This is a genomic window from Brevundimonas sp. GW821-FHT02A10, from assembly GCF_059422025.1.
In genome coordinates this window covers 228,323-285,573 of record NZ_JBWKWC010000001.1, presented here as the reverse complement: position 1 = coordinate 285,573, position 57,251 = coordinate 228,323, and the positions used below count along the sequence as shown (strand labels likewise).

Here is a 57,251-nt window from a genome sequence, read left to right as displayed (position 1 = left end):
GAGTAACGACCAGACCAGCTATTCGGGTTCGATCGAAGTCAATCACAACGGTTTCTACGGCAGTCTGTTCGCCGCGACTGCTGAACTGTCGCAGGGCGCCGACGCTGAAGTTCTGACCACTATTGGATATCGCCGAACCGTCTCGGGCGTCGCCTTCGACGCCGCGATCATCAATCGCGACCTGCCGGGCACCCGCAAGGGCGTCGACGCCAACTACACCGAGTACCAGGTCGACGCCTCGCGCAAGTTCGGGCCGGTCTCGACGCGCTTCCGCGTCAACTACACCCACGACGGTTTCGCCGCGACGCAGGAGGCCTGGTGGGTCGAGCTGCAGGGTGGGGTTTCTCTCGATTCCAGGACCAAGGCGACGGTCGCCATTGCTGACCGCACCGCTGACGGCGGGGCCGAATACACGGCCTGGAACCTGGGCGTGAAGCGCAAGCTGAACGACCGGATCGCGGTCGATCTGCGCTGGTACGACACCGACGGCCATGAATACGGCAACCAGTACGACGGCCGTTTGGTGGCCGCATTAACCTTTTCTCTCTGATTTGAAGGGCATCTAGCCCTGAAGACCGCCCGTCCGCGACCCCTCGACTAAGGACCTGTCATGCACCTCAGCAATGTTCCCATCAGCCGCAAACTGATCCTCGCGTTCGCCGTCGTCCTGACGGCCATCGTCGCCATGGGCGGGACCATCGGCTTCAACCTGATGGAGCTGAGGAAGTCCGACGAACTGCGGACGACCGGCAATGAGATGGTGCGCGACACCTCGGCCGCCGAGTTCTCGCTGGCCCGTCAGGAAAACAGCTTCCGCGGCTATCTGGTGTCGGGCGACGCCTATTACATCGAGCGGATCAACACCCACCGCGCCAGCTTCAAGACCAAGCTGGAAGAGCTGAAGGGCGCGGGCTCGCCCGAGGCCGACGTCAAGATCGACGAGGCCGGCAAGGCGGCGGACGCTTGGTACGACCTGGTCGTCAAGAAGGGCCTGGCCCTGGCCGCCAACCCCGCCACAAAGGCGCAGGCGAACGCCATGGTCAGCCATGACGGCGAGGCCGACACGGCCATGGGTCCGGTCGAGGACGCCATCGAAGGTCTGAAGGCCGTCAACATGGCCGAGCTGGAGAAGGCCAAGGAACTGCAGGCCAAGGCCACGACCATCGCCGAATGGAGCCTCTACATCGGCCTGGCCATGACGATGCTGATCGCCGTCGCCGCCAGCATGGTGCTGTCGCGCGCCATCGCCACCCCGGTCCTCAAGATCGCCGGCTATATGCGCAAGCTGCAGGCGGGCGAGAACAACATCGAAATCCCCGAGGCCAAGCGTAAGGACGAGATCGGCCAGATGGGCGTCGCCGTCCTGGCCTTCCGTGACGCCGCCCTCGACAAGATCCGCCTTGAGCAGGAGGCCCTGGCCAACCGCTCGCAATCCGAGATCGACCGCGCCAACGCCGAGGCCGAGAAGGCCCGCATCGCCGAGGAAGACGCCGTCGCCATCGGGGCCCTGGCCCAGGGTATGGCCGCCATCGCCGGGGGCGACCTGACGCACCGCATGACCGCCCAGGTCGCGCCGCGCGCTGAACAGCTGAAGACCGACTTCAACGCCGCCGTGGCCCAGCTGCAGGACGCCATGTCCGTGGTCGTCACCAATGTCGCGGCCATCCGTTCGGGTTCGGGCGAGATCAGCCAGGCCGCCGACGACCTGTCACGCCGCACCGAACAGCAGGCCGCCTCGCTGGAAGAAACCGCCGCCGCGCTCGACGAGATCACCGCGACCGTCAACCGTACCGCCTCGGGCGCGCGTCAGGCTTCTGACACCGTCCAGGCCGCCAAGGGCGACGCCGAGACCTCGGGCAACGTCGTCCGCGACGCCGTCTCGGCCATGGGCGCCATCGAGAAGTCGGCTCAGGAGATCAGCCAGATCATCGGCGTGATCGACGAAATCGCCTTCCAGACCAACCTGCTGGCCCTGAACGCAGGTGTCGAGGCGGCCCGAGCCGGTGACGCCGGCCGCGGCTTCGCGGTCGTCGCCTCCGAAGTCCGGGCCCTGGCCCAGCGCTCGGCCGAAGCCGCCAAGGAGATCAAGGTTCTGATCTCGGCCTCGACCACCCAGGTGAACACCGGCGTCAACCTGGTTGGCCAGACCGGTGAGGCCCTGCAACGCATCGTCGGCCGCGTCGCCGAGATCGACGGCCTGGTCTCCGAGATCGCCGCCTCGGCCCAGGAGCAGGCGACCGGCCTCCAGCAGGTCAACACCGCCGTCAACCAGATGGACCAGGTCACCCAGCAAAACGCGGCCATGGTCGAGCAATCGACCGCCGCCAGCCACTCGCTGTCGCAGGAGGCCGAAAGCCTGGCCGGGTCGGTGTCGCGCTTCAAGATCGGCTCGCCGACCGGCGCCGTCCGCAGCGCACCCCATGCCGCCCCGAGGGCCGCGGCTCCGGCCCCTCGCGCCGCGCCGCAGCCGGCCCATCGCCCGGTCGCCCAGATGCGCACCGTAAGCCAGGGCGGAGGTTCCGCCGCCGTGCGCCGGCCTGATCCGGTGGCTTCCGAAGACGGTTGGGAGGAGTTCTGATGACGGCTTCCGTCGTTCTGCCGGCCGTTCTGGACATCCTGTACGCGGAGCCGCTGCGGACTGACCTGCTGGGCCTTCGCGGCCAGCCGGTCGCCATCGACGCCTCGGCCGTGGAGCGCCTCGGCGGTCTGTGCCTGCAGGTGTTGATCTCGGCGCAACAGACCTGGGCCCGTGACGGCCAGGACCTCACTATCGATAGCCCATCCGAAGCCTTCGAAACCCAATGGAAGATGTACGGCGCCGCTCTCCCGGCGACCGTTCAGGGAGAGCCCGCGTGACCAAAACCGTCCTCACCATCGACGATTCCCGCACTATGCGCGACATGCTGATGATGGCCCTCGTCGATGCGGGCTATCACGTGATTCAGGCTGTCGACGGCATCGACGGGCTGGAGACGCTGAGCGCCGAAGGCGCTGACGTCATCATCACCGACATCAACATGCCCCGCCTGGACGGTTTCGGCGTCATCGAGGGCGTCCGCGCTGACCCGAACCATCGCCAGACGCCGGTGCTGGTACTGACCACCGAAAGCGACGCCGCCAAGAAGCAGCGCGCCCGCGACGCCGGCGCGACCGGCTGGATCGTCAAGCCTTTCGACCCGGCCAAGCTGGTCGAAGCCGTTCGCCGGGTGGCCGCCTGATATGACCGACGCCGCAGATCCCTTTGAGGCCATCAAGGTCGTCTTCTTCCAGGAGTGCGACGAGTTGCTCGGCGACCTGGAAGCGGGTCTGCTGGCGATGGAATCCGGCGCGGCCGACGACGAGACCGTCAACGCCGTGTTCCGGGCTGTCCACTCGGTCAAGGGCGGGGCAGGGGCCTTCGGCCTCGAGGCCCTCGTTCGCTTCGCCCACGTGTTCGAGACCCTGCTCGACGAGCTGCGCTCGGGCCGCAAGCCGTGCGACGACGTCACGGTCAAGACCCTGCTGCGCGCCTCCGACGTCCTGGCCGATCACATCGCCGCGGCGCGGGGTCAGGCCCCGGAGGTCGACGAGGCCCGTTCGGCCGGTCTGGTCGCCGAGCTGGAAATCCTGACCCACGGCGTGGCCAGCGCGCCCGCCGCCGAGGCTGCGGCCGACGACGAGCCGGTCTTCACCCCGGTGATGATGGCGGCCCCCGCCATCGGCGAGCCCGAGGCCGACGAGTTCGGCTTCCGCCCCGTGGCCTTCAGCTTCGCCGGTCTGGACGACGCCCCGGCCGAGGCCGCTCCGGTTGAACCCGCCGCCGCGTCGGGTGACGTCTGGCGCGTGGTCTTCCGTCCGCACGCCCGCCTCTACGCCAACGCCAACGAGACCGGCATCCTGCTGCGCGAGCTGTCGCGCCTGGGCGAGATGACGGCCGAGCTCGACGTCTCGGCCCTGCCGACCCTGGACGAGCTGATCCCCGAAGAAGCCTATCTGGTCTGGACCATCGACCTGACCACGACCGCCGGCGAGGCCGCCGTGCGCGACGTCTTCGATTTCGTCGAAAGCGATTGCGACCTGTCCATCCGCCCGGCTGCGGGCGCGGTGTCCGAGGGCGTCGCCGAGCCCGAGGCCGCCCCCGCCGAGTTCGACATCGCCGCCCTGATGGCCAGCGCCAAGGCCGACGTGTCCGCCCAGGCCGCCGCCGCTGTCGCAGCTCCTGTCGTGGCTCCCGCCCCGGTCGCCCCGGCCCCGGTTGAAGCCCCCGCGCCTGTCGCCGTGGCTCCGGCGCCGGTCGCCGCTGCTCCGGCTCCGGCTCCCGCTGCACCTGCCGCCCCCGCCGCAGCCGCTGCGCCCGCTGCCCCCGCTGCCCAGGCCGCCGTCACCATTCGCGTCGATCTGGACCGCGTCGACCGCCTGATCAACGTCGTCGGCGAGCTGGTCATCCAGCAGGCCATGCTGGCCCAGCGCGTGATCGAAAGCGGCCTGGCCCGTTCGTCGGGCATCTCGGTCGGTCTGGAGGATCTCGAACTGCTGACGCGCGAGATCCAGGACAGCGTCATGGCGATCCGCGCCCAGCCCGTGAAGTCGGTGTTCCAGCGCATGCCGCGTCTGGTCCGCGAAGTCGGTGAGATGACCGGCAAGCGCGTCCGTCTGGTCACCGCCGGCGAGGACACCGAGGTCGACAAGACTGTGGTCGAGCGTCTGGCCGAACCGATCACCCACATGCTGCGCAACGCCATCGACCACGGACTGGAAAGCCCGGACGACCGCGTCGCCGCCGGCAAGCCCGCAGAGGGCACCGTCCGCCTGGCCGCCCTGCACCGCTCGGGCCGGATCGTCATCGAGATCGGCGACGACGGCAAAGGCATCAACCGCGAACGGGTCAAGGGCATCGCCATCTCGCGCGGCCTGATCGCCGAAGACGCGGTCCTGACCGACGAAGAGATCGACAACCTGATCTTCCTGCCGGGCTTCTCGACTGCCGAGACCATTACCGACGTCTCGGGACGCGGCGTGGGCATGGACGTGGTCAAGCGCTCGATCCAGGCCCTGGGCGGCCGCATTTCGATCAGCTCGGTTCCGGGCAAGGGGTCGACCTTCACCCTCAGCCTGCCGCTGACCCTGGCGGTGCTGGACGGCATGGTGGTCACCGCCGCCGAACAGACCCTGGTCGCACCGCTGACGGCGATCGTCGAAAGCCTGACCCCGCGCGCCGAGGACATCCACTACGTCGGCGGCCACGATCCGGTCATCCGCTTCCGCGACCAGTTCGTGCCCCTGATCGACGTCGCTCTGGGCATGGGCTTCCGTGACGCGCCCGCTCCGGCGGAGGGCGGGGTCGCGGTGATCATCGAGACCGAGGCCGGGGCCCGCGCCGCCCTGCTGTTCGACGCCATCCAGGGCCAGCGCCAGGTCGTCATCAAGAGCCTGGAAACCAACTACCAACAGGTCGAGGGCGTGGCCGCCGCGACCATCCTGGGCGACGGCCGCGTCGCCCTGATCCTGGACGTGGACGCCATCGTCGCCTCGTGGCGGCGCAAGGCGACCCGCGTTGAGGCCACCCGTCCTGACTTCAAACTCGCGAGCTGATCATGACTGAAGTTTCCAACGCCGCCGCCTCGCGCGAACTGATCGCCTTCCGTATCGGCGAGCAGGAGTTCTGCGTGGACATCATGTCGGTGCGCGAAATACGTGGCTGGACCCCCGCGACGCCCCTGCCGCGCGCGCCGGGCTTCATGAAGGGCGTGATCAACCTGCGCGGCGCCGTGCTGCCGATCATCGACCTGGGCGCCCGTTTCGGCCTGCGCACCTCCGAGCCGACCGCCCGCCACGTCATCATGGTGGCCCATGTCGGCGGCCGCATGGTCGGCCTGCTGGTCGACGCCGTGTCGGACATCATCCAGCTGACGGACGAAGCCGTGCAGCCGACCCCGGACGTGGCCAGTGAGCAGGTGAAGACCTTCGTGAAGGGTCTGTTCGCCATCGACGGCCGCATGATCAGCCTGATCGAACTGGACCGGATCGTCCCCGACACTGCCGAGGCCGAAGCCGCATGAGTACGTCCGCCGGGCGTGAATCCCTGGTCGAAGGCGAGTTCGTCTTCACCGCCGAGGATTTCCGTCACATCGCCCAGATCCTGCACAGCCACGCAGGGATCGCCCTGAACGAGGGCAAGGCTGCGCTGGTCTATTCGCGCCTGGCCAAGCGGCTGCGCACCCTCGGTCTGCGCAGCTTCCGGGACTATTGCGCCCTGATCCAGGACGCGGCGGGCGTGGACGAGCGTCAGGCGATGACGGCGGCGCTGACCACCAATGTGACCCGCTTCTATCGCGAGCCCCACCATTTCGACCATCTGCGCGACGAGGTCATGCCGATGCTGGCCGCCCGCGCCCGCGCCGGCGGCCGGGTCCGACTGTGGTCGGCCGCCTGCTCGAACGGGCAGGAGCCCTATTCGATGGCCATGACGGCGCTGTCCGTCCTGCCGGAAGCCAATGAGCTCGACTTCCGCATCCTGGCCACCGACATCGATCCCAATATGGTCGCCGACGGTATCGCCGGCGTCTATCCGGAGGAGGCGCTGGATCCGGCGCCCCCGGCCCTGCGCAACAAATTCTTCGAGAAGGCCTCGTCGCAGGGGCGCAACATGATGTCGGCGACCCAGCCCCTGCGCGACCTGATCGCGTTCAAGGAGCTGAACCTGATTGGCGACTGGCCGATGCGCGGCAAGTTCGACGTCATCTTCTGCCGCAACGTCGTGATCTATTTCGACGACGCGACCCAGGAGAAGGTCTGGAAGCGGTTCACCCCGCTGATGAACCCCGGCGCGACCCTGTATATTGGCCATTCGGAACGCGTCAGCGGCCCGGCTGTGAACCAGCTGAACACCAGCGGCCTGACCACCTACAGGCTGGCCGCATGAGTATGGTTCGCGTCCTCGTCGTCGACGACAGCCCTACCATGCGCGGCCTGATCACGGCCGCCTTGCGCCGCGATCCCGAGATCGACGTGATCGGCTCCGCCGCCGATCCGCTGGAAGCGCGCGCGTTAATCAAGGAATTGAACCCCGACGTCATCACTCTCGACGTTGAAATGCCCAATATGAACGGGCTGGAGTTCCTCGAGAAGATCATGCGGCTGCGGCCGATGCCCGTGGTCATGGTCTCGACCCTGACCCAGGCCGGCGCCGAGATCACCCTGGAAGCCCTGGAAATGGGCGCCGTCGACGCAGTCGGGAAGCCGGGCGCGGGCGTCACCGCGGCCGAGGCTTTCTCGGAACTGACGCTGAAGGTGAAGACTGCCGCCCGTTCGCGCGTTCGCGCCCGCGGCCCTGTCGAGACCGTGCGGCCGCACCACGATTACCGAGCCGCCGCCGATCACATCCTGGCCATCGGCGCCTCGACCGGCGGCGTCGAAGCCCTGCTCAGCATCATCTCCGCCTTCCCGGCCGACTGCCCGGCGACGGTGGTGACCCAGCACATGCCGGCGACCTTCACCGCCAGCTTCGCCGCGCGCCTGAACAAGGCCTCGGCCGCGACCGTCACCGAGGCGGTGGACGGCGCGCCGATGCTGCCCGGTCACGTCTATATCGCGCCCGGCGGCCTGACCCATCTCGAGGTCATCGGTACGACGCCGCGCTGCCGCCTGAGCGAAGGCGACACCGTCAGCGGTCACCGCCCGTCGGTCGACGTGCTGTTCCGGTCCGTCGCCCGCCTGCGCCGTCCCATGACCGGGGTCATCCTGACCGGCATGGGCCGTGACGGCGCCCAGGGGCTGCTGGAAATGCGCGAAGCCGGCGCCCACACCCTGGGCCAGGACGAAGCCTCCTCTGTTGTTTACGGCATGCCGCGCGTCGCCCACGAGATCGGGGCCGTCGAACGCCAACTGCCGCTGTCGCGTATTTCATCCGCCATTCTCGACCTGTGCGCCGCGCCCCCGCGCGGCGCCGCCGCCTGAGGTACCCCCGCCATGCCTGCCGCCTCCGCTATCCATACCCTGATCGTCGACGACCAGATGTCGATGCGCGGCCTTGTGCGCACCAGTATGCAGCAGCTGGGCTTCCGCGAGTTCCGCGAGGCTTCTGACGGCGAGGCGGCCCTGCGCGAGATGATCGGCAAGCCCGCGCACCTGATCATTTCCGACTTCAATATGCCGAACCTGGACGGCCTGGGTCTGCTGCGCGCCATCCGCGCCCACCCGCCGACCCAGGGCGCCGCCTTCATCATGCTGACCGGCCGCGCCGATCGCGAACTGGTGGCCCGCGCGGTCCAGTTCGGGGTCAACAACTACCTGGTCAAGCCGTTCACCGTCGCCCAGCTCAAAGAGAAGCTGGAAGGCGTCTTCGGTCCGCTGACATGATGTCCGAGGCGGCCCTGGCCACCGAAAAGAGGATCCATGTGGGCCAGGGCGAGCACCACATCACCTCAGATCCGAACGTGATGCTGACCACCATCCTGGGCAGTTGCGTCGCCATGTGCCTGCGCGACCCTCAGACGGGCGTGGGCGGCATGAACCACTTCCTGCTGCCGGAAGGCTCGGGGGCGGGGACCGACGCGGGCCGCCGCTACGGCGCCTATGCGATGGAGCTGCTGATCAACGACGTGCTCAAGGCGGGTGCGCGTCGCGACCGGCTGGAAGCCAAGCTGTTCGGCGGCGGCCGGATGTTCAACTCGCTGCGCGACGTGGGCATGCAGAACGCTGACTTCGCCGAGCGCTTCCTGCGCGACGAAGGCATTCCTGTCGTGGGCGGGAGCCTGCGCGGAGACGGCGGCCGTCGCCTGCACTACTGGCCGACGACTGGCCGCGCCCTGCAGCGCGCCGTGACCGACAGCCATGTGCCGGTCCAGGCTCCGCCGAAGCCGGAGCCGGTCGCCTCGGGCGCCGTGGAGCTCTGGTGATGTTGTCCCGTAGCCGTACCCTTCTGACCGCTGTCTCCGACGAACTGGCCGATATCCGCGCCCAGGTCGACGGCCTGTCGGGTCTGACGTCCGAGCTGATGGCTCATTGCCCGCCCGAGAAGCTGAGCGGCGTGATGGCGCGCATTCAGGATTTTGATCTGCTGATCCAGCGCCTGGACGGGCTGAGCGGCCTGTCCGCGGCCCTGGGCGCCGGCGTGCCCATGGACACGGCCCTGCACGCCCTGACCCTGACCGACCAGTCCAACCGGCTGAGCCCGGGTGTCACCAATGCGTCCGCTGAAAAGGCTTCGGGCGATCTGATGCTGTTCGACTGAGCCATGGCGCGCCGACAGCCGGACATCAACGAAAAGGTCAACCTCGCACGGTCGTCCGTGCTGCTGGTCGACCATAACCAGAAGTCGCTCGACATGCTGAGCTCGATCTTCCAGGGCTTCGGGGTTCGGGAACAGATCAAGCGTATGACAACCGAGGACGCGATCAAGGTCGTGGACGAGCGCGATCTCGACCTGATCCTGATCGATTGTTCGATGCCCGACATGGACGGCTATGACTTCACCCGCTGGCTGCGGCGCGATACGCCGCCGCCGGTGCGCTATACGCCGGTGATCATGCTGGTCGGGCACGCGGCCCAGTCCAAGGTGCAGAAGAGCCGCGACTGCGGCGCCAGCTTCGTTGTCACCAAGCCCATGACCCCCTCGGTCCTGCTGCAGCGCATCCTGTGGCTGGGCAATGACGAGCGGCAGTTCGTCGAGGCTGACACCTATGTCGGCCCGGACCGTCGGGTGCGCAATTTCGGCCCGCCGCTCGGCGTGCCCGGCCGTCGCAGCGGAGACCTCTCCGAACACGTCGGCGCCGCCAGCGAGGCCAATATGGATCAGTCGGCGATCGACATGATGATGAAACCGATGAAGGTGCAGCTGTGAGCGAAGCCCGGACGTTCAAGGTCAAGAGTTCGCTGTCGAAACAGCTGTTCGAACCGGGCGGCCGTCTGGTCCGCGACGCCGAGCGCCTGGCCGGCGAGGCGCTCAACACCCATCGCGATGAGGCGATGGCGATGATCTCCGCGACCCTGGACGAACTGGAAGCCGTCTGTAACGCGGCGGCGGAGGGGTCTGGTCCGCAGGTCTATACCCTGGGCGCCAAGGTCATCGACCTGGCCGCCTTCTTCGACACCGGCCCGCTGCACGACGCGGCCTACAGCCTGTGCGAGGTCTCGGACCGGATGATCACCGCTGGCATCTGGCACTGGCCGTCGATCACGGTGCACCTGCAGGCAATGCGGCTGATCATCGCCAGCGGTTGCCGTACGGGCCGGACCAGTGAGACCCTGCTGGACGGTCTGCGGAAGATCTCGCAGCGTCCCTGACCCTGGCTATTGCCGCGCGACCTGGGCGTCGAAGACATAGCCCTTGCCGCGCAGGGTCACGATCAGGTCGTGGCCGCTTTCGTCGCTGAGGCGTTTGCGCAGGCGGCTGATCTGGACGTTGATCGCCCGGTCGCGGACGTCGGTCTCGCCCTCGTGGGCGCTGCTGATCAACTGGGCGCGCGTCAGGACCCGTCCCGGGTTCTCGGCGAAGGTCCGCAGCAGATTGAACTCGTTCGGCGTCAGGGCGGTGGATTCGCCGTCGGCCCGGATCAGTCGCCGACGGAGCAAATCCAGTTGCAGCCCGGCGAAATTGAGCACGCTGGCGGCGCCGGCCTGGGGCGGTCTGGCGCGACGCAGGACCGCGCGGATACGCGCCAGCAGCTCGCGCGGATTATAGGGTTTGGCCAGATAATCCTGGGCCCCCATCTCCAGCCCCAGAATGCGGTCGGTATCCTCGCCCAGAGCGCTGGCCACGATGACCGGGCCCATCTCCGACAGCCGGCGACACAGGGCCAGACCATCGCCGCCGCGCATCGAGACATCCAGCAGGATAAGGTCGGGGCGGTCCTCCCTGAGGCGGCGTTCCATTTCCGGGAGATTGTTCGCGCAGCGGGTCACGAAGCCCTGTCTGCCGAGGTAGCCGCAGAGGGGATCATGGTGATCATGCGCCTCGTCGACGATCAGGATGGCGGGCGAAGATGAACTGTGCATGAACAGTTTGTGCCTGCCAAATGGGGCGGGCGGATTGCACATTCGTTATATGGCTCAGTCGTTTGACACGTTCTGATACAGACGGAGCGACGGATCGGCGGCGTGACACCGGGCGCACGAAAAAGGGCGGAGACCCGAAGATCTCCGCCCCTCCCGTTTTACCGATCCGGATCGATCAGAAGGACTTGCTCAGGTTGATGAAGAAGGTCCGTCCGACGTAGTCGTAGCCCGAGTAGAGCGGGGCGTTGCCGACCCGGCTGACGACGCCCGCAGAGAGGGTCGGCGGCTCTTCGTTGAAGAGGTTGCGCATCCCCGCCGTGGCGGTCCAGCCGTCAGCGGCGTACTGCACCGAAGCATTGTGCAGGTAGTAGTCGCTAACCTCGGCGTCATAACCCAGCGACGCCAGAGTATAGCCGTAGTTCTTCAGGTAGTAGGCGTCGTAGCCCATCGAGTCGATCCACTCGATGCCATAGTGCACCGTCCACTTGTCGAAGGCGTAGGCGGCGTCAAAGTTGGCGCTGAACTCCGGCGTGCCGATGGTGCCGACCTCGTCGAGGACCGGATCGTCGGCGAACAGGGTGCTGTAGCGCTCGGTCATCTGGGTGACACCCAGATTGAAGATCGCCCGGCCGGGGCCGAACTCGTTGGTGTAGCGAACGGTGTAGTCGATACCCTTCACCACGTCGGTCGCGACGTTGACGTAGCTGTCGTGAACCGTCAGCGCGCCGGTCGAGGCATTGCGGTCGATCAGGCCGCAATAGCCGTTGTCGGCCTGGAACTCGGCCGCGGCCGAGCTGTAGCAGAGGCTCAGGATGCTGCTGTAGCCGATGCGCGAGACGCCATTGTCGATCTGGATCTCGTAGTAGTCGGCCGCGAGCGACAGCTTGCCCCAGCCGTCCGGCAGTTTCGGCTGCAGGATCAGGCCGACCGTCAGGTTGTCCGACGTCTCGGCGCTCAGATTGTTGTCGGCGCCGCCCGAGGTGATGACGGCGACGCTGGAGGTCTGGTTGAAGCTGCCGGCCAGACCCTCGCTGGCGCAGTTGGCGGCCACGATCGGATCGGTGCCGGTGGAGCCGTAGCTGTTGCAGGGATCCGCCGTCGAGCTGACGAAGCCCGAGGTCGCGCCGACGAACTGCTCGAACAGGGCCGGGGCCCGGTAGGAGGTGCCGTAGGAGCCGCGGAAGGTCAGGAAGTCGAACGGCTGGTAGACCAGACCGACCTTGTAGGTGGAGTCGTCGCCGTAGGAGTCATAGTCGGTCCAGCGGGCCGAACCGGTGAAGGTCAGGGCCTTGGCGAACGGCAGGTCGGCCAGGATCGGCACTTCCACTTCACCGAACAGTTCCGTCACCGAGTCGCTGCCGCGGGTGATGGCAGAGGTGGAGTAGTTCCAGGTGTTGGCGTTCTGGGAATCGATGCCGGGCGTGTCGTCGATCGAGGACTTGCGGTACTCGGCGCCGACATAGGCCATCACCTGACCGGCGGGCAGGGTGAACAGCGGGCCGTCGAAGCCGATGCTGGCGACCGTCTCGTCGTAGATGGTCGTGCCGGTGACGTCCTGTTTGACGTAGTTGACCCAGGCTTGGGGCAGGTCGCCGCCGATGACGGCGGAGGTCAGATAGGGCGCCGCGACGCAATTGGCGTCGGTGCTGACGCACGAGAAGCTGCCGTCGGCATTCTTCACGACGTTCAGACTCTTCTGCAGCCGGTCGGTCAGGAACTGCTCGGTCGTATAGACCGACTTGGAGCGGGTGTAGCTGACGTAGGCGTCATAGTGCCAGTCGGGCAGGAACAGGTCGCCGCGGATGCCGGCCAGTTCCTTGGCGAAGTCGACGCGCTGCTGGCTTTCGGTGTTGCCGAAACCGATGAAGGCGCGAACGCCGACGGCGGAGCCGGGGTTCAGGCCCTGGCTGGAGGCGGCGTAGGTGCTGCCGGCCAGGCTGGTCGGGATCAGCGGGCTGCCCTTGGCGTAGTCGATGACCAGCTGACGGTAGTCGGTCGAGCTGGACTGACGCTGGTTGACCAGGACCTCGCCATAGACCTGGGCGTTGCCGAGGGCGTGCAGGTCATAGGAGCCTTCCAGATAACCGGTGGTCACATCGACCGGCGTGATCAGGGAGGTGTTCAGCATGTCCGGATCGTAGGTGGTGCGGACGCTGGTGTTGGTCGCCGAGTTGCCGACGCCTTCGAAGCCGACCAGACCCGTGGTCACCGCCGAGTTCGGACGCCAGCGGTTGAACGAAGTCCCCACCGCATTGGTCGCGCCGACGCCGGCGATGGTCGAGGTGCCGATGGTGTTGATCGTCACGCCGCCCGAGTTGAGCGAGAAGCATTTCGACAGGCCCGTATTCGGATCAATGTAGTCAGAGCCGTCGGCATAGGCGTCGGTGGGGCAGGAGGTGAAGGCCCGGTCGCCCAGGCTCAGTTCCTCACGCACATAGCGCTCGGCCGAACCGGCGATGTGCCAGCGATCGCCGTGGGTTCCCGCCACGACCGAGAAGCGGTTCTCGTCGCCGCCGCCGTTGGCGTCGTTGGTGAAGTTGTACTGGCCGCTGACCGTGACGCCGTCGATGCCCTTGTCGGTGACGATATTGACGACGCCGGCGATGGCGTCCGAACCGTAGATCGAAGAGGCGCCGTCCTTCAGGATTTCGACACGCTCGATCATGGCGGTCGGCAGGACGTTCAGGTCGGCCGATCCGACCGAGCCGCGCGAGCCGGCCGGGGCGACGCGACGGCCGTTCAACAGGACCAGGGTGCGGGTGGCGCCCAGGCCGCGCAGCGACAGGGTGTTGGCGCCGGGACCGCCGTTCACGACATAGCCGCCGTAGGCATTGTTGATCTGGGCGGTGCCGCCCGTCACCGCCGTGCCCTGAAGCAGGCTGGTGGTCGAGGTGAAGCCGGCGAGCGTGGCGTCGTCACGGGTGATCACCTGAACGGGCGAGGGGGCGTTGTAGTTGTCGGTGCGGATGCGTGAGCCGACGACCACGACTTCCTCGACCTGATCGGCGGCCTTGTCCTTGTCCTTGTCGTCCTGCGACGTGGTGGAGCTCGAATCCTGCGCCAGGGCGACGGCCGGGATCGCCGCCGGAACCAGGGCGGCGAGGCCGACGACCATGGTCGTGCTCAGCAGATGTTTTCTCAAATCGATCATGTGTCCCGCAGGCTCCTGTGTAACCGAGAGGTATTTCGGGGCTCGATCTGGCCCCGTCGCGGTCAATAGCTGTCACGATGTCGATGCAAGAAAGCCATAAATCGTATAGAACGATGGTATTAAGGCGGGTGTATCCTGATAAGCACGAGATTTTGCCGGTTTATATCTGACTATTTCCGCTTCCGAATATAGAACAACTTATAGACATAAGTATTTCGCTATCCGTCGTTCGCGGTATCTATGCGGCGAGATTGGGGCGTCAGCGGGCGAGGCGGGCGGATTGCGGACATGCGTCCTCATCCGGCGGCGGGCCGGCAGCGCGAGCGGACGCAGGGGAAAATCAGGCCGGGCCGGCGGCCTGCAGGATCAGGGTCGCGGTCAGGCCGCGGGGCTTGCGCGAGCGCAGCACCAGCCGCGCCCGGTTGTCGCGCGCCAGCCGGCCCGCGATGGTCAGGCCGAGGCCCGATCCGCCGGTCTCGCGCGAGCGGGAATCTTCCAGCCGGACGAAGGGCTCGAGGACCCGTTCCAGATCGGCGTCGGCGATGCCGGGGCCGTCATCCTCGATGTCGAGGAAGACCTTGTCGCCGTCAACGCGGGACGAAATCCGGGCGTTGCCGCCATGGACGACCGCATTCTCGATCAGATTGGCGACACAGCGGCGGAGCGCCTTCGGCCGCACCATGACGTCGCAATCGCAGCCAGCGGTGAAGACCACGGGGCGGCCGGCATCGGCCTCATCGTCGGCGATGGAGCGCAGCAGGGAATCGAGAGCCAGGCGGGCGAACGGCTCCTGGCTGGGCTCGCTGCGCGCCAGCTCCAACCCTTCCTTGACCAGAGCCTGGGTTGCCGCGAGGTCGCCGAGCAGCCGGTCCTTCAGTTCGGGGTCCGACACCTTTTCGACGCGCAGCCGCAACCGGGTGAGGGGGGTTTGGAGGTCGTGGGTGACGGCGGCCAGAACCTGGGCCTTGTCTGCCATGGCCTGCCGCAATCGGGTTTGCATGGTGTTGAACGCGTCGGCCGCCTGACGCACCTCGGTCGGGCCGGCGTGGGCCATGGGCGGAGCGTCGAGGTTTTCGCCGAGGGCCTGGGCCGCCGTCGCCATCTGGCGCACCGGCTTTGAGGCGAAGCGGGCGACGAAGAAGGACAGGAGGGCCAGAGCGAGGGCTTCGATGCCCAGGAACCAGGGGTCGAGCACGCGCGGGCGGGAGGCGGGCGGCGGCGCGCCGGTCACCATGGAGTATTTCGCCCCGCGCGCGTCCGTGAAGTCGATGATCCAGCAGGCGGGGGGATTCAGGCCGAGGGCCTGGGCCTCCGTCTGGACGGCCTTTTCGTGGGTGGCGTCGACCACGACGCGGACGTCACGGTTGTCACGGCGGCAGGCGGTCGACTCGGTGGACCAGGCGATGGCCTTGATCTCGCCCAGGCGACCGTCGGACAGGCGCCGGTTCAGCTCCAGATCGGGCTGGCCGCGCACGGCCGTCGCGGGGCGTGGCTGCAGGCCGGCGGCGCCCGTCCGGGCCATGTCGGCGGCCTCGGTCGAGTCCAGGCCCTTGAGCACCGAGGCATAGGATTCGATCCGGTCCGTCGTCCGTTCGGCGCGGAAGGCGGTCAGGTCGGCCCGATAGCGCATGTCGGCGATCGACAGGGAGGCGAGGGCGGCCAGCCCCGTGCCGAACAGCAGGATGACGAACAGCCGCCCGGTCATCGAGCCGAGGAAGCGCTCGATCAGCGGCTGCAGGCCCTTTTGCGGTTCGGCGGTCGCGTTCGTCACGTCAGGACGACGTTGGCGGCCAGAACATAGCCTTCGTTGCGGATGGTGCGGATCAGGACCGGGCCCTCGGCGCCGAATTTCTGGCGCAGGCGGCTGACCTGGATGTCCACCGCGCGGTCCAGAGCGTCTTCCTGACGCACGCCGCCCAGCGAGATCAGCTGCTCGCGGCTGAGCACCCGGTTGGCGTATTCGACCAGTACCTTGAGCAGCCGGTATTCGGCGCCCGACAGGACGACCACGCGGCCGTCGGGGTCGTGCAGGAGCCGCTGCTCGAAGTCGAAGGACCAGCCGTTGATGCGGGCGGCCCGCGCCTCCAGCGGCGTCAGATTGGTCGGCAGGGTGCGGGTGCGGCGAAGCACGCTGCGGATGCGGGCGATCAGCTCGCGCGGCTCGAACGGCTTGGTCAGATAGTCGTCGGCGCCCATCTCGAGGCCGACGATCCGGTCCACGGCCTCGGCCCGCGCCGTCAGCATGATGACCGGGACGGCCGAGTCGGATCGCAGGTCGCGACAGAGCTTCAGCCCGTCCTCGCGCGGCAGATTCAGGTCCAGAAGGATGATATCCGGTTCGTGCGCGGCGATGGCGCTGCGCATCTGCGACCCGTCGGCGGCGGTGTCGATCTGGAAGCCCGCGTCCGACAGCTGTTCGGCCAGCATGACGCGGATGTCGCGGTCGTCGTCGACCAGAAGGATGCGTGCGGGAGTGTCCATGGCCGCATCCTGAAACGATCTGTCGCTTCTCGCGCGGGTCATTTGGTTTCAGCTCTTGTCGTCATCGCTCTCGACACAGTGTGACACAATTTTCCTGTCTCGCGACACAGAGAGAGACCCGGGGAACCTAACTGGGCCGTTAGGAGCTGGCATTCGGAATATAGCGCCGCTGTGCGCCGGAAAGACGCCGCGCGAGGATTAAAGAGACCATGACCCAGGACAAAGACCCCTCGCCGAAGACCGACGCAGATGCTCCGGTCGCTTCCCGCCCGCGCCAGATCGGGCCGCGCAAACTGACCAACACGCAGAAGCTGATCGGTACGGTCGCGGCGCTGATCGTCGTCGGCCTGCTGGCGGTGGTGGTGGCCATGTCGCTGGCCGGGAGCAAGGGCGGCGACGGAGGCGACGGCGGCCCCGGAGGCCCGGGCGGTCCCGGCGGTGGCGGACGACGCGGCGGTCCGGCCAGCACGGTCGGCGTCGCTACGGCCGCCAGCGCCGACATTCCGGTCCTGATCGAGGCGCTCGGCACGGTGACCCCGGCCGCGACCGTGACGGTGCGTCCGCAGGTGTCAGGCGTCATCACCCAGGTCTTCTTCCGCGAGGGACAGATCGTCCAGCGCGGTCAGGCTCTGGCTCAGATCGATTCCCGCGCCTTTCAGGCCCAGCTGACCCAGGCGCAAGGGCAGTTGCAGCAGAACACGGCACAACTCGCCGCCGCCCGCGTCACCCTGACCCGCTACGAGACCCTGCAGGGCCAGGACTCGATCGCCGGTCAGGACGTCGACACCCAGCGCGCTCTGGTTCAGCAGCTGGAAGGCGCCGTGACCGCCAACCGCGGCGCGGTGCAGGCCGCACAGCTGAACCTGACTTTCAGCCGGATTACGGCGCCCGTCACCGGCCGCATCGGCCTGCGGGTCGTCGACGTCGGCAACTATATCGGCGCGGGCGACAGCGCGGGTCTGGCCGTGATCACGACCACGACGCCGATCGACGTCGAGTTCACCGTGCCCCAGGACAAGATCCCGGCCATCCAGCAGCGCGTCTATTCGGGCGCGACCCTGCCGGTTCTGGCGCTGGACCGCACCCGCACGACGACACTCGACAGCGGGACCTTCTCGACGCTGGACAATGTCGTCGGCACCACGACCGGCACGGTGCGCGGCAAGGCTCGCTTCGCCAATGTGTCGGGCGCCCTGTTCCCCAGCCAGTTCGTCAATGTCCGCATCACCCTCGACACCCTGAAGGGCGCCGTGGTCGTGCCGGCGACGGCCGTGCGTCAGGGGACGGACGCGGCCTTCGTCTGGCTGGTCAAGGCTGACAACACCGTGACCAGGCGCACCGTCGTCACCGGTCAGGCGACGACGACCCAGGTCGTCATCTCCTCGGGGCTCGCGCTCGGCGACAAGGTCATCACCGAGGGCGGTGACCGGCTGACCGAAGGCGGCAAGGTCACCGTCGCGGGTCAGGCTCCGGCCCGTGGCGCGCGCGGAACCGGCCAGCACCGCAACCGTCCGGCGGCCCAGTAAGCGCATGAGCCCTTCGCGTCCCTTCATCCAGCGCCCGGTCGCGACCGCGCTGCTGATGCTGGCCATCGTGCTGGCCGGCTTCGTCGGCTTCCGCATGCTGCCGCTCTCGGCCCTGCCGCAGGTCGACTACCCGACCATCCAGGTCCAGACCCTGTATCCGGGCGCGAGCCCCGAGGTCATGAGCCAGACCATCACCGCGCCGCTCGAACGCCAGCTGGGCGAGATGGCGGGGCTGGACAGGATGAGCTCGGTCAGCTCGGCCGGCGCCTCGGTCATCACCCTGCAGTTCGGGCTGAACGAGACGCTGGACGTCGCCGAACAGGAGGTCCAGGCCGCCCTGAACGGCGCCAGCGCCCTGCTGCCCGCCGACCTGCCGGCGCCGCCGACCTATGCCAAGATCAACCCGGCCGATGCGCCGGTGCTGACGCTGGCGATCACTTCCGACACCCTGCCGCTGACCGAGGTGCAGAACCTCGTCAACACCCGTCTGGCCCAGAAGATCAGCCAGACCGCAGGCGTGGGTCTGGTCAGCCTCTCGGGCGGCCAGAAGCCGGCGATCCGCATCCAGGCCGACACCCAGGCCATGGCCTCCTACGGCATCACCCTGACGGACATGCAGTCGGCGATCACGGCCGCCAACGCCAACGGCGCCAAAGGCTCGTTCGACGGCCCGACCCGGACCTATACGATCAACGCCAACGACCAGCTGCTGACGGCCGATGACTACAAGAATCTGATCGTCACCTATGCAGACGGCGCTCCCGTGCGGCTGTCGGACGTGGCCAAGGTCATCGACGGCGCGGAGAACTCCAAGCTGGGCGCCTGGGCCGACGAGAAGCCCGCCATCCTGCTGAGCGTCCAGCGCCAGCCGGGCGCCAACGTCATCCAGACCGTTGACGCCATCAAGGCGCGCCTGCCCGAGCTCCAGACCCAGCTGCCGGCCGCGGTCGACATGCAGGTCCTGACCGACCGCACGACGGGTATCCGCTCGTCTGTGCACCACGTCGAATTCGAGCTGATCCTGGCCATCATCGGCGTCGTGCTGGTGATCTTCCTGTTCGTGCACAGCCTGCGCGCGACCCTGATCGCCAGCCTGGCGGTGCCCATCTCCCTGATCGGCGCCTGCGGGGCGATGTATCTGCTGGGCTACAGCCTGAACAACCTCAGCCTGATGGCCCTGACCATCGCGACCGGCTTCGTCGTGGACGACGCCATCGTCATGATCGAGAACATCTCGCGCCACATCGAGAAGGGCGAGAAGCCCATGGCGGCGGCGCTCAAGGGCGCGGGCGAGATCGGCTTCACCATCATCTCGCTGACGGTCTCCCTGATCGCGGTGCTGATCCCGTTGCTGTTCATGGGCGACGTGGTCGGGCGGCTGTTCCGCGAGTTCGCCATCACCCTGGCCATCACCATCCTGATCTCGGCGGTGGTCTCCCTGACCCTGACGCCGATGCTGTCGGCGCGCTGGCTGAAGCCTGAGGCCGAGGGCGAGCTGAAGGGCGTCAGCCGCTACAGCGCCCGCCTCTTCGCCGATGTCGAGCGGCGCTATGAGAAGGGTCTGGATTGGGTGCTGCGGCATCAGCCCCTGACGCTGGGCATCGCGGTGGCGACCGTCGCCCTGACGGCGGTCCTCTATCTGGTCATCCCCAAGGGCCTGTTCCCGGTGCAGGACACCGGCCAGCTTCTGGCCCGCACCGAGGCGACCAGCTCCATCTCCTATGCGAAGATGAGCGAGCTGCAGCAGCAGGCCGCCAAGGTCATCCTGGCCGACAAGGATGTGAAGTCACTGAGCTCCTTCATCGGTGTGGACGGGACCAATAACGCGACCCTTCACAACGGCCAGATGACCATCAATCTGAAGGACGGTCACGGCTCGCAGGACAGGATCATGGCCCGGCTGAAGTCCGAGGTCGCGGAGATCCCTGGCCTGCGACTGTTCCTGCAGCCGACCCAGGACCTGACCATCGACACTGAAACCGGCCCGACCCAGTACAGGCTCGCCGTCGAAGGCGCCGACACCGCCGTCGTCAAGGAATGGGCCGGCAAGCTGGCCGCGGCGATGGAGAAACAGTCCAAGCTCCGGAACGTCTACAACGACGCCAGCGCCACGACCTCGGCGGCCCTCGTCGACGTCGACCGCGACACTGCCGCACGGCTTTCCATTACCGCGTCACAGGTGGACGAGGCCCTCTACAGCGCCTTCGGCCAGCGGATCGTTTCGACCATCTTCACCGAGACCAACCAGTACCGGGTGATCCTCGAGGCTGACCCGACGCTCGTCACCGACCTGAACACTCTCGGTCAGCTGAACCTCAAGGCCGAGGGCGGGGCCGCGCCGCTGAGCGCCTTCGCCACCATCCGCGAGCAGCAGTCGCCGGTGCAGGTGACCCACGTGGCCCAGTTCCCGGCGACGACCATCGGCTTCGACGCCGCGCCCGGCGTTTCGCTCGGCGCCGCGGTCGGTCAGGTCCGGGCGGCGATCAAGAGCATCGACATGCCCGCCAGCGTGACGACGACCTTCCTCGGCAGCGCCGGCGCCTATGAGAACTCCCTGACCAACCAGCTGTGGCTGATCCTGGCGGCGGTGGTCTGCGTCTACATCGTGCTGGGCGTTCTGTACGAAAGCTACGTCCACCCGCTGACCATCCTGTCGACCCTGCCGTCGGCGGGCGTCGGGGCCCTGTTCGCCCTGCTGATCACCGGCAACGATCTGGGCGTCATCGGCATCATCGGGCTGATCCTGCTGATCGGCATCGTGAAGAAGAACGCCATCATGATGATCGACTTCGCGATCGACGCGGAGCGGACCGAGGGCAAGTCGCCGCGCGAGGCCATCTTCCAGGCGGCGGTGCTGCGCTTCCGGCCGATCCTGATGACGACGATGGCCGCGCTGCTGTCCGCCGTGCCCCTGATGCTGGGCATGGGGGAGGGGGCGGAGCTGCGCCGACCGCTTGGTATCGCCATCTTCGGCGGCCTTCTGGTCAGCCAGCTGCTGACCATGTTCACGACGCCGATCATCTATCTGGCCTTCGACAAGCTGGGGCCCAGAAAGACGCCGACGGGCGCCGCCGGTTCGTCCGAGGATGACGGTCCGCTGCCGAAGGACCTTGAAGGTGACCCGGAGCCTGCCCGGTGAACCTGTCCCAGCCCTTCATCCGGCGGCCGATCGCCACCATCCTGCTCAGCGTCGGCCTGGCGCTGGCGGGGATCGGCGCCTTCTTCGTCCTGCCGGTCGCGCCCCTGCCGCAGGTCGACTATCCGGCCATCTCGGTGCGGGCCAGCCTGTCGGGGGCCAGCCCGGAGACCATGGCCTCCAGCGTCGCTACGCCGCTGGAGCGGCGCCTCGGCGTCATCTCCGACGTCAATGAGATGACCTCGTCCAGCTCCACGGGCTCCACGCGGATCAATCTGCAGTTCAACTTGAACCGCAACATCGACGGCGCGGCCCGCGAGGTTCAGGCGGCGATCAATGCCGCGCGCTCGGACCTGCCCGCCTCGATGCGCAGCAACCCGACCTACAACAAGGTCAACCCGTCCAGCGCCCCGGTGATCATCCTGGCCCTGACCTCCGACACCAAGACGCCGGGCCAGATCTATGACGCGGTGTCCAACACCGTCTCCCAGCGCATCGCCCAGGTCGACGGCGTCGGCGAGGTCGAGATCGGCGGCGGCTCCCTGCCGGCCGTGCGGGTCCAGATCAATCCGTTCCAGCTCAACACCTACGGCATCAGCCTGGAGGACGTGCGCGCCGCGATCGAATCCGCCAACGCCGACCGGCCCAAGGGCGCGGTCGAGGGTGACGGCCGACGCTTCCAGATCTACACCACCGCCGCGGGCCGCAACGCCACCGACTATTCCAACCTCGTCATCGCCTGGCGCGACAACGCCCCGGTCCGGCTGTCGGACGTGGCCACGGTCGCCGACAGCGTCGCCGACACCCGCACCCTCGGCCTGTTCAACGGCAAGCCGGCGATCATCGTCCTGATCACCCGCGAGCCCGGCGCCAATGTCATCAAGACCGTCGACGGCGTCCGCGCCGTGGTGCCCGAGCTTCAGGCCCAGCTGCCCAGCGACATCAAGATCCAGGTGGCGTCGGACAGCACCAACTCCATCCGCTCGTCCCTGCACGAGATCGAGCTGACCCTGATCGTGTCGCTGATCCTCGTGGTGCTGGTGGTCTCGGCCTTCCTGCGTACGGCCTCGGCGACGATCATCCCGGCGGTGGCGACCGTCGTCTCCCTGCTGGGGACGTTCGGGGTCATGTATCTGCTGGGCTTCTCGCTGAACAACCTCTCACTGATGGCCATCACGGTCGCGACCGGCTTCGTGGTCGATGACGCCATCGTGGTTCTGGAGAATACCCAGAGGCACATCGAGGCGGGGATGGAGCGGGTCAAGGCGGCCCTGCTGGGCGCGCGCGAGGTCGGCTTCACCGTCCTGTCGATTTCCATCTCGCTGGTGGCTGTGTTCATTCCGCTGCTGTTCATGGGCGGGCAGGTCGGGCGGCTGTTCCGGGAGTTCGCCGTGACCCTGTCGGCGGCGGTGATGATCTCGCTGGTCATCTCCCTGACCCTGACGCCGATGATGTGCGCCTTCATGCTGAAGCGGCATCCCGAGGGGCATCGCGAGAACTGGCTGGCCCGCCAGTTCGAAAAGGCCTTCAGCTTCGTCCAGAACGTCTATTCCTGGTGCCTGGACTGGGCGCTGGCGTGCAAACCGCTGGTGGTCCTGTCGCTGGTCGCGATCATCGCCCTGACTGGCTACCTCTATGTCGTCGTGCCCAAAGGCTTCTTCCCGCAGCAGGATTCCGGTCAGCTGATGGCCGGGGTGCGGGCGGACGAGAGCGTGTCCTTCCAGGCCATGTCGACCAAGCTGAAGACGGTCGTGGACATCATCCACAAGGACAAGGCGGTCGACACCGTCGTCGGCTTCACCGGCGGCGCCCGGGCCGGCGGCGCCTTCATGTTCGTCAACCTCAAGCCGCTCAAGGAGCGGGGCGAGAACGGGGCCGCGGTCATCGCCCGGCTGCGGCCGCAGCTGCAGAAGGTGGCGGGCATCAGCGTCTTCCTGAACCCGGTGCAGGACGTGCGCATGGGCGGGCGGTCGTCGAACTCGACCTATCAGTACACCCTGATCTCGGACTCCAGCGCCGACCTGAAGACCTGGGCGTCCAAGCTGGCCGAGGCGATGAAGGCCCGGCCCGAACTGACTGATGTCGACAGCGATCAGTCGGAGAACGGCGTCGAGACCTTCATCAACATCGACAAGGACACGGCCGCGCGTATGGGGATCACCCCCCGGGCCATCGACAACAGTCTCTACAACGCCTTCGGCCAGCGCCAGGTCGCGACCATCTATGAGGACATCAACCAGTACTCCGTGATCATGGAATGGCAGTCAGCCTTCGCCCAGGGTCCCGAGGCCCTGAACGACGTCCAGGTCCCGACCAGTGGCACGGGAGCAACGACCAACGCCGTGACCAACCCGGCCCTGCGCGATCCCTCGACCGGGACGGCGCTCGCCACCACCACCACGCCGATGACGCCGCTGTCGGCGATCTCCTCCGTCAGCCAGCAGCCGACCGCGACCTCGGTCAATCACCAGAACGGGGAGCTGGCCACAACCGTGTCCTTCAACCTGGCGGACGGCGCCAATCTGGCCGACGCCAAGACGGCCATCGCCGAGGCCGAGGCGTCGATCGGCATGCCCATCAACGTCCGTGGTTCGTTCGCCGGCACGGCCGCCAGCGCCAATGATCTGGCCAAACAGATGCCGCTGCTGATCGGCGCTGCGCTGGTGGCGATCTACCTCGTGCTGGGCATTCTGTACGAGAGCTACGTCCACCCGCTGACGGTGCTGTCGACCCTGCCGGCGGCGGGCGTCGGTGCGGTGCTGGCCCTGATGCTGTTCAACATGGAGTTCTCGGTCATCGCCCTGATCGGGGTCTTCCTCCTGCTTGGCATCGTGAAGAAGAATGCGATCCTGATCATCGACTTCGCGCTGGACGCCCAGAGATCGCGTGGGCTGTCGGCGGTGGAGGCGGTGCGTGAGGCGTCGCTGCTGCGCTTCCGCCCGATCCTGATGACGACCCTTGCCGCAGGCCTCGGCGTCCTGCCGCTCGCCATCGGCTTCGGCGAGGGGGCGGAACTGCGCCGTCCGCTGGGCATCACCATCATCGGCGGCCTGATCGCCAGCCAGCTCCTGACCCTGCTCACGACCCCCGTCGTCTACGTCTATCTCGACAAGCTCAGGGGCAGGAAACGCGACGAGAGCGCCCTGGCGCGCCACATCGAACCGGAGACCACCACCGCATGACCCGCATCCCTGCAAAGACCGCGGCGGCCCTGTTCAGCGTCGCCCTCCTGACCTCCGCCTGCGCCGTGGGACCGAACTATGTGGTCCCGACCACAGCGACGGCCCCACTCAGCTTCAAGGCCCCGACGGGCTGGAGCGTGGCCACGCCCGGCGACAGTCTGGATCGCGGCGACTGGTGGACCCTGTTTGGCGATCCGGTCCTGAACGATCTGGCCGCCCGCGCCGAGACCGCCAACCAGACCATCGCCGCCGCCGAGGCCTCGTATCGCGGCGCCCGCGCCGCGACGCGCGAGACCCGGTCCAGCCTGTTCCCGACCGTCGATCTGAACGGCTCGGGTTCGAAGTCGGGCGGCGACGGCTCGACCGGCGACAGCGAAAGCTATCAGGTCGGCATCGGGGCCAGCTGGGAGCCCGACCTCTGGGGCCGTATCCGCCGCCAGGTCGAGAGCGCCAACGCCCAGACCGAGGGCAGCGCCGCGGATCTGGCCAGCGCCCACCTGTCGATCCAGGGCGAGCTGGCGGCCAACTATCTGAACCTGCGCGAGGCCGACGCCGAGACGGCGATTCTGAATCAGACCATCGCCGCCTATGAGCGGGCGCTGACGATCACCCAGAACCGCTATGACGCCAAGATCGCGCCGCGCGTCGATGTGCTTCAGGCCCAGAGCCAGCTGGCCACGGCGCGCTCGACGCTGGTGGGCCTTGAGCGCACCCGCGCGACCTATGAGAACGCCATCGCGGTGCTGGTCGGCGAGAACCCCAGCAGCTTCACCCTCGCAGCTGTCAGCGACTGGACCCCGGTCGTGCCCGACGTGCCTCTGGGCGTGCCGTCGGAGATCCTGCAGCGCCGTCCGGACATCGCCTCGGCCGAGCGCGCGGTGGCTTCGGCCAATGCGACCATCGGGGTCGAGCAGGCGGCCTTCTTCCCGACCCTGTCCCTGACCGGATCGGCCAATTCGCAGGCCTCGAGCCTCGGCGACCTGTTCGCGGCCTCGACCAATGTCTGGTCGCTGGGGCTGGGTCTGGCGGAGACGGTGTTCGACGCCGGGGCGCGCGGCGCCCGGGTGGCGCAGGCCCGAGCCACCTATGACGGCACGGTCGCCACCTATCGCCAGACGGTGCTGACGGCGTTTCAGGACGTCGAGGATCAGCTGACGGCGACGGGCGTCCTCGCTCGCCAGTACGCCCTGTTGCAGGAAGCCTCGACCGCGGCGGACCAGACCGAGGCGGCGGTGCTCAACCAGTATCGTGCGGGGCTGGTGGCCTATACCGATGTGGTCTCGGCCCAGACCAGCGCCCTGACCGCGCGCCGCAACCTGCTGCAGGCCGGGGTGGATCGCCAGACCACGGCGGTGGCGCTCATTCAGGCTCTGGGCGGCGGCTGGACCAGCGCCGCGCTCCGGAACCCCTAGCGGAGATAGTCGGACAGCTTGACCGACATCAGCATGTTGAGGGTGGAGTAGGCGGTCTGGAGCTGGGTCTCGTACTGGGTCGCCAGCACCGAGGCCTCGGCCAGATCGGCCTCCTTCAGGGTGCTGATCAGACCGGACAGGGCCGAGGCTTTCGCGTCCGCGCGGTCGGCGATGGCCTCGAGCCGGGTCGCCCCCGCCGACAGGCCGGCCTGAAGATCGGCGACGCCCGAAGCCGCCGACTGGACCTGATCCAGCGCCGTAGCGGCGGTCGAGGTCCCGTTGATCAGTCCCTTCAGCGCCTCGACCAAAGTCGCCAATGAAGAATTGGCGGAATTGACCGAAAGGGCCACCGTCTGACCATCCGAGGCCGTGAACACCCGTTCGTCGGTGCTACCCAGATAATAGCTGTCGGCCGCCCCTGAGACATAGTCGGTCAGGTTCACCGCCGTGGCGTCGGTCGCGGTTCCGGCGAACAGGGACTGGTCCGAAAACTGGCCGTTGAGGATGCTCTGCAGGTCCGACAGCCAGCCCTGGGCCGTCGTCGCGAGGGCGGTCGTGTCATTGGCGCTGACGGCGCTGGCGAGGGTCGTGGAGATGGTGTCCGTCAGATCGGTGATCGTGCCGAGCGCCGACCAGGACTGCTGCAGCACCGTCAGGGCGCTGTTGGCGGCAGCGGATTGTGCGGTCGCCGTTTCGTACGCCGTCTGCTGCCGCGTCAGGGCCCCCGCCGAGACGCCGAGCCCGCCGAAGGTTGCCGACTTGAGCCCGCTCGCCGTCTGGGCCTGTACCTCAGCCATCTTCGCCTGGACCCCCAGGGTCTGGTTCAGAACGTAGAGGGACTGGCTGAAGGTCGCGACCCTGCCGATCATGACGCGGCCATGCTGACGAGGGTGTCGAACATGTCCTTGATCGCGCTCATCAACTGGGCGGTGATTTCGTACTGCTGCTGATAGAGACTGACGAGGGCGGTCTGTTCGTCGAGGTTCACGCCGGTCACGTTGCTGAGGCTGTTCTGATAGCCGGCGGCGAGGGTCGTCGAGAGCGAGGCCGCGCTGGAGGCCTTCGACACCGTCGAGGCGGCCGAGGCGAGGACGTTGGAAGCATAGGATAGCAGGCTGGTTGTCTGGGCCGACAGCTTGCCGGAGGCGGGCAGGGCGCGGTCGGCGCCCAGGGCCGTCAGCATGGCCTGGACGCCGCCCGTTCCACCCGAGGCGACCGCGCTCGCATTAACGGCCGCCGTGGAGTCGAGGGTTGAGGTGGCCAGCTTGCTGCTATCGGACAGCAGGCTGGCGGAGACGCGGATGGTCGAGGCGTCCGTCCCCGAGAAGACATCGTTGAAACCGAGATACGCATTCAGCGTCTGGCCCGAGCCGGTCAGGGCCGCGCTGGTGTCCAGGGCGATCCCGCCGCTGGAACTGCTGATCGTCAGCTTGCCGTTCGACAGGCTGGCGGAGACGCCCGACAATCCGTTCAGGGCGGTCATCAGATCGGCGACGGTGGTGATCCCGGACAGGTCGAGGGTGGTTGATCCGGTCGAGGTCCCCGAGGTCGTCATCTGCACGATGGTCAGGCTGCCGGTCAGGGAGAGGGTGTCGCTTGAAGCCACCGACAGGCTCGACGTCAGGCTGGACGGCGGATAGCCGGCCGAGCTCGCGGCGGCGGTGTTGACGGCGTCGATCACCCCGGCCGCCAGGGTGTCGAGCGCGGATTGTTCGGCGGGCAGGATCGTGTCGCGCAGCGCCAGCAGGCCGCCCAGTTCGCCGGTCGTCAAGCTGGTGGTCGCATCGCGTCCGTTGATGGTCACGCCCGACAGGCTGTAGGGGTAGCTCGTCGAGGCCGAGACCGCGCTGGTCGAGAAGCCCAGCACGCTGGCGGTGTCGCCGACCAGTTGCTGGCCGCTGGTGGTGTAGACGTTCAGCCGGCCCGAGGCGTCCTCATAGCTGGTGACCCCGATCAGGCCCGCCAGCGAGGTCATGGCGGTGTCGCGCGCGTCGGCGAGGCTGGCGGCGTCGCCCTGACCGGAGACGATCTGGCTGTTGAGGCCGCTGATGGTGGTCAGCAGGTCGTTGATCTGGCCGACGGTGGTGGCGATGGCGCTGTCGGCGTCCTTGCGCAGCGACTGGATGCCTGAGGACAGGTCGCGCAGGCCGTCGGCCAGTTCGCTCGCGGCCGAGACCACATCGGCGGCGCTGGTCGTCGTCGAGCCCGAGGCCAGGCCGGTCAGGGCTGTGGACAGGGCCGAGGTCAGGCTGGGGATGTCCGAGCCGTCGTCGGTCCCGCCGAGCAGGGTGTCGTAGCGGCTGAGCGTGTCGCTGACGGCGGTGTCGTAGCCGGCCTGTGACGCGCTGGTGATCACCGACTTCAGGAGATAGCTGTTCGTGGCCCGGGTGACCGTGCCGGTGCTCAGACCCAGGACCGACGTCTGGGACGTCGCGGAGTAAGTCTTGGAGGTGTAGCCCGTGGTGCTGGCGTTTGCGACGTTGGTCGTGCTCAGGGCGACCTGATACTGGGCCGTCGACAGGGCCGCCGAGGCGTTGGCGAGAACGCCACCCAGACTCACGGCTCACCCCTGTTCATGCGTCGCCTCTCGGCGGTGTCCGCGCCAGACGCGCGCCCGCGCCATAGGCGTCGCGCGCGCCCACGCCGCGGGTGAGCCGAACGATCTCGGCGGCGTGGGCGCTCATCCCGGCGCGCAGCACCTCGGCTCGCGTCTTGAGCGCGGCCTCCAGAAACTGGACGTCGGAGATCAGCACCGCCCGGTCGTCCCAGGGCAGTGTCGCCAGCTTCGCGGCGATGTCGCGCGCCATGGCGGCGGCTTCCTCGTAGCCCTCGATGATCGGCAGGCTGAAGCCTGCGCCCCGCGAGCGCCGGGCCCGGGACAACAGCTTCTGCAGGTCCTGCCCGCTATCTGACATCAGCGGACCACCGAGATCAGGGTGTCGAACATGTCCTTGACGCTGGACACCACCTGGGACGCGGCGGAGTAGGCCTGCTGGGCCACGATCATCTTGTTGAACTCGGTCGCCGTGTCGGTGGTCGAGCCTTCGAGTGCGCTGGAGACCACGTCGCCGGCGGCGCCGATGCCCGACAGATTGATCTGGGCCTGACCGCTGGAGGCGCTGGCCTTGAAGGTGGTGCCCGACACCTGGGTCAGGCCCGAGGCGTTGGCGAAGGTCGCGACCGGGATCTTGTAGATCGTCTTGGTCAGGCCGTTGGAGAAGGTGGCGCTGACCGTGCCGTCCGAGCCGATGGAGACGCCGCTGAGCGTGCCCGCCGCCATGCCGTCGCTGGTGATCTTGGTCACGGCGATGGTCGGGTCGGTGGCGCCGGAATCGTACTGGGTCAGGCCGGTCGAGGAGCCGACGGCGCCGAGGTTCAGCGCGACCGTGGCGTCCGAGGCGCCGTCGTTGAAGCTGAAGGTCACCGACGACGGATCAGGATTGATCACCGAGGGCAGGCCGTTGCTGTCGAAGGTGATGCTGACCGTGTTGGTCGCCGCCGTCCCGGTCTCGGCGCCGTCGCCCGCCGAATAGGGATTGCTGACCGCCAGCGACCAGGTGTTGGCGTCGGTCTTGGTCCAGGTCTGGTCGAAGATGTGGGTCGCGCCGAGGCTGTCGATCACCGAGGAGGTGGTGGTGAAGGCGTCGCCGACGGCGGCGTCGGCCGGCAGGTTGGCGGCGACCGTCAGGCTGGTGCTGGCCGCGGCCGGGGAGGTCAGGTTCGAAACGTTGATCGCCTGCAGGCTGGACGCGCCGGTGGCGGTCACCACGCCGTCGGCGTCGGTGGCGTAACCCTGCAGATAGTAGCCTTCGGAGTTGACCAGATAGCCGGAGGAGTCGGTCGTGAAGCTGCCGTTGCGGCTGTAGGCCAGGTCCGCGACCCCGCCCGTCGGGCTGCTGGTCACGGCGAAATAGCCGTTGCCGTTGATGGCCAGATTGGTGTCGACCGTCGAGGTGGAGATCACCCCTTGGACCAGCATGGCGCGGCTGAGCGAGGTCGAGACCCCGCCGGCGGCGATGCTGGATTCCATGCTGGAGGAGACCAGCGACTGGAACGAGGTGTCCTTGACCTTGTAGGCCGTGGTCGAGGAGTTGGCGATGTTCTCCGAGATCGACGACAGGGCGACGCCCTGGGCGGTCAGGCTGGAGACGGCGGAGGCGAGAGCGCTGGACAGGGTCATCGGGGCGCTCCTCAGGCCGAGGCGTAGAGTTTGAGGATGTCGTCGGCGGAGATGACCGCGTCCCCGGCCTGGTAAGCCGTGGTCCCGCTGTCGAAGGTCACCGCGTCAATCTTCGCGAAGGCGGTCACGCCGTTGACCGTGCCCACGCCGTCGGTGTCGCTGGACACGGAGGTCAGGGTCAGGACGTCGCCGTCCGAGACCCCCGTCAGGTCGGCCTGGTTCAGGGAGAAGGCGTGCTGGCCGCTGCTGGTCTCGCCCGTGCCGGACCAGACGACGTCGCCGTCCTGATTGGTCACCACCAGCGCCGTCGAGGCGGCGTCCGACCCGACCGTATAGGTCCAGGAGGCCGAGCCGTTCTGGACAGGGGCGTCTGTGCTGTCGATCTCGGCGGTCTTGCCGATGTAGTCGGCGCCGCCTGCGGTCAGCATGGCGGTCAGGGACGAGGACAGGGCCGAGAGACTGTCGTTGGTTTCGGTCTGGGCGCCGAGCTGGGCATAGCCGACCAGCTGGTTGGTGAAGTCGGTGACGTCGGTCGGTTCGAGCGGGTTCTGCGTCTTCAGCTGGGTGACCAGGATCTGCAGGAACTGGTTCATGTCGAGCGTCAGCGCCGACGAGGAAGCCGTGCTGGTCGAGGTCGTCGTCGCGACTGATGAGACTGTGGTCATGGCGTCGGCCCCGTCCGGTTGCTGTCACGGGTTCAACGGGGCGGCCGGAACGGATGGGGCGCGGAAAATGCGCGGCCCCCGATTTTTCTCACGACGCAAGAAAGCGCGCCCCAAACGCGGCGGCCGCTCCGTTCCAGCCTCGGGACCGGAGACGAGAAGCGTTCTCCGACCCCTCCGGCGTGCATTCCGCGCGTCGGCGTCAGTCTGGAGAGAACGAGGAAAGAATGCCTGTCATCTCAACCAATACCGCCGCCAATACCGCCCTGCGCTATCTGAACGCCAATTCGGCGGCGCAGTCGGCCTCGGTGGCGAAACTGTCGAGCGGCCAACGCATCCAAAGCGCCAAGGACGACGCGGCCGGTCTGGCCACGTCGACCAACATCGCCGCCGATGTGGTGGTGCTCGAACAAGCCTCCATCAACGCCCAGCAGGGAACCGCGGTGCTTCAGACCGCCGACGGCGCCCTGTCCCAAATCAGCGACATCCTGCAACGCATGAAGTCGCTGACGGCCCAGTCCCAGACCGGGTCGGTGGACGATGATGGCCGCGCCAACATCGATGCGGAGTACCAGCAGCTGCTGGAGGAAGTCGGGGACATCGCGACCTCGACCAACTTCAACGGCTCGACCCTGCTCGACGGCGCGGGCGACTATTCGACCGGCGTCTCGTTCCTCCTGGGCACCAGCAGCACCGATGTGCTGACGGTGACCATCGACGGGGTGACGGCGAGCGATCTCGGCATCGACGGCACCGACGTCACCTCCGCGGACAACGCGGCGACGGCGATGGACGCCATTGATGGGGCGATCAACTCCATCTCGACGTCGCGGGCGAATGTGGGCGCCAGCCTGTCGCGCTTCGACTACCGGGCGAGTGTCATCGACACCTCGCTCGAGAACCTGGAGGCCGCGAAATCGGCCATCAGCGACGTCGACCTGGCCTCCGAGCAGACCAACTACACGACGCTGTCGACCCTGACCCAGGCGGCCATCGCCGCCCTGAGTCAGGCGAACAGCATGAGCCAGTCGCTGTTGAAGCTGCTCCAGTAAAGGCGCGGGCGGGGGTTCGCCTCCGCCCGTTCCTCCTGATCGTCAAACCCACGGACAAAGCCCATGGCCAGTGTCGCCGCTACCGCCTCGACCTCCGGGTCGGCCAGCTACATCACCTCCATCTCCTCGGGACTGGACACCGACGCCCTGATCGATGCGGCGGTGGCCCAGAAGACCGCGCGCGCCGACACCATCGACGCCAAGGTTACGGCCAACACCACGAAGATCAGCGCCTATCAGGAGGTCCAGACCCTGGTCGCGGCCGTGTCCGACGCCATGGAGTCTCTCGCGCTGCCCGCCTGGTCCAGCCTGGGATCGGAGAACGCCTTCGACAACCGCTCGGGCTCCCTGACCACGGCCTCGGGCGCGACCGTTTCGGGCCTGGCCGTCGATGTCGACAGCGAGGCGGCGACCGGCGTCTATTCCATCGAAGTGGTCCAGCTGGCCCAGGCGATGAAGGTCGCCGCGACCGCCGCCGCCTCCACCACTGCGCTCGGCCTGACCGGGGTTATGTCGGTCGGCGTCGAGGGCGGGACCGCTGCGAACATCACCGTCACCGCGACGACCACCCTCAGCGACCTCGCCAAGGCCATCAATGCCCAGACCTCGACGACTGGCGTCCAAGCCTCGCTCGTGAAGCTGGATTCGACCAGCTACCAGCTGGTCCTCTCCGCCGTGGACACCAATGAGACCATCGTCCTGGGCACGATCAGCGGCGATGATGTGGCGCAATCGGTCGGCCTGACCGACGCCGACGGCGGCTTCACCAATGTCCTGCGCCAGGCCCAGCCGGCAATCATCACCGTGGACGGCGCCACCGTCACCCGCTCGACCAATGAGATGACCGACGTCATCGACGGCGTCAGCTTCTCCCTCGCCGGGGTCACGACCGAGCCGATCACCCTGACCATCACGGCCGACAACTCGGGGGTGAAGACCGCGATCAGCGACTTCGTCACCGCCTACAACGCCCTGAAGCAATATGTCCTCGATCAGCAGGCGGTGTCGTCCAGCGGCGGGGCCTCGGACGATGCGGTCCTTTTCGCCGATAGCCTGTTGCGGTCGCTGGACCAGACGCTGAAGACCCTGATCAACGGCGCCAGCGCCTCGGCCTCGGGCGACATCACCCGGCTCAGCGACATGGGCATCACCTGGACCTCGGACAATCTGCTCGAGATCAGCGACGAGACCACGCTGAACGACGCCATCCTGTCCAATGCGAAGGCGCTGGAGAGTTTCTTCGAGACCGACTTCACCACTTCGGACAGCGGCCTGAAGCTGCTCCGCAACAACACCTCGAAGTCGCTGGACTTTACCCTGTCGGTCCAGACGGATGAGAGCGGGGCCATCACCGGCGTGACGGCCAATGGCGACGATGCGGCCTTCACCATCTCCGGCTCGCGCCTCGTGGGGGCGACGGGCACGGCCTACGAGGGGATCACCTTCATCCTGGCGCCGGCCTCGACCGGGGACATTTCGGTGTCGATCCAGCAGGGGTTCGCCAACCTGCTGACCCAGGCGATGACGTCATACGACAGCTCGACCACCAGCCTGATCCAGCAGCGCATCAACTCGATCGAGACGGTCAACGAGGACCTGACCACCCGGTCCGACAAGATCCGCACGGACGCCGATGCGTACCGCGAAAAGCTCGTGACCAAATACGCGAACATGGAGGCCGAGCTGACCCAGGCCAAACTTCTTCAGGCCCAGATCGCGGCCATTCTCGGGAACACATCGGACGATGACTAACACCGCCTACGGACGGGCCAGCATGGCCTATCGCGCCTCGGGTCTGCTGATCCACGAGCCCGCCACGGTCGCCCTGGCCCTGCACCAGAAGCTCTACGCGGCCGTGACCTCGGCAAGCCTTGCCGGGGAGCAGAATCGGCTCGACGAGATGACCACCCACGTCCAGACCGCCACAAGCCTGCTTACCGCCATGAGAATGCACATGAATTTTGAGCTGGCGGGGCCCGATGGGCGCCGTCTCGCCGAATTCTACCGCCGGCTCCAGCGCCAGATCGTCGCCGCCGGAATGTTGCGGGAGGGAAGCCCGGAGTGGTCGAACATAACCGCCCAGATACGCAATGTTATGTTGGGACTGTCCAAGGCCACAAGCCGGCAACATTAGGTGTTTCAATCTTACATCATTGAAATATAAGGAGAAAATGTCAGATTTGGCATGTCGATTGCTGCGCGATGGGTAGTTGAATGCTGGATCCGCACGATGTCCGCCAAGCCCGCGCCCGCCCCGAAACAGACGGTCCTCGAACCGGTCTCTCGCCGTGATGACCTCTCCGACGAGGTCCTCTACGGCCGGCTGAGGGACGGGGATGATCTTTGCCTGCGGGTGCTGATGGATCGCCACAGCCGCATGGCCCAGGTCATCTGCCGCAACATCGTCGGCGACCCTGACGAGGCGATGGATGTGGTGCAGGAGGTCTTCTTCACCCTGTGGCGCAGGGGCGGGTGGACGGCGGAGGGGGCGAAATTCTCGACCTGGCTGCACCGGGTCGTGATCAACCGGGCCATCGATCACCGCCGCCGCCGCCGCGACGCCCCGACCGAGGACACGGTCCTGGCCACGGCGCTGGAGGCGCACGACGACCACCGCGCCGTCTCGGCGGAGAGGTCACTGGAACAACGACAGGCGGGCGATCGCCTGAGAGCGGCCGTCGAACGGCTGCCGGATGCCCAGGCCCAGGCTATGCGCCTGCACTATTTCGAAGACGCCGACGTGCCCGAGATCATGGCGCGGATGGCCACCACCGAGGGCTCGGTGCGTTCACTGCTCAAAAGGGGCAGGATGGCGCTCCGGGACGATTTGCGGAATCAGAAGAAGCTCTGGACCCATGACCATGACCGAATGGCGCGACCATCTTGAAATCCTCGGCCCCGACCTGAGCGTCTGGCCGCCTCGCCTCGCGGAGGAAGCCATCGCCCTGATGAGCATTTCACGCGAGGCCCAGGACATCTTTGCGGTGGCCAGCGGCGCCCCCGCGCCCGGCGTTGACGCGGCCGGACGGACAGCGATCCGCTAACTGATCAACCGTCACCAATCCGCGTCTGGAGCTTCATGCGCCGGTCGCCGCGCTGTCGCCTGACGGGCACGGAGCGCCGCTAACCCCTGTGAAGCTGTGCAGGGGATCTGAAAAATGGCGCGTCACGACACTCTCAAGAATGGCCTTCTGGGCGCAACCGCCCTGATGGCAACTCTCGGCGGCGCGACCGTCGCTTCCGCCCAATCGACGGAACAGACGAGCCAGGTCGAGGACGTCGTCGTCACCGCCCAGCTCCGCGCCCAGGACCCCATCGAGGTTCCCTTCGCCCTGACGGCCTACACCGGGAACTTCCTCGAGAAGCTGGGCGTGCAGGACTTCGAGGAGCTGTCGGCCTATGTCCCCGGCTTCCTGGTGCAGAACCAGTCGCCGAACAACGCCGGTTTCGTGATGCGCGGCATCACCTCGGACTCGGGTGAAGCCACCGTCGAGCCCCGCGTCTCGGTCTTCCAGGACGGCGTCTCCATCTCCAAGTCGCGCGGCTCCTACGTCGAACTGTTCGACATCCAGCGCGTGGAGGTGGCCAAGGGCCCGCAGTCGACCCTCTATGGTCGCGGCGCCCTGATCGGCGCGGTCAACATCATCCAGAACAAGCCTCTGGTCGGCGAGTATGACGCCGCGGCCCGCGCCAGCGTCGGCAACCTCGACTACCGCATGGCCGAGCTGATGGTGAACGTTCCGGTCGGCGAGACCGGCGCGATCCGCTTCTCCACCCGGATGAAGACCCGCGACGGCTATATCGAGAACCTGCTGGGCGGCGACAACTACAACAGCGTCGACACCCAGGCCTTCCGCCTGTCGGGCGCCTTCGAGCCGTCGGATCGCCTGCGCGTCGACCTCATCGGCAACTACCAGACCGACAATCCGGCCGGCACCTCCTTCAAGTCGATCGCCTATAATCCTCAGGACCCGAACACAGGCGCGGTGCTGGGCGTGCGCGACGCCAATGAGGGCGCGGCCCTGACCCCGGGTGGAAACTTCGACGGCGGCAAGACCCTGGGTCTGGACCGCGAGGTCTGGGGCGTGACAGGCATCGTCAAGGCAGGCCTGACCGACAGCCTGACCCTGAACTCGACCACGGCCTACCGCGAGTTCGACAGCTATGAGACCTTCGACGCCGACGGCATTTCCTTGCCGCTTCTGACTGCCGCCGAGGACGCGCAAGGCAAGCAGTGGAGCCAGGAGTTCCGCCTGAACTACGACAACGGCGGCCGCTTCTCGGGCTTCGCCGGCGTGGGCTACTTCAAGGAAGAAGGCTCGCAGCGCGCGGTCACCGAGTTCGACGAGCGCATCGCCCTGGCCCAGCTCTCCGGCCTGCTGGACGGCGCACCCGGCGTGGCCCTGCCCAATGCCCTGTCCCTGGCGAGCTACAGCTCTCCGACCCTGATCAACCCGATCCTGGCCGGCCTCGGCATCCCGTCGCTCTTCATCCCGGGCATCGCCGCCAACCTGAAGTCCAGCCACATCGAAGAGGCGACCAACTCCAGCGAGCTGGAATCCTGGGACCTTTTCGCCGACGCCACCTACAAGCTGACTGATCGCCTCGAGATCTCGGCGGGCGTGCGCTACACCCGCGACGACAAGACCACGGGCTTCGCCTCCCAGGTCGACAACGGCCGCTCGATCGTCGGTTCGCTGCTGGCTCTCAGCGCCATCCCGTCGGGGGCCCAGGGCGCCTTCCTGACCGCACTCGCCACGCCGGGCGCCGCCACCGCCCCGGTCTCGGCCGCCTTCCCGCTGTTCGGCCTGACCTTCCAGCCGACGGCCGGCAACGGTTCGACTTCGACCCAGGGTCTGGAGGACGACGGCTTCACCTGGCGCGCCACCGCTCGCTACGCCCTGTCGGACGACGCCAGCCTCTATGCCAACTACGCCCGCGGCCGTCGCCCGACGGTCCTGGCCGCCAGCGCCCCGAGCGCTCCGTTCGGCGCTCCGCGCTTCACCGAGGTCGCCTCGGAACAGGTCGACAGCTACGAGGTCGGTTACAAGGCCGCCCTGATGGATCACCGCCTGCGCCTCGATGCGGCGGCCTATCTGTACAACTACGAAAACTTCCAGACGACGGTGCAGCAGGGCACCCTGTTCGTCACCACCAACGCCGGCAAGGCCGAGAGCTACGGCTTCGAAGGCCAGTTGAGCTGGGCGATGACCGACCAGGTCGAGGTCTTCGGGACCTACGGCTACAACCACTCGCGCTTCAAGGCGGGCATCTATGACGGCAACAAGTTCCGTCTGTCGCCCGACAACCGCGCTTCGGTCGGCCTGATCTGGACCCAGCCGGTCGTCGGCGGTTCGATCGAGATCCAGCCGACCTACACCTGGCAGTCGGAGATGTTCTTCGACGACAACAACGATCGCACTGACCTGCAGACCCGCAACTTCGTCGCCGATACCGTCGTGGACGAGGTGCAGGACGCCTACGGCCTGCTCAGCCTGCGTGTTCGCTACATCCCGAACGGCGCCAACTGGGGCGTTGAGGTCTTCGGCGACAACCTGACCGACGAGAAGTTCATCAAGGATGCCGGCAACACCGGCGACGGCCTCGGCATGCCGACCTTCATCGCCGGCGAGCCCCGCACCTACGGCCTGACCGTCAGCCTGCGTTACTGAGAGTAGAGCGTCATGAAGATCGATCGCCGCGGCCTCCTGAAATCCATCGGTGCGGCGGGGGCGGTTCCCGTCGTCGCCTCGGCCTCCACGGCCGGGGCGGCGGGAGCGGTCGCCTTCCGCCACGGCGTCGCCTCTGGCGATCCGTCGACGACAGCGGCGATCTTCTGGACGCGGGTCACCCCCGCCGAGGCCTCCAGCGGCCCGATCCCGGTGGTGCTGGAGGTCGCGTCCGACGCGGCCTTCGCCCACATGGTCCGACGTTCGACCGGTCTCTCGGCCGAGCCGGCGCGTGACTTCACGGTCAAGCACGACCTTGACGGTCAGGGGCTGAAGGCGGGGACCGAATATTTCTACCGCTTCATCGCCGCGGGCGTGACTTCGCCGGTCGGCCGGGTGAAGACCCTGCCGGAGGGCGCGACGCCGGACGTGGCCCTGGCTGTCGTCTCGTGCCAGCTCTACCCGGGCGGGCTGTTCAACGCCTATGACGCCATCGCGAAGCTCGACCGTCTCGACGCCGTCGTGCACCTGGGCGACTACATCTATGAATACGGCGCCGAGGCCGACGACTACGGCATGACCGTCGGCGCCGCCCTGAACCGTATTCCGGAGCCGGCGCACGAGATCGTCCGCCTGGCCGACTACCGCCAGCGTCACGCCCAGTACAAGACCGACCCCGACCTTCAGGCCGCCCACGCCCGCGCCGCCTTCATCTGCGTCTGGGACGACCACGAGGTCGCCAACGACACCTGGAATACGGGTGCGGAGAACCACCAGCCCGCGACGGAAGGCGACTTCAATGCGAGGAAGGCTGCCGCGCTGAAGGCCTATTTCGAATGGATGCCGATCCGCGAGCCGGTCCCCGGCAAGATGGCCGAGGCGATCCAGCGCACCTTCCACTTCGGCGATCTGGCCAGTCTGATGATGGTCGAGACCCGGCTGCAGGGCCGTCAGCAGCAGCTGACCTATGCCGCCGACATCACGATGACGCCCGGCCCGGACGGCAAGCCGGTGCCCGACGCCGCCGCCTTTGAGGCCAAACGCAACGCCCCTGAACGCGACCTTCTGGGCGACGCCCAGCGCGACTGGCTGGGTCGCGAACTGGCCGCCTCGAAGAGCGCCGGCCGTCCGTGGCAGGTGCTGGGCAATCAGGTCGTCATGGCCCGCGTCGCCGGTCCGAACATCGCCGCCATGGCCACGCCGGAACAGATCGCAGGCATGCTGGGCGGCCTGCCGCCCTCGATCCGCGCCCAGGTGGAAGGCTCCATCGCCCTGTTCGCCCAAGGCCTGCCGTTCAATCTCGACAGCTGGGACGGCTATCCGGCCGGTCGCGAGCGCCTTTACCAGACCTTCAAGGCGGCGGGCGTCCAGCCCATCGTCCTGGCCGGCGACAGCCACTCCTTCTGGGTCAACGATCTGGCCGATGCGGCGGGTGAACGCGTCGCGGTCGAGTTCGGGACCAGCTCCATCTCCAGCCCCTCGCCGCAGGACGCCATCGGCGACTTCCCCCTCGGCATGGCGCTGGATCTCGCCAACAAGGAGGTCCTGTTCTGCGACCAGACCTCCAAGGGGTACATCCTCCTGACCCTGACCCCGACCGAGGCCCGCGCCGATCTGGTCGGGATGTCGACCATCGTCGCCAAGCCTTATGAGGCCAAGGTCGTGACGCGCTGGAGCGTGGCCAGGACCGACGCGGGTCTGGGGCCGACGGCGCGGGTTCCGGTCTAGTTTGCACGCATAAGTAGTATGTCCTTCACTCTTGAAGGGTTAGGGTAGGGCTCCGCCAAGGAGTCGCCCGTGCAGCCGTCCCGCCTTTCCGACCTCGCCCGCCCCGATCCCGACAGGCCGGTCCGCGTCATGGTGGTCGATGACTCCGCCGTGGTGCGCGGCCTGATCGCGCGGGCGTTGGAGGCCGATGCAGCGGTCACTGTGGTCGCCCGGGCCGAGAACGGGCAGGCGGCCCTGGCCCAGCTCGAGCACGTCGAGGTCGACGTCATTGTTCTGGATCTGGAGATGCCGGTGATGGACGGGATGACCGCCCTGCCGCTGATCCTGGCGCGGCGACCGGGGGTCAGGGTCATCGTCGCCTCGACCCTGACGCTGCGCAATGCCCGGTTGTGTCTGGACACGCTTCAAGCGGGGGCCTCCGACTATGTGTCCAAGCCCGAGGGCGGGGGGCTGGTCCATGCAGAGGAGTTCCATCGTCAGCTACTGGCCAAGGTCCGCGCCATCGGCGGCGCGCCCGAGCCGGTGGGCGTCGCACCGGCTTTACGGCCTTCGCCGCGTCCGGCCTCGCCGCCCTCGGCGCGAACCACCCAGCCAGAGGTCATAGCCATCGGCGGTTCGACCGGTGCGCCGCCCGCGCTCGTTCAGGTGTTCGAGGCCCTGCGCGGCGTGACCCTGCCCATCCTGCTGACCCAGCACATGCCGCCCATGTTCACTGCCCTTCTGGCGGAGCAACTTTCGCGCGCCGGCGATCGGCCGTGCCGCGAGGCCGTGGACGGTGAGCCGGTCGTCGCGGGCCGCGCCTATGTCGCCCCCGGCGGTTGGCACATGACCGTCGAGCGGGGCGCTTCGGGTCCTGTCATCCGGCTGGATCATGAGCCGCCCGAGCATTTCTGCCGTCCCGCCGTCGATCCCCTGATGCGCAGCGTGGCCCGGACCTACGGCGCATCGGCGCTGGCGGTCATCCTGACCGGCATGGGCTCGGACGGGGCCGCGGGCTGCGCCGCGGTCGCCGAGGCGGGCGGCCGGTTCGTGGTCCAGGACGAGGCGACCAGCGTGGTCTGGGGCATGCCCGGCGCCGGCGCTCGCACCGGCCGCGCCGAGGCGGTCCTGCCGCTTTCGCGGATCGGCGAATGGTTGAAGCGAGCGGCGGCATGACCGGGGCGATCAGCGACATCGAGGCCTTCCGCCGGCTGGTGCTGGAACGCTCGGGCCTCAGCCTCGGGGCCGACAAGGACTATCTGCTGCAGAGCCGGCTGACGCCCCTGATGCGCGAGGAGGGGCTGACGACGCTGGACGCCCTGTTCGCCCGGCTGCGTCTCGATCCGCGCGGTCGGCTGGCCCAACGCGCCGTCGACGCCATGGCGACGCACGAGAGCTACTTCTTCCGCGACGCCACTCCCTTCGACCAGCTGCGCGACGTCCTGTTGCCGGCCATAGTCGCCCGACGCGCCGGGGCGAAGCGCCTGCGCATCTGGAGCGCCGCCTGCTCCAGCGGGCAGGAGCCCTATTCGCTCGCCATGCTGCTGCTGGAAGAGCGCCGCCTGTTCCCCGATTGGACCGTCGAAATCGTGGCCACGGACATGTCCCAGCCGATCCTCGATCGCGCCCGGCGCGGGATCTACAGCGACTTCGAAACCTCACGCGGCCTGTCCGAGGCCCGCCGCTCGCGCTGGCTGAAGCGCGACGGCGGCGACTGGTCGATCGCGCCCGAGGTCCGGGCTCTCGTCGAATTCCGTCCGCACAATCTGATGGACGGCACGGCAGGCATGGGCCGGTTCGACCTGATCTTCTGCCGCAACGTCCTGATCTATTTCGAGCAGTTGCAGAAGCGCTGGGCGCTCGCCCGGCTGTCGGAAGCGCTGGAGTCCGACGGCGCCCTTATCCTCGGCAGCGCCGAGACCGTGGTCGGTCTGGACAGCGCTTTCGAGCCCATGCCCGGCCTGCGCGGCGCCTTCCAGCCGTGTGCCCGGGAAGAGCGTCTCAGAGCCTGACCTTCAGGGCATAGAAAAAGGGGCGCGGCCAGGGTCGCCGCGCCCCTCCGGACATCACCGAGCCTCCGTTCAGGCGGCGGCCAGCTTGTCCATCTCCAGCGTCAGGGCCTCGGCCTGCTGGGCCAGCTCGCCGGACGCCTTGAGCAGGTCGGCCGAGGCGTCACTGGTCTGGACGGCGGCGGCGTTGACCCCGGCGATGCTTGACGACACCTGCCGCGTGCCCTCCGCCACCTGGGTGACGTTGGCGGCGATCTCGCGCGTCGCGGCCGACTGTTCCTCCACAGCCCCGGCGATGGCCGAGGCGATGTCGGCGACCTTGCGGATGGTGTCGGTGATGCCGCCGATGGCGCCGACCGAGGTCTGGGTCGCCGACTGCATGGCCGAGACCTGGGACGAGATTTCGTGGGTCGCCCGCGCCGTCTGGTCCGAAAGGCTCTTCACCTCCGAGGCCACGACCGCGAAGCCCTTGCCGGCCTCGCCCGCCCGCGCCGCCTCGATGGTGGCGTTGAGCGCCAGCAGCTTGGTCTGGCCGGCGATGTCGTTGATCAGGGTGACCACATTGCCGATCTTCTGCGCCGCCTGGGCGAGGCTGCGGATCGAGTCCGAGGCCTTGTCCGCCTCCGTCACCGCATGCTGGGAGATGCTGGAGCTTTCGGCCACCTGCCGCGCGATCTCCCCAATGGAGGCGGTCAGCTCCTCGCCCGCCGACGACACGGTCTGAACGTTGACCGAGGTGATCTCGGCGGCGGAGGCGACCATCCCGGCCTGACGCGTGGTCTCCTCGGCGGTGACCGCCATCCCCTCGGCTGTGGCCCGCATCTGGGAGGCGGCGGAGGCGACGATGCCCGAGATTTGCGTCACCCGCTCGGCGACCCGCTTCTGGGCGGTGATGTCGGTGGCGTATTTGACCACCTTGAACGGGCGGCCATTGCTGTCGAGGATCGGGTTGTAGCTGGCCTGGATCCAGATCTCGCGGCCATCCTTGCCGAGGCGGCGATACTGTCCGGCGTCGTATTCGCCGCGGCCCAGCTTCTCCCAGAACCGGCGGTACTCGGCGCTGGCGGCGTATTCGGGATCGACGAACAGGCTGTGGTGGCGGCCGACGATATCCTCCAGCCGATAGCCGACGGCGCCGGTGAAGTTCTCGTTGGCCGACTGGATCGTTCCGTCGACCGAGAACTCGATCACCGCCTGGGCCTTGTTGATGGCCGCGATCTGGCCTTCGAAATTCGCCGACTCCAGCTTCTGGGCAGTGATGTCGGTGGCGTATTTGACGACCTTGAAGGGCCGTCCGGCGGCGTCGAGGATCGGGTTGTAGCTGGCCTGGATCCAGACCTCCTTGCCGTTGCGGCCCAGGCGGCGGTACTGGCCCGCGTCGAACTCGCCCCGGCCCAGCCGCTCCCAGAAGGCGCGATAGCCGGGGCCCTGCGCCTCCGTCGGATCGACGAACACGCTGTGGTGGCGGCCGACAATGTCCTCCAGCCGATAGTCGACGGTGGCCAGGAAGTTGGCGTTGGCGTCCTGAATGACGCCATCCATGCCGAACTCGATCACCGCCTGGACCTTGTCGAGCGCGGCCAGCATCCCGGCGTGTTTGCGGTCCTCGCCGATGTCGGTCAGTTCGACGAGTTCGCCCAGCGGCCGGCCGACCTCGTCGCGCACGGCGGTGGCCCGCACCGAGAAGGGGGCGGCGCCGACGGCGATCTCTCCGGTGCGGATGTCGGGCGCGGCGCCGATGCGGGCGGGAGCGAAGCTGACACCCGCGAGACCCATCCGGCCGCCCTCGGGGGTCAGGGGGTCGAGGCCGGGAAAGGCTTGCGACAGGGCGGTGGCGTGGGCCTGCATCAGGCTCCGCGCCGCGCCGTTGACGCGCAACACCTCGCCCATGGGGTCGAGCAGGATCAGGGCCGAGGCGACGCCGTCCAGCGCCGCGGCGGCGAAGGCGGGGTCCAGCAGGGCGGGTTCGAGGTCTTCAGAAGCATGAGCGAGTGCGGGCATGGGGGTGTTCCTCGGATGAAGGGTCAGGCTGCGAGAGGGGCGGTGAGGGCGGGCAGGGCGAGCACGGCCGCGATGTCGAGGACCAGCATCAGGTCGTCGTCGAGGCGATAGAGGCCTGCGCACAGGGCCCGCCATTCGCTGGCCAGGGTGATCGGCTGGGGCTCCTGGGCGGCCAGGGCGAGCCACAGGACGTCGCCGACGTCGTCGACCTGAAGCGCGTAGAGCTCGCCCGCGCTCTCGACGATGACGCACATATGCGGCTGGTCAGCCTCGCGCGGCGTCATGCCGAGGCGGCGGCGCATGTCGATGGCGGTGACGATCCGGCCGCGCAGATTCAGAGACCCCGCCACCTCCGCCGGGGCGCGCGGCACCCGGTCGATGCGCACCGGAGCGATGACGTCCTGAACGCTCAGGACCGGCGCGCCGAAGGTCTGGTCGCCGACGCGCACCGAGACCAGCCCCTGAACCCCGTCTGTCGTCGGCTGGCTCATCAGGCGGCTCCGCGCATTAGATTGTCGTCGAGGTCGTTCAGCAACTGATCGCGGTCGAGATCGGCTTCGAGACTGTCCAGCCGGTCGCGCGCCTCCATCCGATAGGCGCCGAGGCCCAGCAGGGGCGTCGCATGCCAGGCCGAGGCTTGCCCCAGGGTGTGCGCCAGTTGCCGGGCGCCGGGCGCGCCGGGCGTGGTGTCGGCCAGGATCAGGTCATAGACCGCGCCCCCGTCATGCAGGGTCAGGGCGTCGTGAGCGCTCGCCGCCACCTCGACGCCATAGCCCGCCTGGGCCAGTAGCGGGCCGAGCAGCAGGCGGGTGAAGGGGCTCTGGTCCACGACCAGGATGCGCCGGTCGCCGGTCTTCAGCGCGGGGGCGGCGACAGGGGAGGGCTCCGTCAAAGTCACCCCCGCGCCGCGTCCGTAGAAATCGAGGTCGATCAGCTCCGTCGCCTGACCCGCGACGATCAGGCTGCCCGCCGCGCCCGCGCCCGCGCCGCCCAACTGGGCCATGGCCGGACCTTCGACGATATCGACGATCTCCTCCGCCAGAACGCCGAAACCGGTGGCGCCCCGGGCGAAGACCAGCAGCGGGCGGCGACGCGTTTCCTCAGCCTCATCCTCGATCCGGACCGGTTTGCCGTCGCAGCCGACCACCGGCATCAGGGCGCCCCGGTACTGGATCACCGATCGGCCGTCGACGTGTTCGATGCTGGCGCAGTCCAGGTCCTCGATACGCGCCACGCTGTCCAGCGGGGCCGCCTTCAGCGCCTCCTCGGGGGTCTTGAAGACCAGCAGGGTGCGGGTCTCGCCCGACGCCTCCGCCCCGGCCTCGGGTGCGTCCTCGGCGCCGTTGACCAGATGGCCGGCGCCCGCCTCCAGCGACATGCCCTTGAAGTCCAGGATCATGATCACCGAGCCGTCGCCCATGATCGTCGCGCCGGAATAGATCTTCAGATGGCGCAGCACCGAGGCCACCGGCTTGACCACGATCTCCTCGGTGTCGAACACCCGGTCGACGATGACGCCGAAGGTGAAGGCGCCGATGCGGGCGACGACGATACAGGCGTCGGCGCGCGGGTCCTCGCGCTCCTCCAGTCCCAGCAAGGCCTGCAGCGAGACCAGCGGCAGCAGCCTGTCGCGCAGCCTCAGCACCCAGGCGCCGTTGATCTCCTCGATGCGGCGGGCGGGCTGACTGTCTTCGCGTTCTGGCGCGCCTTCCGCCTCATCCGACAACGGACCGGCGCCGGTGCTGACCAGTTCGATGATGCTCGACTGGGGCATGGCGAACCGTTCGCCGCTGGCTTCGACGATCAGGGCCGAGACGATGCTCAGCGTCAGCGGGATGCGGATGGTGAAGCGGGTGCCCTGGCCTTCGACCGAGGCCAGTTCGATGGCCCCGCCGATCTTCTCGATATTGGTGCGCACCACATCCATGCCGACCCCCCGGCCCGAGACGGCGGTGACCTGATCGGCGGTGGAGAAGCCGGGGGCGAAGATCAGCTGGCGCGCCTCGGCGTCGGTCATGGCCGCGGCCTGGGCCGGGGTGATCAAACCCGCCGAGAGGGCCTTGGCGCGGATGGCCTCGGCGGGCAGGCCGCGCCCGTCGTCGGACATCTCGACCAGGATGGCGCCGCCCTCGTGCCGCGCCTGCAGCAGGATGCGGCCGGCGTCCGGCTTGCCCGCGGCGCGGCGGCGTTCGGGCGTCTCGATGCCGTGGTCCGCCGCGTTGCGGATCATATGGGTCAGGGGGTCCTTGATGAGTTCGAGCACCTGCCGGTCCAGCTCGGTCTCCTGACCCTGCATGACCAGTTCGATCGACTTGCCGAGGTCGGCGGCCAGGTCGCGGACCAGTCGCGGCAGCTTGGCCCAGGCGCCCGAGATCGGCTGCATCCGGGTCGTCATCACCCCTTCCTGAAGTTCGCTGGTCACCTGGTTGAGCCGGTTCAACGGCCCGGCGAAGGCGCTCTCCGGATCGGTCCTCAGGGTCTGGATCAGCTGGTTGCGGATCAGCACCAGCTCGCTGACCACGGTCATCAGGTTTTCCAGCACCTCGACATTGACCCGGATCGACTGGCTGTCTGCAGAGGACGGGGTTTGGGGCGCTGCATCCGTGCGCTGGGTTGCGGCGAGTGCAGGGGCGGGCGGCGTCAACACCCGGTCCACGGCCTCCGCCTCGGCTTCCAGTTCCAGCAGGGCCTTGCGGATCGCGGCTGTGATGCGTCCCGCAGCATCGACCGCCAGCCCGGGCAGGGCGGCGCCCAGTGTTGAGGGGAAGTCGCCCGATCCGCCGCGGGCGATCGCGCACAAGCCGTCCCTCAGGGCGGACTGCACCCGGTCAGCGTCCAGCGTCCCAAGAATGGCCTGAACCTCGGCGTCGGCCGTCAGGGCGAACAGAGCCCCCTCGCAGGCCGCATCCAGCGTCGCCTCTCCGCCCAGCTGTTCCAGCATGGGGCGCGCAGTCGTTTTCGGTTCCGGCGCAGCCTCGACTGCCGTTCCCGCGAAGATGGCGTCCAGCGCCGCGATCAGCCGGGCGTCGTCTCCGCCCGGCTCTTCTCCGTGCACGGAAAGGTGGTCCACGATCTCGCGGATCACGTCCAGCACGTCGAGAATGGCCGAGACCGCGGCGGGCGTAACCGCCAGTGTCCCGTCGCGGAATCCGCCCAGCACATTCTCGGCCGCATGGGCCACGCCCTGAAGCCGCGACAGGCCCAGAAAGCCGCTGGTCCCCTTCAGCGTATGGGCCAGACGGAAGATCTCGCCCAGCAGGGCCGGGTCGTCCGGCGCCTGCTCCAGCCGCACCATCTTCGAATCGAGCGCTTCCAGCCCCTCGAGAGCCTCAGCCACGAAATCCCTGACGACCTCGTCCAACGGATCACCCTGTCGCAAGCCCGGATGGCCGGGCCAGCAACCATGGCGCGAACAGGGTTAACCGGAAGTTACAACTCTAAACTGTGCAAATTCGTCGTTAACGCAACCTTAGAGTGTGTCGCTTCACCTTCCATCCGGGCCGGGAGGGCCGGGAGAGGGAGCAGGGACCATGGCGGTCGACAAGACGATGAATGTCCTGGTGGTCGACGACTACCGCACGATGATCCGGATCGTCAGGGGGCTGCTGAACCAGCTCGGTTTCCACAATGTGGACGACGCCGCCGACGGCGACACCGCCTTCCAGATGATCAAGGCCAAGTCCTACGGTCTGGTCCTGTCCGACTGGAACATGCAGCCGACGACCGGGCTGCAGCTGCTTCAGCGGGTGCGGGCCGACGACGAGGTCAAGGCGACGCCCTTCGTCATGGTCACCGCCGAGGCCAAGACCGAGAACGTCGTGGCGGCTCGTCAGGCGGGGGTGAACAACTATGTCATCAAGCCCTTCACCCTGGCCGTGCTCAAGCAGAAGCTCAGTTCCGTCCTGGGCGAGATCTGACCGTGACCCGGTCCGATTTCCTCGCCGAGATCGCCGTCATTCGCGACGTTTTGGATACCGCCGCCCAGACCCTGCTGTCCCTGTCGGAACGGGGGCTGGACCTGGCCCAGGCCCAGTTCGTCGATGCCGCGGCGATTGAAACGACCTTTCTGGAGGTGCTGCAGGCCTGCGCCTTTCAGGATCTGGTCGGTCAGAGGCTGGAGCGGCTGGCGGCTTCGGCGACGGGCCGCGTCGAGACCCGCGCCGACGCCCATCTGCTGAACGGCCCGGCCGCCCAAGGCCTCGACCAGGCGGCGACGGACCGCCTGATGCAGGTCGAGTGAGGGCGTCGTGCCGCTGTCCGGAACGCGCCTGGGCCTCCGCGACGTCGACCCCCTGGTCGTGGACGACAATCCGCAGTCGACGGAGCTCCTCGGCGCCATCCTGATGGGCTTCGGCATCAGCCGGCCGACCAAATGCCACAGCGTGGAGGCGGCCCGCGAGGTTCTGCTCACCCGCCGCTTCGATCTGGTGATGGTCAACTGCGAGATGGTCGAGGAGGACGGCTTCACCCTGGTCCGCGAGATGCGGGCTGATCGCCAGGGGCCGAACGCCTGTACCCCCGTCCTGATGCTCAGCGCCTCGACGCCCGAGTCCAAGGTGGTCCGCGCCCGCGATTCCGGCGCCAACTTCACCATCGCCAAGCCGGTCTCGCCGATGATCCTGCTGGAGCGGATGCTGTGGATCGCCCAGAGTCGCCGGGCTTTCATCGACACGCCCGGGTATCAGGGCCCTGACCGCCGTTTCCGCACCGAGCCCCTGCCGCCGGGGGTCTATGAGCGCCGCGCCGAGGACCTGCGCATCACCGCGACGCCCGACCGCGCCCTGTCGCAGGACGAGATCGACGGGCTGTTCACATGACCCAGGTCAGCTTCACACCGCCCAACCGTCTGGCCCGCATCCTGACCGCGACCGACGCGACCACGGTCGAGGCTCTGGCCCGCCACGCCGAGGCGCGGGTGGAGGCGATCACCCCGGCCATCGCCATCCGGCTCGGGCCCCTGATCGCCGACCTGCTGGCCGCCTGCCGCCGACCGGATGCGGCCATCCAGTCCGACGCCCGGGCCGTGCGCCGGCTCGCCCTGTCGGTCGCCGAGACCGCGGCCGTCGCCCGCCGCAACGATCTGGTGCCCCTGACCATCGACCTGTGCGACCTGCTGGACGGCTGGATCGACTGCGGCTGCTGGCGCGTGGGCGCGGTCACCGTCCAGGCGGAGGGGCTGGCCCTGCTGTTCCTTGACCGGTCGCTGGCTCCGGCCGATCAGGCGCGGCTGCTGGCCGGGCTGGCGGCCATGACCTCGGCGATCACGCGTTCGGTCCGCCGCGCCGCCTAGCCTTCGGAGCCGGGCGTGACGAGAGGCGCGAGCGCGGCGAAAGCCGGCGTCTCCTTCGTCCGGCGCGCCTGGATGGCGGTCAGGATGTCGGACGGGTTCCACAGCGAGCCCTGCATGATCGCCACCCACTCCAGCCCCTCGGCGACGGTGTGGTCGCGCGCATAGGTGATCGCGGCCTTCGACCCGGTGACGGCCAGCGGGGCCTTGCCGGCGATGGTCTTCGCCATCTCCAGCGCCGCTGCGACCACGGCCCCGGCGTCCGGCAGAACCGCATTGACGAAGCCCAGCCGCTCGGCCCGGTCGGCGGTCAGGCTGGTTCCCAGATAAGCCAGTTCGCGCACCACCCCTTCGGGCAGGATTTTGGGCAGGCGCTGCAGGCTGCCGACGTCGGCCATCATGCCGATGTTGATCTCCTCGATCCGGAACAGGGCGTCGGCGGAGGCCAGCCTCAGGTCGCAGGCCGAAACCATGTCCAGCCCGGCGCCCACGCAGGCGCCGTGCACAGCCGCGATCACCGGGAAGCGCGCCTTCTCCAGCGCCGTCAGGGCGTCCTGCAGATCGCGCACCGCCTGATGGAAGGCCTGCCGCTGGGCCGCCGTCTCGGCCGGCAGGATGGCGCCGCTGGAGAAGACGGAGATGTCCATCCCGGCACAGAAGTTCCGGCCCTCGCCGGAGATCACCAGGGCATGGACCTCGCCGGTCCGGTCCAGCGCCGCGATGGCGGGGCCGAAGCCGCGCCAGAAGCTCATGTCCAGCGCGTTCGACGCCTCCGGCCGGGTCAGGCGCAGATGGGCGACGGCGCCCTCACGGGTGATCTCGAAGGCGGCCATGGCGGATCCTCATCCAGCGGCGTCTCTGACGGACGCCCGGACCCTTCCTTCCACCGCCGCACGTCCCCGGCAAGGGTCACCTAAGGTCAGGCCGCGCTGAGACTTTCGTGAACGGCGCCCGTTCCGGCGAGCGCGACCTGCACCTCACGCAGCCGCTCGCCGAGTTCCGCCGCCTTGCGCTCCAGCGTCTGGCGCAGCCGCTCGGCGCGGTCGGTATCGGACGAGGCCTGATCGATCACCGCGCGGATCTCGACGACCGGGACATCCAGCCGCCTCAGCAAGACGATCATCGCCGCCATCTCGCACTGATGGCCAGTGAACAGCCGCGCCCGGTTGGCGGTGCGGAACGGCCGAAGAAGGCCGATCTCTTCATAGTATCTCAGGGCTCTGAGGCTGGTCCCCGTCATCTCCGCGAGGCGGGCGATACCGACGACGGCGAGCGCGGGATTCACACTGGAATGGCTCATCGTCGTCGGCTCCGGGGAGAGGGGGATCAGGCGGGCGTTTCGGCCTCGGCCTTGCGCGGCGCATTGGCCATGGCGACCCAATAGCCGCCCAGCGAGATGAAGCCGGTCACGACGCCGAGCCAGGTCAGGGAGATGCCCATCCCGGACGGTCCCGAGAAGTGGGAGGCCATGCCCACGACGATGGCGCCGGTGATCGGCCCGCCGACCACGGTGGCGACGATCTTGAGCGCGGCGATGCTGGTGGCCCGTTCCTCATTGGGCAGCAGGACGGCGATGGCGGCCGTGTTGACCAGGTTGACGATTGCGCCGCCGGTCAGCAGGGCGAACAGGACCCAGGCGAAGCCGGAGACGGTCGGCATGATCGGATAGAGGCTGGCGGGAATGCTGATGGCCGTGGCGATGACGGCGGGCAGCAGGATGGCGCCGCGCATCTTCAGCTTCTGGGCCCAGTCGGCGGTGAAGCCACCGAGGATCGAACCGACGATGCCGGCGCCGAGGATCACCAGACCCACCCAGCCGCCGAACTGGCCGGGCGACTGGTGGTACTGGCGCACCAGGATCGAGCCCATCCAGAGCGCCGCGGCGCCCTCGGCCAGGCCGCCGGCGAAGTTGCCGATGAGCAGTGGGCCCAGGAAGCCCTTGCGCTTCCAGAAGGCGCGCAGGGTCGGCATCAGGGCGACGCTCTGTTGCTCGACCTCATAACGTTTCGGTTCGCGGATCAGCAGCAGAGGCAGGGTCAGAAGGGCGGCGCCGATCCCCACCAAAAGATGGGTCGCACGCCAGGGCGCCATGCCGGCGAGGAAGGCGGCCGGATGGGCTTCCAGATAACCGAACAGGGTGCCCCCGATGGCGAAGGCCGCGGCGACGCCGCCCCAGGCGCCGATCGAGAGCAGCAGCATCGAGCGGCCGCGCTTCTCGGGCATGCAGACGTCAGCCAGCAGGGAGACGACGACCGGGAAGGCGGTGCCGGCGCCGATGCCGGCGATCAGGCGGGCGGCGAACAGGCCGTAGAAGCCGGTGACGAAGGCGGTGGCAATGGTGCCGATGGCCCAGAGCGAGGCCAGGACCACTAGCATCCGGTTGCGCGTCCTGTGGTCCACCCACCAGGCGATGGGCAGGGCCAGCAGCGCCGTCGGAATGGCCCCCGCTGTACCCACGATCATGGCCAGCTGGACGTCGGTCATATGCAGGTCGAGCTTGGCCGCCTCCTGCAGCGGGGCCAGCAGACCGCCGACGGTCAGGGCCGTGAACAGGGTCAGGGTCAGGAGCCAGACGACGCCCCATTTGGTCTTGCGGAACTCCGCGGGCGGCGAGGCGGGGACCTCGGCGTCGTCGGCGGTGACGGTGGTCATTGTCGTTTCCTCGAAAGCGGACCTTGGGGTCCGTCTGTTGTTCGCGAAGTCAGAGGTGTGGCTGTGTCAGGGCCGCATAGGTGAAGGTGCGGGCCTTGGCGCGGAACTCGCCGGAGATCGGATCGGCGAACCGCTGGATCAGGCCGACGAAGATCAGGTCATTCTCGGGGTCGATCCAGAACCAGGTTCCGCCCATGCCTCCCCAGGCCAGGGTCCCGCGGCCCTCGACCGAGCCCAGCCGGCGCGGATCCTTCATGACCGAGAAGCCCAGGCCGAAACCGAACGCCGGGTTGAAGGGCAGGAGCCGCAGGGGATGGCTGGTCGCCAGCACGGCGTCCGGAATGACGTTGGTCGACATCAGCTCGACCGTGACCGGGGCCAGGATGCGCACGCCGTCCAGCTCGCCCTTGTTCAGGATCATCTGGGTGAAGCGGGCGTAGTCGCTGATCGTCGAGACCAGTCCGCCACCGCCATCCTCGAAGGGGGGAGGGGCGATGAAGGGATTGATCGGGGCGTTCAGGACCTCGGTGACTTCCTTCAGCCCGCCCTGGGCGTCGTCCTGATAGAAGGTGACCAGGCGATGGGCCTTGTCCGGTCCGGTCTGGAAGCCGGTGTCGACCATGCCCAACGGGCCGAAGATCCGGTCCTGCAGGAAGTCGCCGAACGACTGGCCCGAGATGCGGCTGACGATGACGCCGAGAATGCCCGAGGCGATGGAGTAGAACCACTCGCCGCCCGGCTGGAACATCAGGGGCTGGGCGGCGACCTTGTCGACGAAGGCCTGGGCCCCGTCCGGACGGGCGATCCCTTCGGCGAAATAGGCGCGCTCCAGCGGATGGTAGTCGGGGAACAGGCCATAGGCGAAGCCGGCGGTGTGGCTCATCACCTCGCGCAGGGTCGGAGGGCGTTTGGCGTCCTCGATGATCATCCCGCCGTCGGGGCCGACGCCGGCGCAGACCTTGAGGGTCTCGAACTCGGGAATGAATTTGGTCACCGGATCGTCGAGGAGCCAGTGGCCCTCCTCGAACAGGATCATCATGGCCGTCGCCGCGATCGGCTTGGTCATCGAATAGATGCGGAAGATGGCGTCGGGGCTCAGGGGCTGGTCGCCGCCCAGCACGGCGGAGCCGTGGGTCCGATGCGCCACCACCTTGCCGTGGCGCAGGATCAGGGTGGAGACGCCGGCGACGCGGCCCGCCTCGACCATCTCGGCCATATAGTCGTCCAGGCGTCCCAGTCGGGCGCTGTCGAAGCCCAGGTCCTCGGGACGGGCCGCGACGGGGAAGCCGGCGACATCAGCCATTGGGTGTTCCTGCTTTTCGCTCGGCGGCGCGGGTTTCGCAGATCGCGAGGAAGCCGCCGGCCATGAATTTGGCCATCCGCGCCTTGATGGCCTCGAAGTCGTCGGACTGGCACAGGCCGCCCGACAGGTGATCGATCCGGCCGGTGCGCGCCAGGCTCAGAGTCAGGGCGCCGGTGACGAAGTGGTAGCCCCAGAAGATGTCTTCCTCGGCCGCGTCCGGCATCGCCTTCTTGAGCAGGTCGATGAGCTGCAGGACGACGGGGTCGAAGTTTTCCCACATCACGGCGGCGCCCCAGGCCGGGGTGTTGTTCAGCTGGCCGCCGAGGGCGCCGTAGTTCCGCCAGCCCTCGCCGCCCTCGATGTAGAGGTCCAGGTCGGTGTCCAGAAACGCACGCAGCGACCCCTCGACCGTGGGATGATCGCCGGTCTCCTCGGCATAGCGCGTCATGGCCTCGACCCGGCGGCCGATGGTGATCGGCGCCTTTCGACGAACGACCTGAAGGAACAGATCCTGTTTGTCTTCGAAGTAGTAGTGCATCAGCGAGGTGTGGACGCCGACCTTCTGGGCCACGTCCTTCAGCGTCACGCCATACAGGCCGTGCTGCGAGAACAGCTCCTCGGCCGCGTCCAGCATCTGCTCCAGGCTCTCGGCGCGCTGTTCGGCCTTGGACCGGCCCTTGGGGCGCGGTGCAGTCTTTGCGGCCGCGGCCTTGGAGGTCTTCGCCTTGGCGGCGGGCTTGGCGGCGGCTTTGGCGGTCGTCATGGCGCGGGTCTCGAATTCGGGCGGCGGCGCCCGATTCGCGAGCGGCCTGTAAGGATCGATCGTCATCCTAAGGCCTGCCCGTAGTCCGCGCGAAGCCGCGTCTTGTCGATCTTGCCGGTGGCGGCCAGGGGCATGGCCTCGACCTGCACCACGCGGTCCGGAATCCACCAGTCCGCGACCTTGCCCTTGAGCGATTTCAGCAGGGCGCCGTCCTCGACCGCATGGCCCTGACGTGGCTCCACCACCAGCAGGGGGCGCTCGCCCCATTTGTCGTCGACCCGGGCGATGACGGCGACCATGCCGACCGACGGATCGGCGCCGATGATCTGCTCGATGTCGACCGGGTTGATCCACTCGCCGCCCGACTTGATCAGGTCCTTGGAGCGGCCTGCGAGCGTCAGGGCGCCGCCCTCATCAATAATGGCCAGGTCGCCGGTGTCGAACCAGCCGTCGGCATCCAGCGCCGGAGCCGCGGCCTTGAAATACTGGCGCGCCACGCTGGGTCCCTTGACCTTCAGGTGACCCACGACGCCGCGCTGCTCTGGGAGGGCTACGCCGTCGGCGTCGGTCAGCAGCATGTCCAGACCCATGGCCGGACGGCCCGAGGCCAGTGCGACCTCGTCGGGCGGCGACAGGGTGCCCATGGGGGACAGTTCGGTCATGCCCCAGCTGGTCTGGACGCGGACGCCGAGACGATCCTCCATGCGGCGGATCAGGCTCTCGGGCGCGCCTGCGCCGCCGAGGATGATGCGCTCCAGCGTCGGAAGCTGCAGGTCGTTGGCCTCGACATGGTCCAGCAGGCCGATCCAGACGGTCGGCACCCCGGCCGTGACCGTCACGCCCTCGTCCCGGATCAGGCGGGCCAGACTGGCGCCGTCCATCAGCCGTCCCGGCAGGACCAGGGTCGAACCGACCGAGGGCGCCGAGAAGGGGAAGCCCCAGGCGTTGGCGTGGAACATCGGCACGGTGATCAGGGCCACGTCCGACCGCGACAGGGCCAGACAGTCCGACTGCAGCGAGCGGATGGTGTTCAGATAGTTGGAGCGGTGGGTATAGAGCACCCCCTTGGGTGCGCCGGTCGTGCCCGAGGTGAAGCAGAGGCCGGCCGGCGTCTGTTCGTCGAACCCGCCCCAGGCCGGCCGCTCGTTCGACCCCTCGATCATCGCCTCGAGGTCGAGGTCGTCGCCCTCCAGCGGATCGCCGTCGAGGATGATCAGGTGTTTGAGGCTGGGGCAGCGCGCCATCAGGGCGCGTCCGACCTCGCCCAGACCCGAGCCGACGGCCAGGACCTTGTCCTCGGCCTGATCGATCATCGAGGCCAGGTGGTCGGCGGTCAGGCGGGGATTGAGGGTGTGGCAGACCATGCCGACCCCCATGGTCCCGTACCACATTTCGAGATGGTGCCGGGTGTTCCAGGCCAGGGTCCCGACCCGGTCCCCGGGCCGCAGGCCGAGGCCCAGGAGGGCGCCCGACAGCCTGCGGCTCCGGTCCAGCGTTTCGGCATAGGTCTTCCGGGTGACCCCGCCCGGATCGGCCGAGATCACCTCGACCGACCCGTGCCATTTGGCGGCGTGGACCAGGAACTTGTCCACGGTCAGCGCATACTCCTGCATCGACCCCACGCCGCCGTACTCCACTAGAAGTTCTTCGTCAGACGGAGGCCGTACTGACGCGGCGCGCCGGCGTAACGCAGGCCCGCCTTGATCGAGGCGACGTATTCAAGGTCCGTCAGGTTGGTCGAATAGGCCTGAAGCCTCCAGTCGCCCGTGTCGTAGGTTAGCTGGGCGTTGACGATGTCGCGTTCCTTCAGCTTGTCGCCGAGGGCCTCGTTGGCGAAGATCGTCGTCCAGGTCTCGGAGATGTGGCTGTAGTCCACACGCGGCGTCAGGGTCGCATTGCCGATCTGGAAGGCGTATTCGGCGCCCAGGCTCACCGTCAGCTCCGGCGCATAGGTCTGGGCGTTGCCGGCCAGATTGATGCAGTTGCCGCTGGTCGGGCCGGTGTTCTGATCGCACGCCCCGGTCCGGGCCCGACGCGGGTCGGCGCCGTAGAAGTCACCCAGTTCGGAGTGTGAGACCGACAGGCCGGCGTCGAAGCCGAAGCCGCCGAACCGTCCCTGGGCCGAGGCTTCCAGACCGTAGATCTTGGTGTCGCCGGTGACGTTCAGGATCGAGGTGATCGAGGCTGTCGTCGGGTCGCCGATGATGATCTGGAAGTTTTTGTAGATGTCATAGTAGGCGCCCAGCTGGGTGCGCAGGTGACCGCCGAACAGGGTCGCCTTCCAGCCCGCTTCGAAGTCGTCCACGTCCTCGCCGTCGAACGCCTTGGGCGGCACGAAGGCCAGGTTCGGACCGTTCAGGCCGCCGGCCTTATGGCCGCGGGCGTAGAAGGCGTAGAGGAAGTTGTTGTCGTCGAGCGTCCAGTTCAGGGCGATCTTGCCGGTGAAGGCGTCTTCCTCGTAGCGGTCGTTCTGGACCAGAGCCAGGCCCAGCAGGGGCGCGGCGAACTTGGCGTTATTTTCCACCGTCGACTTGGTGTAGCGACCGCCCACCTGCAGTTCGAGCGCGTCCGTCAGGTCATAGCTGATCTGGCCGAAGCCGGCCGCCGTGGTCTTGGGGTTCTCGCCGTCCAGGATGGTGTCGTAGAGGATCGGCAGGGTCGGGGCGACGTACTGGGTCGTGACGAACTGGCCGGGCGGGAAGGTGATCAGGTCGTCCTGGTAATAGGCGCCCAGAACCCACTTCAGGCGGCCGTCATCCGGCGACACGAGGGTAAACTCCTGCGACAGCAGCCGTTGTTCGACCTTGTCGTAGAAGGTGAAGGGCAGGGTGGCCGTGCCATCGAGGTCCGAGCGGACCATGGTGGTGCCGTACTGGGCGCCCGAGATCGACCGGAGGGTGATGCCGTTGGCGAACTCGTAGCTGACGTTCAGCACCGTCCGCGCGGTTTCGTCCTTGGCGGCGTACGGCCCGTTCGTCGCGATCGTGTGCAGCGGCAGGGTCGAGTTGTAGGGGCTGGCCGGATAGCCGCCCATGTCGTTGATCGTGTAGTCGCTCTTGAGCAGGACCCGGAGATTGTCGGTCGGCGTCCACAGCAGGCTGCCGCGCACGCTCTTGGAGTCCAGCACGCCCGGACGGCCACGCGACGGCGTGCCGATGACGTCATAGAAGCTGTCGCGGTTCTCGCTGTTGAAGGCGAGGCGGGCGGCCAGGGTGTCGGAGAGCGGCAGGTTGATCGCGCCCTGCAGGCGGACGTCATTGTAGTTGCCGTACTGGGCCGTGACATAGCCGCCGAGGCCGCCGAAATCGGGATTCTTCTCGGTGATGAAGACCGCGCCGCCGGTGGCGTTCTGACCGGCGAAGGTGCCTTGCGGACCGCGCAGCAGCTCCAGGCTCTGGATGTCGAAGAACGGCTCGTTCTGGAAGTAGGCGGGGAAGACCGCCACGCCGTCGCGATAGGTGATGACGCCGACGCCGATCGAGGAGCTGTTCTCGGTCTTGCCGATACCGCGGACGTTGAAGCTGTTGCCCTGGCCGGAGTTCTGCACCGTCACCGACGGCATGGAGAACTGCAGGGTCTCGATATTGGTGACGCCCTTGCTCTGCAGTTCCTCGCCGCTCATGACGGAGGCGGCGACAGCGGTCGTCTGCAGGTTGGTGGTGCGTCGTTCGGCGGTGACCACCACGTCGCCCAGGGTCGTGGCCTGGTCTTCAGGGGCGGTCGGTTGGGCCTGTTGGGCGTGAGCAGCGCCGCACCACAGCAGCGCGGCGACGGACGTCGAAATCCAGAGCTTCCCAGTCATGGGTCTAGCCTCCCTCGGTTTGCATTTCCTCGGCGATCTGCGTCGCCATGACCCGGAACGTCACACCGAAATTCGGTTTCGTCAACGCTCATTCAATCGCGAGTGAAGATTTGACGTTTGCTGCATTGCGGGAGCAGACTGGCCTCTCAACCGACGCGGGCGAAGACCCGGGCGGCCAGGATGGAGACAGACGGAATGCCTAATTCGGATCGCCCCGAAGACCGCCCGAGTCCGCTCGGAATGGTCGATCATCTCGACTCCGCGGGCTTCGGTCCGGGGGAGGAGGAGCTGGCGTTCGCGCG

Annotated in this window: 50 protein-coding genes (2 of these 50 running past the window's edge); 31 read left to right on the top strand and 19 right to left on the bottom strand. The window is 67.8% G+C overall.

Annotated elements, in window-relative coordinates:
• The 13 genes in view from AC07U0_RS01175 to AC07U0_RS01115 are tightly spaced (at most 60 nt apart) and all read left to right on the top strand, a layout consistent with a single transcriptional unit that may run on beyond the window.
• Positions 1 to 550 carry the 3' portion of a TorF family putative porin gene (locus AC07U0_RS01175; protein WP_494718204.1) on the top strand. It extends 119 nt beyond the left edge of the window, so the window shows 550 of its 669 coding nt (coding positions 120-669); its start codon lies off the left edge, out of view; it ends in the stop codon at positions 548 to 550.
• Positions 551 to 610: 60 nt separating this feature from the next.
• On the top strand, positions 611 to 2,578 hold the full coding sequence (locus tag AC07U0_RS01170) for a methyl-accepting chemotaxis protein (protein WP_494718203.1): 1,968 nt from the start codon (positions 611 to 613) through the stop codon (positions 2,576 to 2,578).
• On the top strand, positions 2,578 to 2,856 hold the full coding sequence (locus AC07U0_RS01165; RefSeq protein WP_494718202.1) for an STAS domain-containing protein: 279 nt from the start codon (positions 2,578 to 2,580) through the stop codon (positions 2,854 to 2,856). The genes AC07U0_RS01170 and AC07U0_RS01165 overlap by 1 nt, the downstream gene beginning before the upstream one ends.
• Positions 2,853 to 3,218, top strand: coding sequence for a response regulator (locus AC07U0_RS01160; RefSeq protein WP_207868367.1), 366 nt, complete (start codon positions 2,853 to 2,855; stop codon positions 3,216 to 3,218). Before AC07U0_RS01165 ends, AC07U0_RS01160 begins: the two co-directional genes overlap by 4 nt.
• A gap of 1 nt (position 3,219) precedes the next feature.
• Positions 3,220 to 5,571 (top strand): chemotaxis protein CheA, encoded by a 2,352-nt coding sequence (locus AC07U0_RS01155; RefSeq protein WP_494718201.1) that lies wholly within the window; start codon positions 3,220 to 3,222, stop codon positions 5,569 to 5,571.
• A 2-nt stretch (positions 5,572 to 5,573) separates the two neighbouring features.
• Positions 5,574 to 6,038, top strand: coding sequence for a chemotaxis protein CheW (locus tag AC07U0_RS01150; protein WP_494718200.1), 465 nt, complete (start codon positions 5,574 to 5,576; stop codon positions 6,036 to 6,038).
• Positions 6,035 to 6,901, top strand: coding sequence for a CheR family methyltransferase (locus tag AC07U0_RS01145; RefSeq protein ID WP_494718199.1), 867 nt, complete (start codon positions 6,035 to 6,037; stop codon positions 6,899 to 6,901). The genes AC07U0_RS01150 and AC07U0_RS01145 overlap by 4 nt, the downstream gene beginning before the upstream one ends.
• Complete coding sequence (locus AC07U0_RS01140; protein WP_494718198.1) at positions 6,898 to 7,935, top strand: protein-glutamate methylesterase/protein-glutamine glutaminase; 1,038 nt, start codon at positions 6,898 to 6,900, stop codon at positions 7,933 to 7,935. Before AC07U0_RS01145 ends, AC07U0_RS01140 begins: the two co-directional genes overlap by 4 nt.
• 12 nt (positions 7,936 to 7,947) lie before the next feature.
• Positions 7,948 to 8,337, top strand: a complete 390-nt coding sequence (locus AC07U0_RS01135) for a response regulator (RefSeq protein WP_492031863.1) — start codon at positions 7,948 to 7,950, stop codon at positions 8,335 to 8,337.
• Positions 8,337 to 8,876: a chemotaxis protein CheD gene (locus AC07U0_RS01130; protein ID WP_494719172.1), complete on the top strand. Its 540-nt coding sequence runs from the start codon at positions 8,337 to 8,339 to the stop codon at positions 8,874 to 8,876. Before AC07U0_RS01135 ends, AC07U0_RS01130 begins: the two co-directional genes overlap by 1 nt.
• A complete protein-coding gene (locus AC07U0_RS01125) occupies positions 8,876 to 9,211 on the top strand; it encodes a DUF8776 family protein (RefSeq protein ID WP_494718197.1) in 336 nt (111 codons plus the stop codon). The genes AC07U0_RS01130 and AC07U0_RS01125 overlap by 1 nt, the downstream gene beginning before the upstream one ends.
• Positions 9,212 to 9,214: 3 nt before the next feature.
• On the top strand, positions 9,215 to 9,820 hold the full coding sequence (locus AC07U0_RS01120) for a response regulator (RefSeq protein ID WP_494718196.1): 606 nt from the start codon (positions 9,215 to 9,217) through the stop codon (positions 9,818 to 9,820).
• Entirely contained in the window at positions 9,817 to 10,263 is a 447-nt protein-coding gene (locus AC07U0_RS01115) for a chemotaxis protein CheE (protein ID WP_494718195.1), read from the top strand. Before AC07U0_RS01120 ends, AC07U0_RS01115 begins: the two co-directional genes overlap by 4 nt.
• A gap of 6 nt (positions 10,264 to 10,269) precedes the next feature.
• On the opposite strand, the gene AC07U0_RS01110 is transcribed toward AC07U0_RS01115, so the two are convergent.
• The 4 genes from AC07U0_RS01110 to AC07U0_RS01095 form a co-directional block, all read right to left on the bottom strand.
• A complete protein-coding gene (locus AC07U0_RS01110) occupies positions 10,270 to 10,974 on the bottom strand; it encodes a response regulator transcription factor (protein ID WP_494718194.1) in 705 nt (234 codons plus the stop codon).
• A 175-nt stretch (positions 10,975 to 11,149) separates the two neighbouring features.
• Complete coding sequence (locus AC07U0_RS01105; protein WP_494718193.1) at positions 11,150 to 14,125, bottom strand: TonB-dependent receptor domain-containing protein; 2,976 nt, start codon at positions 14,123 to 14,125, stop codon at positions 11,150 to 11,152.
• A gap of 340 nt (positions 14,126 to 14,465) precedes the next feature.
• Positions 14,466 to 15,896 carry an ATP-binding protein gene (locus AC07U0_RS01100; RefSeq protein ID WP_494718192.1) on the bottom strand — a complete coding sequence of 477 codons (1,431 nt, stop codon included), beginning with the start codon at positions 15,894 to 15,896 and terminating at the stop codon, positions 14,466 to 14,468.
• Positions 15,893 to 16,606: a response regulator transcription factor gene (locus AC07U0_RS01095; RefSeq protein WP_207868355.1), complete on the bottom strand. Its 714-nt coding sequence runs from the start codon at positions 16,604 to 16,606 to the stop codon at positions 15,893 to 15,895. The genes AC07U0_RS01100 and AC07U0_RS01095 overlap by 4 nt, the downstream gene beginning before the upstream one ends.
• A 209-nt stretch (positions 16,607 to 16,815) precedes the next feature.
• On the opposite strand from AC07U0_RS01095, the gene AC07U0_RS01090 reads away from it, so the two are divergent.
• From AC07U0_RS01090 to AC07U0_RS01075, 4 genes are read left to right on the top strand one after another with little or no spacing between them, the layout of a single operon-like run.
• Positions 16,816 to 18,132, top strand: a complete 1,317-nt coding sequence (locus tag AC07U0_RS01090; protein WP_494718191.1) for an efflux RND transporter periplasmic adaptor subunit — start codon at positions 16,816 to 16,818, stop codon at positions 18,130 to 18,132.
• A 4-nt stretch (positions 18,133 to 18,136) separates the two neighbouring features.
• On the top strand, positions 18,137 to 21,271 hold the full coding sequence (locus tag AC07U0_RS01085) for an efflux RND transporter permease subunit (protein WP_494718190.1): 3,135 nt from the start codon (positions 18,137 to 18,139) through the stop codon (positions 21,269 to 21,271).
• Positions 21,268 to 24,450 (top strand): efflux RND transporter permease subunit, encoded by a 3,183-nt coding sequence (locus tag AC07U0_RS01080; RefSeq protein WP_494718189.1) that lies wholly within the window; start codon positions 21,268 to 21,270, stop codon positions 24,448 to 24,450. Before AC07U0_RS01085 ends, AC07U0_RS01080 begins: the two co-directional genes overlap by 4 nt.
• Positions 24,447 to 25,862 carry an efflux transporter outer membrane subunit gene (locus tag AC07U0_RS01075; RefSeq protein WP_494718188.1) on the top strand — a complete coding sequence of 472 codons (1,416 nt, stop codon included), beginning with the start codon at positions 24,447 to 24,449 and terminating at the stop codon, positions 25,860 to 25,862. The genes AC07U0_RS01080 and AC07U0_RS01075 overlap by 4 nt, the downstream gene beginning before the upstream one ends.
• On the opposite strand, the gene AC07U0_RS01070 is transcribed toward AC07U0_RS01075, so the two are convergent.
• Genes AC07U0_RS01070 through AC07U0_RS01050 form a run of 5 tightly spaced genes read right to left on the bottom strand, consistent with a single transcriptional unit; the run spans position 25,859 to position 30,707 of the window.
• Positions 25,859 to 26,731, bottom strand: coding sequence for a flagellin (locus AC07U0_RS01070; RefSeq protein ID WP_494718187.1), 873 nt, complete (start codon positions 26,729 to 26,731; stop codon positions 25,859 to 25,861). The two genes, AC07U0_RS01075 and AC07U0_RS01070, sit on opposite strands and share 4 nt — an antisense overlap.
• Complete coding sequence (flgK, locus tag AC07U0_RS01065) at positions 26,728 to 28,422, bottom strand: flagellar hook-associated protein FlgK (RefSeq protein WP_494718186.1); 1,695 nt, start codon at positions 28,420 to 28,422, stop codon at positions 26,728 to 26,730. The genes AC07U0_RS01070 and flgK overlap by 4 nt, the downstream gene beginning before the upstream one ends.
• 13 nt (positions 28,423 to 28,435) lie before the next feature.
• Entirely contained in the window at positions 28,436 to 28,777 is a 342-nt protein-coding gene (locus tag AC07U0_RS01060; RefSeq protein WP_494718185.1) for a hypothetical protein, read from the bottom strand.
• Positions 28,777 to 30,042, bottom strand: a complete 1,266-nt coding sequence (gene flgE, locus AC07U0_RS01055; protein ID WP_494718184.1) for a flagellar hook protein FlgE — start codon at positions 30,040 to 30,042, stop codon at positions 28,777 to 28,779. Before flgE ends, AC07U0_RS01060 begins: the two co-directional genes overlap by 1 nt.
• A gap of 11 nt (positions 30,043 to 30,053) precedes the next feature.
• Entirely contained in the window at positions 30,054 to 30,707 is a 654-nt protein-coding gene (locus AC07U0_RS01050; protein WP_494718183.1) for a flagellar hook assembly protein FlgD, read from the bottom strand.
• Between the two features lie 224 nt (positions 30,708 to 30,931).
• Here AC07U0_RS01050 and AC07U0_RS01045 point away from each other — a divergent pair, with 224 nt between their 5' ends.
• The 9 genes from AC07U0_RS01045 to AC07U0_RS01005 all read left to right on the top strand — a co-directional run bounded on the left by AC07U0_RS01045 (position 30,932) and on the right by AC07U0_RS01005 (position 41,144).
• On the top strand, positions 30,932 to 31,756 hold the full coding sequence (locus tag AC07U0_RS01045) for a flagellin (protein ID WP_494718182.1): 825 nt from the start codon (positions 30,932 to 30,934) through the stop codon (positions 31,754 to 31,756).
• A 63-nt stretch (positions 31,757 to 31,819) separates the two neighbouring features.
• Positions 31,820 to 33,508, top strand: coding sequence for a flagellar filament capping protein FliD (gene fliD / locus AC07U0_RS01040; protein WP_494718181.1), 1,689 nt, complete (start codon positions 31,820 to 31,822; stop codon positions 33,506 to 33,508).
• 22 nt (positions 33,509 to 33,530) lie between these two features.
• A complete protein-coding gene (locus tag AC07U0_RS01035) occupies positions 33,531 to 33,890 on the top strand; it encodes a flagellar protein FliS (RefSeq protein WP_494718180.1) in 360 nt (119 codons plus the stop codon).
• A gap of 96 nt (positions 33,891 to 33,986) precedes the next feature.
• On the top strand, positions 33,987 to 34,643 hold the full coding sequence (locus AC07U0_RS01030; protein WP_494718179.1) for an RNA polymerase sigma factor: 657 nt from the start codon (positions 33,987 to 33,989) through the stop codon (positions 34,641 to 34,643).
• Positions 34,612 to 34,800 carry a hypothetical protein gene (locus AC07U0_RS01025; protein ID WP_494718178.1) on the top strand — a complete coding sequence of 63 codons (189 nt, stop codon included), beginning with the start codon at positions 34,612 to 34,614 and terminating at the stop codon, positions 34,798 to 34,800. The genes AC07U0_RS01030 and AC07U0_RS01025 overlap by 32 nt, the downstream gene beginning before the upstream one ends.
• A 114-nt stretch (positions 34,801 to 34,914) precedes the next feature.
• Positions 34,915 to 37,428, top strand: a complete 2,514-nt coding sequence (locus AC07U0_RS01020) for a TonB-dependent receptor (protein WP_494718177.1) — start codon at positions 34,915 to 34,917, stop codon at positions 37,426 to 37,428.
• 12 nt (positions 37,429 to 37,440) lie between these two features.
• A complete protein-coding gene (locus tag AC07U0_RS01015; RefSeq protein WP_494718176.1) occupies positions 37,441 to 39,153 on the top strand; it encodes an alkaline phosphatase D family protein in 1,713 nt (570 codons plus the stop codon).
• Positions 39,154 to 39,222: 69 nt separating this feature from the next.
• The gene (gene cheB, locus AC07U0_RS01010) at positions 39,223 to 40,308 is read left to right on the top strand and encodes a chemotaxis-specific protein-glutamate methyltransferase CheB (RefSeq protein WP_494718175.1); all 1,086 of its coding nucleotides are present in this window, start codon (positions 39,223 to 39,225) and stop codon (positions 40,306 to 40,308) included.
• Positions 40,284 to 41,144 (top strand): CheR family methyltransferase, encoded by an 861-nt coding sequence (locus tag AC07U0_RS01005; protein WP_494718174.1) that lies wholly within the window; start codon positions 40,284 to 40,286, stop codon positions 41,142 to 41,144. The genes cheB and AC07U0_RS01005 overlap by 25 nt, the downstream gene beginning before the upstream one ends.
• Positions 41,145 to 41,213: 69 nt before the next feature.
• Here the strand turns inward: AC07U0_RS01005 and AC07U0_RS01000 are convergent, their stop codons facing one another.
• The 3 genes from AC07U0_RS01000 to AC07U0_RS00990 are packed head-to-tail and all read right to left on the bottom strand — an operon-like array spanning position 41,214 to position 46,503.
• A complete protein-coding gene (locus tag AC07U0_RS01000) occupies positions 41,214 to 43,142 on the bottom strand; it encodes a methyl-accepting chemotaxis protein (RefSeq protein WP_494718173.1) in 1,929 nt (642 codons plus the stop codon).
• A gap of 23 nt (positions 43,143 to 43,165) precedes the next feature.
• The gene (locus tag AC07U0_RS00995) at positions 43,166 to 43,633 is read right to left on the bottom strand and encodes a chemotaxis protein CheW (RefSeq protein WP_494718172.1); all 468 of its coding nucleotides are present in this window, start codon (positions 43,631 to 43,633) and stop codon (positions 43,166 to 43,168) included.
• Positions 43,633 to 46,503 (bottom strand): hybrid sensor histidine kinase/response regulator, encoded by a 2,871-nt coding sequence (locus tag AC07U0_RS00990; RefSeq protein ID WP_494718171.1) that lies wholly within the window; start codon positions 46,501 to 46,503, stop codon positions 43,633 to 43,635. Before AC07U0_RS00990 ends, AC07U0_RS00995 begins: the two co-directional genes overlap by 1 nt.
• A 169-nt stretch (positions 46,504 to 46,672) precedes the next feature.
• Here AC07U0_RS00990 and AC07U0_RS00985 point away from each other — a divergent pair, with 169 nt between their 5' ends.
• The 4 genes from AC07U0_RS00985 to AC07U0_RS00970 are packed head-to-tail and all read left to right on the top strand — an operon-like array spanning position 46,673 to position 48,432.
• The gene (locus tag AC07U0_RS00985) at positions 46,673 to 47,059 is read left to right on the top strand and encodes a response regulator (protein ID WP_494718170.1); all 387 of its coding nucleotides are present in this window, start codon (positions 46,673 to 46,675) and stop codon (positions 47,057 to 47,059) included.
• Between the two features lie 2 nt (positions 47,060 to 47,061).
• Positions 47,062 to 47,382, top strand: coding sequence for a hypothetical protein (locus AC07U0_RS00980; protein ID WP_494718169.1), 321 nt, complete (start codon positions 47,062 to 47,064; stop codon positions 47,380 to 47,382).
• A gap of 7 nt (positions 47,383 to 47,389) precedes the next feature.
• Positions 47,390 to 47,959: a response regulator gene (locus AC07U0_RS00975; protein WP_494718168.1), complete on the top strand. Its 570-nt coding sequence runs from the start codon at positions 47,390 to 47,392 to the stop codon at positions 47,957 to 47,959.
• On the top strand, positions 47,956 to 48,432 hold the full coding sequence (locus AC07U0_RS00970; RefSeq protein ID WP_494718167.1) for a hypothetical protein: 477 nt from the start codon (positions 47,956 to 47,958) through the stop codon (positions 48,430 to 48,432). Before AC07U0_RS00975 ends, AC07U0_RS00970 begins: the two co-directional genes overlap by 4 nt.
• On the opposite strand, the gene AC07U0_RS00965 is transcribed toward AC07U0_RS00970, so the two are convergent.
• The 7 genes from AC07U0_RS00965 to AC07U0_RS00935 all read right to left on the bottom strand — a co-directional run bounded on the left by AC07U0_RS00965 (position 48,429) and on the right by AC07U0_RS00935 (position 56,949).
• A complete protein-coding gene (locus tag AC07U0_RS00965) occupies positions 48,429 to 49,262 on the bottom strand; it encodes an enoyl-CoA hydratase-related protein (RefSeq protein ID WP_494718166.1) in 834 nt (277 codons plus the stop codon). The genes AC07U0_RS00970 and AC07U0_RS00965 overlap by 4 nt on opposite strands.
• Positions 49,263 to 49,348: 86 nt before the next feature.
• Positions 49,349 to 49,729, bottom strand: a complete 381-nt coding sequence (locus tag AC07U0_RS00960; protein ID WP_494718165.1) for a MerR family transcriptional regulator — start codon at positions 49,727 to 49,729, stop codon at positions 49,349 to 49,351.
• Between the two features lie 26 nt (positions 49,730 to 49,755).
• Positions 49,756 to 51,081, bottom strand: a complete 1,326-nt coding sequence (locus AC07U0_RS00955; protein WP_494718164.1) for an MFS transporter — start codon at positions 51,079 to 51,081, stop codon at positions 49,756 to 49,758.
• A gap of 49 nt (positions 51,082 to 51,130) precedes the next feature.
• Entirely contained in the window at positions 51,131 to 52,384 is a 1,254-nt protein-coding gene (locus AC07U0_RS00950; RefSeq protein ID WP_494718163.1) for a serine hydrolase domain-containing protein, read from the bottom strand.
• On the bottom strand, positions 52,377 to 53,147 hold the full coding sequence (locus AC07U0_RS00945) for a TetR/AcrR family transcriptional regulator (RefSeq protein WP_494718162.1): 771 nt from the start codon (positions 53,145 to 53,147) through the stop codon (positions 52,377 to 52,379). The genes AC07U0_RS00950 and AC07U0_RS00945 overlap by 8 nt, the downstream gene beginning before the upstream one ends.
• 62 nt (positions 53,148 to 53,209) lie before the next feature.
• Complete coding sequence (locus tag AC07U0_RS00940) at positions 53,210 to 54,760, bottom strand: AMP-binding protein (RefSeq protein ID WP_494719171.1); 1,551 nt, start codon at positions 54,758 to 54,760, stop codon at positions 53,210 to 53,212.
• Between the two features lie 23 nt (positions 54,761 to 54,783).
• On the bottom strand, positions 54,784 to 56,949 hold the full coding sequence (locus AC07U0_RS00935; protein WP_494718161.1) for a TonB-dependent receptor: 2,166 nt from the start codon (positions 56,947 to 56,949) through the stop codon (positions 54,784 to 54,786).
• 240 nt (positions 56,950 to 57,189) lie between these two features.
• Here AC07U0_RS00935 and AC07U0_RS00930 point away from each other — a divergent pair, with 240 nt between their 5' ends.
• Positions 57,190 to 57,251, top strand: the beginning of a protein-coding gene (locus AC07U0_RS00930) for a GDSL-type esterase/lipase family protein (RefSeq protein WP_494718160.1). It continues 718 nt past the right edge of the window; 62 of the gene's 780 nt are visible here — the first part of the coding sequence; the start codon lies at positions 57,190 to 57,192; its stop codon lies beyond the right edge, outside the window.

Bases quoted from the DNA above. Each gene is read 5' to 3' on its own strand.
- AC07U0_RS01140 (WP_494718198.1), top strand. From the start codon at position 6,898: ATGAGTATGGTTCGCGTCCTCGTCGTCGACGACAGCCCTACCATGCGC.
- AC07U0_RS01095 (WP_207868355.1), bottom strand. From the start codon at position 16,606: ATGGACACTCCCGCACGCATCCTTCTGGTCGACGACGACCGCGACATC.
- AC07U0_RS00935 (WP_494718161.1), bottom strand. From the start codon at position 56,949: ATGACTGGGAAGCTCTGGATTTCGACGTCCGTCGCCGCGCTGCTGTGG.
- AC07U0_RS00960 (WP_494718165.1), bottom strand. From the start codon at position 49,729: ATGAGCCATTCCAGTGTGAATCCCGCGCTCGCCGTCGTCGGTATCGCC.
- AC07U0_RS00995 (WP_494718172.1), bottom strand. From the start codon at position 43,633: ATGAGCCAGCCGACGACAGACGGGGTTCAGGGGCTGGTCTCGGTGCGC.
- AC07U0_RS01120 (WP_494718196.1), top strand. From the start codon at position 9,215: ATGGCGCGCCGACAGCCGGACATCAACGAAAAGGTCAACCTCGCACGG.
- AC07U0_RS01145 (WP_494718199.1), top strand. From the start codon at position 6,035: ATGAGTACGTCCGCCGGGCGTGAATCCCTGGTCGAAGGCGAGTTCGTC.
- AC07U0_RS01035 (WP_494718180.1), top strand. From the start codon at position 33,531: ATGGCCTATCGCGCCTCGGGTCTGCTGATCCACGAGCCCGCCACGGTC.
- AC07U0_RS01085 (WP_494718190.1), top strand. From the start codon at position 18,137: ATGAGCCCTTCGCGTCCCTTCATCCAGCGCCCGGTCGCGACCGCGCTG.
- AC07U0_RS00950 (WP_494718163.1), bottom strand. From the start codon at position 52,384: ATGGCTGATGTCGCCGGCTTCCCCGTCGCGGCCCGTCCCGAGGACCTG.
- AC07U0_RS01090 (WP_494718191.1), top strand. From the start codon at position 16,816: ATGACCCAGGACAAAGACCCCTCGCCGAAGACCGACGCAGATGCTCCG.
- AC07U0_RS01125 (WP_494718197.1), top strand. From the start codon at position 8,876: ATGTTGTCCCGTAGCCGTACCCTTCTGACCGCTGTCTCCGACGAACTG.
- AC07U0_RS01015 (WP_494718176.1), top strand. From the start codon at position 37,441: ATGAAGATCGATCGCCGCGGCCTCCTGAAATCCATCGGTGCGGCGGGG.
- AC07U0_RS01170 (WP_494718203.1), top strand. From the start codon at position 611: ATGCACCTCAGCAATGTTCCCATCAGCCGCAAACTGATCCTCGCGTTC.
- AC07U0_RS01070 (WP_494718187.1), bottom strand. From the start codon at position 26,731: ATGATCGGCAGGGTCGCGACCTTCAGCCAGTCCCTCTACGTTCTGAAC.
- AC07U0_RS00940 (WP_494719171.1), bottom strand. From the start codon at position 54,760: ATGCAGGAGTATGCGCTGACCGTGGACAAGTTCCTGGTCCACGCCGCC.
- AC07U0_RS00985 (WP_494718170.1), top strand. From the start codon at position 46,673: ATGGCGGTCGACAAGACGATGAATGTCCTGGTGGTCGACGACTACCGC.
- AC07U0_RS01075 (WP_494718188.1), top strand. From the start codon at position 24,447: ATGACCCGCATCCCTGCAAAGACCGCGGCGGCCCTGTTCAGCGTCGCC.
- AC07U0_RS01135 (WP_492031863.1), top strand. From the start codon at position 7,948: ATGCCTGCCGCCTCCGCTATCCATACCCTGATCGTCGACGACCAGATG.
- AC07U0_RS01110 (WP_494718194.1), bottom strand. From the start codon at position 10,974: ATGCACAGTTCATCTTCGCCCGCCATCCTGATCGTCGACGAGGCGCAT.
- AC07U0_RS01005 (WP_494718174.1), top strand. From the start codon at position 40,284: ATGGTTGAAGCGAGCGGCGGCATGACCGGGGCGATCAGCGACATCGAG.
- AC07U0_RS01025 (WP_494718178.1), top strand. From the start codon at position 34,612: ATGACCATGACCGAATGGCGCGACCATCTTGAAATCCTCGGCCCCGAC.
- AC07U0_RS01020 (WP_494718177.1), top strand. From the start codon at position 34,915: ATGGCGCGTCACGACACTCTCAAGAATGGCCTTCTGGGCGCAACCGCC.
- AC07U0_RS00965 (WP_494718166.1), bottom strand. From the start codon at position 49,262: ATGGCCGCCTTCGAGATCACCCGTGAGGGCGCCGTCGCCCATCTGCGC.
- AC07U0_RS00970 (WP_494718167.1), top strand. From the start codon at position 47,956: ATGACCCAGGTCAGCTTCACACCGCCCAACCGTCTGGCCCGCATCCTG.
- AC07U0_RS01130 (WP_494719172.1), top strand. From the start codon at position 8,337: ATGTCCGAGGCGGCCCTGGCCACCGAAAAGAGGATCCATGTGGGCCAG.
- AC07U0_RS01050 (WP_494718183.1), bottom strand. From the start codon at position 30,707: ATGACCACAGTCTCATCAGTCGCGACGACGACCTCGACCAGCACGGCT.
- fliD (WP_494718181.1), top strand. From the start codon at position 31,820: ATGGCCAGTGTCGCCGCTACCGCCTCGACCTCCGGGTCGGCCAGCTAC.
- AC07U0_RS01150 (WP_494718200.1), top strand. From the start codon at position 5,574: ATGACTGAAGTTTCCAACGCCGCCGCCTCGCGCGAACTGATCGCCTTC.
- AC07U0_RS00945 (WP_494718162.1), bottom strand. From the start codon at position 53,147: ATGACGACCGCCAAAGCCGCCGCCAAGCCCGCCGCCAAGGCGAAGACC.
- flgE (WP_494718184.1), bottom strand. From the start codon at position 30,042: ATGACCCTGTCCAGCGCTCTCGCCTCCGCCGTCTCCAGCCTGACCGCC.
- AC07U0_RS01045 (WP_494718182.1), top strand. From the start codon at position 30,932: ATGCCTGTCATCTCAACCAATACCGCCGCCAATACCGCCCTGCGCTAT.
- AC07U0_RS01060 (WP_494718185.1), bottom strand. From the start codon at position 28,777: ATGTCAGATAGCGGGCAGGACCTGCAGAAGCTGTTGTCCCGGGCCCGG.
- AC07U0_RS01030 (WP_494718179.1), top strand. From the start codon at position 33,987: ATGTCCGCCAAGCCCGCGCCCGCCCCGAAACAGACGGTCCTCGAACCG.
- AC07U0_RS01000 (WP_494718173.1), bottom strand. From the start codon at position 43,142: ATGCCCGCACTCGCTCATGCTTCTGAAGACCTCGAACCCGCCCTGCTG.
- AC07U0_RS01105 (WP_494718193.1), bottom strand. From the start codon at position 14,125: ATGATCGATTTGAGAAAACATCTGCTGAGCACGACCATGGTCGTCGGC.
- AC07U0_RS01165 (WP_494718202.1), top strand. From the start codon at position 2,578: ATGACGGCTTCCGTCGTTCTGCCGGCCGTTCTGGACATCCTGTACGCG.
- AC07U0_RS00955 (WP_494718164.1), bottom strand. From the start codon at position 51,081: ATGACCACCGTCACCGCCGACGACGCCGAGGTCCCCGCCTCGCCGCCC.
- AC07U0_RS01155 (WP_494718201.1), top strand. From the start codon at position 3,220: ATGACCGACGCCGCAGATCCCTTTGAGGCCATCAAGGTCGTCTTCTTC.